Genomic DNA, 57,671 nt, shown 5'->3' on the forward strand with positions numbered 1-57,671 from the left:
TACGGTCCGGCGCAGAATGTGCCCAAGCCTAACGCTCCTGAAGATGGGTACCGCGAGAAGTCTATTGAGGGTATCCGTAAGACGATGGATGCATGGATCAAATGGGGTAATTATGGCGTGCAAACTGGTGACTATTCAATGGCTCGTCAGTTTATATCACCAACTTTTGAAATCGAACTCAAAGAATATGATGATATTGAAGAACTTTATCGACGTGGAGGTTGGGTAATTGATGGAGTAGAAAATATGGTTGCTAATGAACCGCCTTGGTCAGAAGATGGAGAGACATATTTCTGGAAAGCATACCGAGAATGGAATCGCGAGATATATGTTGAATATGATGGTAGCTGGCGTGGATGGAATAATGATGATAAAAGTGATGATACGTTTAAATATGAATTTAAACATAACGGAACAAAGTGGGAAATTATGGGCTACGAAGGCGTGGATAAGTAATTATGAAGAAATTTTTGAAGGATTCTGATGTGTTGAGTCGCCGCGCATTGTTGGCTGGCGCCGTGTCCCTTGGTGCATCCAGTCTGCTTGCGGCGTGTGGCCAGCAGGCTAACAATGAGGCGGCAGCCGCCTCGGCATCATCGACCGCCGCACCGAGCGAGACCGCTTCGGCATCTGCGGCAGCTTCTGAATCTCCCTCGGCGAGTGCCACTCCGTCTACTGTCTGCGGCTACTCCGGCGGCTCAAAGGCGCCTGACGGTGAGTACCGCCCTGCTGATTCGAAGGGACCCGCCCAGAATGTCCCCAAGCCCCCGGCACCGGAAGAGGGTTACCGCGAGAAGTCTATCTCTGGTTTGGAGAAGACGATTCGCGCTTGGATTTTGAATGAAAATTACTCAATTCAAACTGGAGACTATACGGAAACCCTTAAATTTGTGAGCCCTTCTTTCAAGGAAGAGATTGATTTCAGCAAGAAGATTTCATCTCTTTATCAGAAGGGTGGTTGGGTTATTGCTGGTACTCATAACTTTGTAGCGAATGGTGCGCCCTGGTCTGAGGACGGGGAGACCTATATTTGGCGTGCGTACCGGCAGTGGACTTACGCAATGTATGTTGAGCCTGACGGCAGCTGGGAGAGCTTCGAGAATGGGGATGATGTCAATAATATGTGGGACATCAAGTTGCGTTATACGGGTGATCGTTGGTTTGTTGAGTCGACAACTGCAGTCGAAAACTAACGTCTAATTTACAAATCCATCACCGATAAAAAAAGGATTACAGACTTATGACTTCCACTATTTTTACGCGCCGCGCAATATTGAGTGGTGTTACTTTCCTTGGCGTGTCCGCTCTGCTGGCGGCGTGTGGGCGGCAGGCTAGTAACGAGGCGAGTGCCTCTTCAACCGTAGCGCCGAGCGAGTCGGCTTCGGCATCTGAGTCGCCTTCGGCGAGCGCAACCCCGTCTACTGTCCGAGGCTATTCGGGTGGTTCGAAGGCGCCTGACGGGGAGTACCGCCCTGCTGATAAGTACGGCATTGCACAGAATGTACCCAAGCCTGCTAAGCCAGAAGATGGGTACCGTGAGAAGTCTGTTGAAGGAATGCGTAAGACCCTTAAAGCGTGGGTTGAATGGGCTAACTATGGCACTGAGACTGGTGATTATTCGATGGCTCGTCAGTTTGTGTCGTCGGAGTTTAAAGATGAGTTGCAGGCATATGCCGATGTTGAGGATCTTTATGCTAGTGGTGGTTGGATTATTGGTGGAGTTGACTATTTTGAGGCTGATGGTGCGCCGTGGTCTGAGGATGGGGAGACGTATTTTTGGAAGGCGTATCGTCACTGGGATCGTGAGATTTATGTTGAATCTGACGGTAGTTCGCGTAGCTGGGTGAATGAGGATAAGACCAATGACACGTTTAAGTTCGCACTCAAACATAATGGTGTTAAGTGGGAAATTATGGGCTACGAAGGTGTGGATAAGTAATTATGAAGAAATTTTTGAAGGATTCTGCTGTTGTGTTGCCGCGCATTCCGAAGCAACCACCAAAGTGAAACCCTCGTAATCTTTCCACAAGATAGACGGCCACACACCCAGAGGGCTGGAGCAATGACAGGTTCCACGTGCGCGCTCGCGCATAATGGAGATAAGCGGGAGACCATGCACTACAACGATGTGGAGGACCAACCATGAACCCCAACATGCTGAACCGCCGCTCAATACTGACCGGAGGCACCCTCATCAGCCTCAGCACCCTACTCGCCGCCTGCGTGCCGCACGACATCACAACTGCAGGAGACGGATCCACCGCCTCCGGCACACCTGCCACCAACAGCAGCCCAAGCAGCAGCGCCGGCAACAATGCCGGCAACGGCGAATACCGCAAAGCAGACGCCAAAGGCCCCGCCCAGAACGTCCCCAAACCCAACGCCCCCGAAAACGGATACCGCGCAAAGACCCCCGACGGCATCCTCAAAACCATGGACGCCTGGAACCAATGGATCAACTACGGCGTCCAAACCGGCGACTACAGCAAAGCCCGCGAATTCCTCTCCTCATCAAACGACGGAGAACTCAAAATCTACCGGGAAATAGAAGCGCTCTACCAGCGCGGCGGATGGGTCATCGACGGCATCGAACACTTCGAACCCGAAGGCATACCCCGGAGCGACGACCATCAAACCTACTACCTGAAAACCAACCACAAATGGGACAAACACACCGAGGTAGAACCCGACGGCCGCCAAGAAACCTGGAGCAGCGACAAGGAAGAAGAAATCTACACCTTCGCCCTTGAACACCGCGACGGCAAATGGCAGATCCTCTACTCCCGAATCGAAGCCTAACCGTACCGGCGTCTAGCCACGGTTATACGCCCAAAAGCCACATGTGTTTCGAAAAGCCACCAAAGAAGTAGCTTCTCGAAACACATGTGGCTTCTCGCGTAAGAGTGTAAAGACCAGCGGGCATAAAAATAGGGGAGAGGCCTGAACCTTCAGGACCTCTCCCCAAGCACCTATAAGGCACTAACGACTTAGTGCGGGTACTCGCCGTACTTCACCATCGGAACCGGGCGGCGCATACGACGAATCATCATCACACGGTTAAACGCATACATGCCAGAACCGCGCTGAACCTCGCCGAACTTCGCAATCAGCTTCTTCTTCAGGCTGCGCCACAAAATGAAGTAGTCAACAACCCACAGAATCATCAGCGCATACATTGCGTAGACGGAACCGTAATAAATCGGCGCCGCCGCAGAAGACGTACCAGACACACCCTGAGCAATCCAGCCACCAATGAGCAGAACCAGCAGCACAGCCAGCATAAAATCGCCAAGGTTACGGCGCGCATCCACATAATCACGGATATAACGACGCTGCGCACCACGGTCCACGGCGGGCAGGTAACGCTGATCGCCACCCATCAACGCATCATTCTGACGCTCACGAGCCTTCGCCATCGCCTCACGTTCACGAGCCTTCGCCTCCTTACGGTCATTAACAACCAGAGGCTGACGACGAGCCGCCTGCTGCTCCTTACGCGAAGGAGTAGGACGGCCCTTCTTCGGGGTGAACTTCGGATTAACCGGAGCCTGAGGCTCCTCTACAACCTGCGGCTGAACAGCTTCCGCTTCAGCCTTCTCTTTCTTACGACCAAACACCCTCCCATCATACCCGAACGGCACACACCAAACCCGCCCCCACAAGCCCACACCAGCAACTGAAACAACCCCAACCACCCGGCGGCGGCGGGTAAGGTGGGGGTAAGGTAGAAACATGACTACTGAATTCACCCACCACAGCGCCCTCAGCGACGCCGTCACCAAAAACTTCGAAGCAACCCTGCAGACCCTCACCGAGCTCGTCGCCATCCCCTCCATCGCCTGGGAATCGCACGACCTCACCCAGGTAGACCGCAGCGCCGAGGCAGTCGCCGCGCTCGCAACCAAGGCAGGCTTCAACAACGTACGCATCGAACGCGCCACCTACACCACCGCAGACGGCACCGAAAAGCAGGGCATGCCCGCCGTCATCGCCTCCCGCCCCGCCGCAGAAGGCTACCCGACCATCCTGCTCTACGCCCACCACGACGTGCAGCCCGCCGGCAACCTCGACCTGTGGGACACCGACCCCTTCGTCGCAACCCGCAAGGGCGACCGCCTCTACGGCCGCGGCGCAGCAGACGACAAGGCAGGCATCCTCGTGCACCTCGCCGCGCTCGCAGCCCTCAACGAAACTCTCGGCGAGGACTTCAAGCTCGGCGTGAAGCTCTTCATCGAAGGCGAAGAAGAAGCAGGCTCGCCCTCCTTCGTCTCCTTCCTCAACACCTACCGTGAGGAACTGTCCGCCGACTACATCGTGGTCGCAGACTCCGCCAACTGGCGCGCCGGCGTACCCGCACTGACCACCAGCCTGCGCGGCGTCGCATCCGGCGACATCGAGGTGCGCGTCGGCAGCCACGCCATCCACTCCGGCATGTTCGGCGGCCCCATGCTCGACGCACACACCCTCATGGCGCAGCTACTCGCCACCCTGCACGACGCCACCGGCGCCGTAGCCGTCGAAGGCCTGCACCGCGCCCCCGAACCCGAACTCGAATACGCCGAAGCAGACTTCCGCAACGACTCCGGCATCCTCGACACCGTACCCCTGGCAGGCACCGGATCCGTCGCCTCCCGCCTGTGGACCCAGCCGGCAATCTCCGTCATCGGCATGGACATCCCCTCCATCGCAACCTCCTCCAACACCCTCGCCGTCGTATCCCGCGCACGCATCAGCACCCGCCTAGCACCCGGCGACAACCCTGAAAACGCACACCGCGCCCTCGCCGAACACATCAAGGCACACGCACCCCACGGCGCCCAGGCGAACTACACCGCCGTCGACTCCGGCATGCCCTTCGCCACCGAAGTCGACGCAGACGGCGCACAGACCGCCCTCGACGCAATGCGCGCCGCCTGGGACGTAGAACCCGTACAGACCGGCATGGGCGGCTCCATCCCGTTCATCTCCGACCTGAAGGACCTCTTCCCGCAGGCACAGATCCTCGTCACCGGCGTAGAAGACCCCGACACCCGCGCACACAGCGCCAACGAGTCCCTCTACATCCCGGACTTCAAGAACGCAATCCTCGCGGAGGCGCTACTGCTCAGCGCACTCGGCGCCCGCTAAACGCGCTCGCTAGGAACATCCACAAAAAGTGGGGGAGAAGGGTCACAAACCCCAACCCCCACTTTTTCGGTATCCTAGAAGCAGAATTACATGTCAAGCCCCCACACCAAGACTCACGCCCCCGGCGAACTATGCACACCCTAGGTTGTACATCAAACACCCAGGCGCGTATCGTGAAGGCTAAAACGCCCACACGCACCCACACGCGGCGCACACGGGCAACCAACAAAACAAAAGGACAACACCAATGAGTGAAACCACCACCGAACTGCCGACCCACGGCGTCAACCTCACCGAAGTAGCACAGACCAAGGTCCGCACCCTCCTCGAACAGGAAGGCCGCACCGACCTGCGCCTGCGCATCGCCGTCCAGCCCGGCGGCTGCTCCGGCCTCATCTACCAGCTCTACTTCGATGAGCGCGTCCTCGACGGCGACGCAGTCCGCGACTTCGACGGCGTAGAAGTCATCGTCGACAAGATGAGCGCACCCTACCTCGACGGCTCCACCATCGACTTCGAAGACACCATCGAAAAGCAGGGCTTCTCCATCGACAACCCCAACGCAGCAGGCTCCTGCGCATGCGGTGACTCCTTCCACTAAACCGAAGACACCCCAGCGCTAAGCACCCCAAGGTGCAACACGCCTAAACAAACCCCCGTCTCGCATACTGCACCCAACCATGCAGATACGCGGCGGGGGTTTTACACTTAACACATGACTACGCACGAAATCACCTGGAAATACATCCTCAACCAGCTCGTCAAACACCAAAACCTCACCGACACCGAAGTCGCCTGGGCAATGGACCACATCATGACCGGCCAAACCGAACAGCCGATCCTCGCATCCTTCCTCACCGCGCTGCACTCCAAAGGCGAAACCCCCGAAGAACTCGGCGCCCTCGCAACTGGCATGATCGCCAAAGCCGAAACCGTCGACATCAACCCCCACGCCGTAGACATCGTCGGCACCGGCGGCGACCAACAAAACACCGTCAACATCTCCACCATGGCAGCCCTCGTCATCGCAGGCACCGGCGCCACCGTCGTCAAACACGGCAACCGCGCCTCCACCTCCAAATCCGGCTCCGCAGACGTCCTCGAAGCCCTCGGAATCCGCCTCGACATGCCCATTCCCGCAGTCGCCGAATGCGCTCGCGAGACCGGTATCACGTTCCTGTTTGCGATGACTTTCCACCCGGCAATGCGTCACGTGGGCCCGACCCGCCGCCTGCTGGGCATTCCGACCGCGTTCAACTACCTGGGTCCCATGACCAACCCGGCGCGCGTGAAGTCCTCGGCTATCGGTGTTGCTAACCCGGTCATGGCTGAGAAGATGGCTCACGTCTTCGCGGAGCGCGGCGACCACGCCCTGATTTTCCGCGGTGATGACGGCCTAGATGAGCTGACCATCGCGACCACGAGCCGCCTGTGGGAGGCTGTTGACGGCGAACTGACCGAGTACCGTTTTGACCCGACCGAGTACGGCCTGCAGAACGCGCCGCTGGAGCAGCTGCGTGGCGGCGACGCCGAGTACAACGCGGGCATTTTCCGTGCAATTTTGGCGGGGGAGGGCGAAGCCCCGAAGAGCCCGCTGCGCGCTATTCACGACGCCGTGGTGATGAACGCTGCAGCTGGCCTGGTGGCATACCGCCCGACCAACGGGGAGAGCTTTGAGACCCGCTTCACTCAGGCTTTGGCTGATGCGCGCGAATCTATTGCATCCGGCGCAGCGGAGCGTGTGCTCAACGCATGGGTAGAGTTCAGCGAAAAGCACGCAGAAGCGTAAAGCTCTAGAAATTGATGGCAGGCACCCGAGACGAACAGAGCGCACCGAAAGGTGTGGAGTCTCGGGTGTCTGTCATTTAACGGGAGGCGCTGAGGAGCCCGAAGATTCGGGGCATGTGAGCACGTGGCTGAGCACCGAGGAAGACGCAAGGCGCACGGAGCACTGAGAAAGAAAGGTGCGAGGCGCACGGAGCGCAGAATAGCGGAGTTCAGAACCGCGGATGGAACAGCGTAGTCGCACTGCGAGGAACGCAGGTTTGACCCGCGCCAGCCTGAGCGTAGAAAGCACCGGTGAGCAGCCGGTGGGGTAGTGAAAAATAGGTCTACTTTACATAATGTATATTATCGGCTTTTTAGGGAGGTTTAGAATGAACCAAAGATTCCCCGTATCTAAATAAAGTCTTAACAGTTCATGTATTAACCTCACTCGGTCACCAGAACTGTCGCCATCACTCAATCCACCTGAAATAATGGATATACCCCGCATCACGAAGGTGCTGTCGCCTCGTGTGCAGATCCAACGTCAACCACGCCGGTTGATGTACACCAAAGGAGAAAACTCGTGGATTGGCTCTTTGAGACACCCTGGACACTCTGGGTTGCACTCGCCCTCGTTTTCGCCGTCATAGAAATGCTCAGCCTCGACCTGTTCTTTCTCATGTTGGCGATTAGCGCAGGCATCACCGCAGCAATATCGCCCTTCGTGGATAACATGCTGATTCGAACCGTTATTTTCGTGGTGATTTGCCTGATTCTGGTGCTTGGTCTGCGCCCGCCGCTGCTGAAAAAGCTCAATAAATCAGCCACCGGAGCTGTCACTAATGCTGAAGCACTTGTTGGTGCTGAGGTGCGCGTCACTCAAGATGTGACTAGTGAAACCGGTTTGGTGGTACTAGCTGGCGATACCTGGACGGCGCGCACCGCCTCCGGAACGCTCGTAGCAGGATCACACGCGAGGGTACGAGCCATTGAGGGTGCTACCGCAATCGTAGAGCCTCTCCCCCATGACTAAGACCAACAAACTAAGACCCATCTGAATACCGGCTCCAAATGCCAATTCAGATGCCCTAGAACACACCATGTAACTCACCGATAAGGAGAAACAATGCCTATCAGCCTTATTCTGACGGTCCTACTCATCCTCTTCGTGCTGACGATGCTAGCCAAGACCGTGCGCGTCATCCCGCAGGGACGAGCCGGCATCGTCGAACGACTGGGCAAGTTCCACGCCGTTCTCAACCCCGGCCTGCACATCGTCATCCCCGTAGTTGACCGCGTGCTGCCCCTCATCGACCTGCGCGAACAGGTGGTTTCCTTCCCCTCGCAGTCCGTGATTACCGAAGACAACCTCGTGGTTGGTATCGACACCGTCGTGTACTTCCAGGTCACCGACCCCCGCTCGGCAACCTACGAAATCACCAACTACATTCGCGCCGTGGACGAGCTGACCAGCGCAACCCTGCGTAACGTCGTTGGTGGCCTGAACCTGGAGCAGACCCTCACCTCCCGCGACCAGATCAACGCGGAACTGCGAGGTGTACTCGACTCCACCACCGGCCGCTGGGGCCTGCGCGTCTCCCGCGTGGACATCAAGGAAATCCAGCCCCCGGTGTCCATCCAGGACTCCATGGAGAAGCAGATGCGTGCAGAGCGTGACCGCCGCGCCGCAATCCTCACCGCAGAAGGCCAGAAGCAGTCTGACATTCTGACCGCAGAAGGTGAATCCCGCGCCGCTATCCTGCGTGCAGAGGGTGAAAAGCAGGCACAGATCCTTCGCGCAGAAGGTGACGCACAGTCCGCAATCCTGCGCGCAAACGGTGAAGCCGAAGCCGTGCAGAAGGTCTTCGCCGCAATCCACGAATCCAACCCCAGCCAGCAGCTGCTCACCTACCAGTACCTGCAGACCCTGCCCAAGCTCGCCGAAGGCGACGCAAACAAGCTCTGGTTCATCCCGACCGAACTCGGCGATGCACTGCGCGGCCTGGGCAACGCATTCGGCACCCTGCCCGCATCCGACCTCGCGGACGCGCCCAAGAAGCCCGCAGCAGAGGCACCCAAGAGCGCCCCGCAGGCACCCGGAAGCTACGGCATCAACGGCTAAACGCGAAATCTAACGCATAAAAAAGCGTGAATCACCAAAAATCACGCCGAATAAACACCACCACGTTGGGCGGGTGGAGACTATTACCGATATAATGGATGTTTTGTAAACGTTCGAGGGAATAGCTCTCCCCCGCCCAACGTTATGCCTAAAGCGCCAAAGAGCGCACCCGACGACACTGGAGGAAAAATGAGCGATCGTAGCCTGCGCGGTATGCGCCTGGGTTCCCAGTCGATGGAAACCGAATCGAACGTACAGCCCGCGCCCCGCCAGCGCGTCGAATACCGTACCGCTGACGGTGACCGCGTTTTCGTGACCTTCGCGGCAGAAGCAGAAATCCCCTCGGTATGGACCGCAAAGTCCGGCAAGGAAGCATACCTCGTCAACGGCGACTCCACCGCAGAGGCCGAAGAAGAGAAGCCCGCACGTACCCACTGGGATATGCTCATGGAACGCCGCAGCATCGAAGAGCTGGAAAAGACCCTGGAAGACCGCTTGGAATACTACCGCAAGCACTACGCGCTCTAAAAGCACCGTAGACATGCCGTAGAAACGCTTCAGGAGCCCGCTAAGAGCCACTTGCGCTCTGAGCGGGCTTCTCCGCTTTTTCGGCACTGGCTTCCCGTTGGTACGTGAGCCAGGAAAGAGCGCCAGAGAAAACAGAAAAGGACCGGGGCAGATACTTTTATGTATCTGCCCCGGTCCTTCGTATAAGTCTCAGAGCGAGGGACGATTACTTGCCCAGAGCCTTCTTCAGCTTCTGAATGCGGTTAGTCATGCCCCATCGAGTCACCTTAGACATGGAGTCAAAGATAATGTTGCCGTCCATCTTCGAAGCACCAATCTCACGCTCAACGAAGGTAATCGGAACCTCAACAATATTCAGGCCAGCCTGCTCAGAACGCCACGCCAGATCAACCTGGAACACGTAGCCCTTAGAGTCAATACCGTCCAGGTTCAGACGCTGCAGGGCCTCACGACGGTACGCGCGGAAACCAGCGGTAATGTCCTTGATGGAGGTGCCCAGAATCAGGCGGGTGTACAGGTTAGCGCCGCGAGAGAGAACCTGGCGGTGAGCCGGCCAGTTCTTGGTCTTGCCGCCGGGAACGTAACGCGAGCCAATAGCCAGGTCAGCGCCCGCCTCCACAGCACGAACCAGAGAAGGAAGCTGCTCAGGCTGGTGCGAGCAGTCAGCGTCCATCTCAATCAGAACGTCGTAGCCTGCCTCAAGGCCCCAATCGAAGCCAGCGAGGTATGCGCCGCCCAGGCCGTCCTTAACGGTGCGGTGCAGAACGTGAATCTGGGAATCCTTAGCCGACAGCTCATCAGCAATCTGGCCGGTGCCGTCGGGGCTGTTATCATCCACCACGAGAATGTCCACCTCGGGAGCCGCCTTGCGAAGACGCTCCACCACGATGGGCAGGTTCTCCTTCTCGTTATACGTCGGGATGACAGTTAGAACGCGCATATTACTCCCTCACAGGTGCATATAAAACAGGCCGGTAGATGTCCAGTATACCGGGTAAACATTTAAATCAATGAATTATTGAGGGGTTGAAACCCCTTAAAAAGCCTCTGACAAGCTAAAAATTAGTTACTTTCAGTGTAAATAGATTCCAGGATGGGCAGAGGCGAATCTTCATCCAACACCGGAAGCAGCGGAATGCGAGCACGAGGGTCGGTACTCCACGATGCTACGCGGGAGTCGGGTGCCTGGACCATGAGGGCTTCTACGCGCCACTGTGCTACGAATGCGGGGGTGTCGGGTGCGAACTGGCCGGTGAAGGGGTTTTCTTCGTGGGCTAGGCGGTATACGCCGCGGGTGAGGGCGGCGAAAGCGCTGCGTGCGGAGATGCCGTGTTCGTTGTTGACGAGTTCGCGGATGAGGGACCAGGCGCCGGGTGCGTACAGCTGAGCATCAGAGCCCAGCGCGATGGAGGTGCCGGCTGCGTTTGCGCGGCGGGCTACGGATGCCACAGATTCGCGTGCTTCTCCCCCGGCGTGTGCGAGGAGTGCTTGGACGGTGTCGTTGGCGGTTTCGTCTTCTTCGGGTTCGCAAACGCTGAGGCCGAGGTTGATGCGTGCTTCTGCCAGCTGGGTGAGGTATTCGTCGGTGATGGGGTCCTGCGGGGTGCTGATTGCTGCGTCGAGGCGGATGGAGAGCCAGGGGCGGCTCTCGCGTACGGCGAGCGCGGCGTCGGCTGCGTCGGCAAAGCTGGTGGATGCGTCGATGGAGAGCAGGAGTGCGGCGTCTTCGGCGACCTGTGCTGCTGCGGGCGCTTCGGTGGGTGTGACAAAGATGCCGACTAGCTGCAGGCCTTTGATGGCGCGTTCGCCTTCGGTGAGGGGGCGTAGTGCCTTGATGGCGCTGATGAGTTCGTCGGTTTCTACGCCGGTGGCGTTGAGGATGAGGCGGATGTCGGGTACGCCGTGTTCGGCGCTGTAGTAGCTGAGTGCGGAGACGAGGTCGGGGACGTCTTCCATGCCGGCGAGTAGGGTGTGGGTGTGGTAGCCGGCTGCGCGGTATGCCTGCAGGTAGTCGAGGATTTCGGGTGCTTCTTTGCCTGCTACCGGTGCCAGTGCGCGTGCAAAGGCGGGGGTTAGTAGGGCGCCGTCGAGTTCGGTGATGGTGGCTGATTCGTCGGCAATTGAACGCGCCCCGGAGTCGGAACCAACCCAGCGGACGAAGCCGTCTTCGACGAGCATTGCGGTTGCGTACGGGTCGACAGGGCTGTACACGCTACCATCTACGAAAATACGGGTAGACATTAGATTCCTTTCACCTTTGAGGCGCGCCGAAAGCGCACACGGGGGCGGGCACTTCGCTTGTGCTCGCGTAGCTTAGCTGAGCGTCTCATTTGAGTATAGAAGCACCCCCGCTGCCTGTGGTAGTTCGTTCGTCCTTAGATGAGGCGGAACTTAGATGGTGTAGAACAATGCACAGTTGCGGGGGTGGTGGCCCGATCCGGTCGGGCGGAACCGGTCGGGCAGGGTGTAGCACTATGTACGGTGTAGCACTAAGGTGCGGTTAGACGTCGAGTGCGACTACGCCGCGGCGTACCGCCTCGATTGCTTCTTCACAGCGGGCGCGGATGACCGGGTCCAGTGAACGGATGTGCGCAATCTGGTCCAGGGCGTCCAGTACCTGCTTTGCCCAGCGTACGAAGTCGCCGGCGGCAAGGCCGGTGTCCTCGATTGCCTTTGCGAGGTGTGCGCCGTTCGCCCAGGCGTACATGGGTTCGACCAAGCCGAAGTCGCATGCCGGGGTCGGGTTGACCTTGAACTGTTCCTCGGCTGCGTTCAGGTCGGCGAGGCGCTGCGTAATCGTCGCAATGGGTGCGCGCAGGGACGGGTGCGGGTAGTGAGCCAGGTATTCCACGGCGTCGCGCTTACCCTGGTAGGTCAGTGCGGCGACGGTTGCCGCGATGGCGGCGGGCTCCAGTCCGTCGAGGAAGTGCGCGTCCAGGCACAGGGCGGTCAGTAGGTCGCGCTCGCCGTAGATGCGGCGCAGAGCCTGGCCGCCGGTGGTTAGCGACAGTTCGTTATCCTCGGTGCGTTCGACGTAGCCGTAGCTCTCCAGCAGACGCGCAATGCGGTTGAAGACCTGCGCAATCGTGTTGGTGCGGCGGGCAATCTGACGGCGCAACCCTTCCGTCTCAGAGTTGAGCTTCTGCCAGCGCTCAGCCCAACGCATGTGGTTTGCGCGGTCGGAGCAGCCGTGGCACGGGTGGTTACGCAGCTGAGCCTGCAGAGCCTCCAGCTGCGCGTCAATGCTGTTCTGACGAGCCGGGATGTTCTGCTGCGCGAGCGCACGCGGGGCGCGGCCGTCGTAGAGTGCCTGGCGCATGCGGCTTGCGGTGTCGCGGCGTTCCTTGGCGGTTTTGAGGCTTAGGCGCTTGGGGATTTTGATGCGTGAGACCGGTTCGACGGCGCCTTCGAAGTCGCGGGTTGAGGCGGTGCGCTGGTGCGCGTCCTCGGTGACGATGCCGATGCGCGGGTCGGCGTGCGAATCGGAGCGGGTGATGACGACTGCGTAGCCGCGGGAGCGGCCGTGCGGAATGTAGATGATGTCCCCGGGTAGCAGCTGCTGGATGCTGTGGTGTGCCTGGGCGCGGGCGTGACGCTCGTTGCTCTTGGACGCTTTCTTTTCCAGTTCGGCGATGTGGCGGCTGAGCTGGACGTATTCGGTGAAGTCGCCCAGGTGGCATGCCATTGCTTCGCGGTAGCCTTCTAGGGCGCTTTCGTTTTTGCGTACGCGGGAGGCGACGCCCACGACCGACTTGTCTGCCTGGAACTGTGCGAAGGAGGATTCCAGGATTTTGCGGGTGCGCTCAGCACCGTAGGAGGCGATGAGGTTCGCCGCCATGTTGTAGGTGGGGCGGAATGAGGAGTTCAGCGGGTAGGTGCGGGTGGAGGCGAGGGTCGCCACGTGCTCCGGGGATAGGCCGGGGCGCCACATGACGACGGCGTGGCCTTCGATGTCGATGCCGCGGCGGCCTGCGCGTCCGGTCAGCTGGGTGTACTCGCCGGGGGTGATGTCTACGTGGGATTCGCCGTTGTACTTGGTGAGCTTCTCCAGAACCACGGTACGTGCGGGCATGTTGATGCCCAGTGCGAGGGTTTCGGTGGCGAAGACCAGCTTGATCAGGCCCTGGGCGAAGAGGGTTTCGACGACCTCCTTGAACAGGGGCAGCAGACCAGCGTGGTGCGCGGCGATACCGCGAATCAGGCCGTCACGCCATTCGTAGTAGCCGAGGGTGTTCAGGTCGCGGGTATCCAGGTGAGCGGTCGCCTCCGCAATGTAGGCGCGGATGGTCTGCTGCTGTTCGGGGGTGGTCAGCGTAATATCGGCGGATACGCAGTGGCTGACCGCGCCGTCGCAACCGGCTCGGGAGAAGATAAAGCAGATTGCGGGCAGCAGGCCCTGCTTGTCGAGGGCGCGCACCATCTCCGGGCGGGTGATGCGCTGCGGACGCAGAGGCTTCTGCTCACCGCGCGCATCAAAGTCCCGGTCGTTGCTGAAACGATCACGACGGTCCGAGCGGCCGCGCTCGCCGCTGCTGAACGTCTCATTCAGCCAGCCTTCACGGCGGTGACGGAAACGTTCACGCTTGCCGCCGTAGCGTCCGCGGCCCGGTGCGGAACGGAAGCCGGGGCGTAGCGCCTTCAGCTGCGGGTTCAGGCGCAGACCGGCAAGCAGAGGGTTGGCGCCCGCCTCCACGGTTGCGCCGCGCTGCTTAGCTTTCTGTGCCTTCTTCGCCTGCTTGCGGGAGAGCTTCTCCTCCGGCTCCTGGTTCTTACCCTGCGCGGAGTTGTCTTCGGGTACGAACAGGTCCACCACGCGGTGACCGACCATCATGTGCTGCCACAGGGGTACCGGGCGGTGCTCGGAAACGATAATGTCCGTGCCGCCGCGCACCGTATCCAGCCACGCGCCGAACTCCTCAACGTTCGACACCGTAGCCGACAGAGAAATGACGTTCACATGCTCGGGAAGGTGAATAATCGCCTCCTCCCACACCGCGCCACGGAAACGGTCCGCCAGGTAGTGCACCTCATCCATCACCACATAGCCCAGGCCGGTCAGCGTGGTCGAGTTGGCGTAGAGCATGTTGCGCAGCACCTCGGTGGTCATCACGACCACGGGTGCTTCCGTGTTAATGCTCGTATCGCCGGTGAGCAGACCCACGTAATCCTCACCGTACGCGCGCACAAAGTCGTGGTACTTCTGGTTGCTCAGCGCCTTAATAGGGGTTGTGTAGAACGCCTTCATGCCGCGGCGCAACGCCAGGTAGATACCGAACTCACCCACAATGGTCTTACCGGCACCGGTAGGCGCGGCAACGAGGACGGAGCGGTCCGCCTCCACGGCGGCACACGCCTGACGCTGAAAATCATCCAGCGGAAAATCAAGGGACGCCTCAAAAGCCCCGAGGACGGTCTTCGCGTATGCGGCGCGTTCTCGGGATGCGGCGTAGGCGGCAGCGTAGTCGGTGCCGGTCTGCTCCGCCGGGGTCTGTGCGTTAGAAGCGTTAGAAGTGTGTGTGTCAGAAGTGTGCTGTGCGTGGTGCTTGCTCATAGTATGTCCAGTGTAACGGTTCGCCCGCCGCGAGCCTTCAGAAAGCATCCTGCACGGGCACTAATCCGGTATGGGCGAACAGCGAGCGCATCGGCTGCGCGGTTTCGGCGCAGTTTATGCTCAGTTTCTGCCGGGATGTACCGGCGGGCGTTGTAAAAATTCGTCTGTGCGCCTCGAGACGCTTTTGCGGAACATACGAAAGGGGCGGGGTACAGGTTCTCTGTACCCCGCCCCTTTCGGCTAGGTTGATCAAAGCGAGCTATTCAATTTAGGAAGTCTTCTCGTCCTCGAAGTAACCCATCTTCGCCAGGTCTTCACTGCTGGTTGCGGTGTTCAGGCTTGCTTCATCCGAACCCTCCGCCAGCTTGGCAAGCTTGCGGTCGCGGCGCTTGTCGTTGATCATGCAGATGCCGATTGCTGCGAAGAAGAAAATCAGCAGCGGCGCCATGAGCACGAACATCATCATGATGTCGCTACCGGGTGCAGTCAGCGCTGCGATAACCGCAACGAGCACAACAACCCAACGCCAAGACTTCAGGATGGTCTTACCGCGAATCAGGCCCAGCATGTTAATGCCGACCAGAATCACAGGGATGATGAACGCGCAGGAGAACGTCACAACGAACTTCAGGATGAAGGAGATGTACACGCCCGCGTCAATGTAGTTACTTTCGTTGACGGGGGTGAACTTCAGCAGTGCGTAGACCACGCCGGGGAGGGTGAAGTACGAAATGGCGACACCGCAGGCAAACGCGAAAATAGATGCGGTGAGGAAGCCGAAGAGATACCTCTTCTCCTTGGTGTGCAGTGCCGGAAGCAGGAATCGCAGCGCCTGGTAGAGCCAGACGGGAGAGGCGATCACCAGGCCGATGTACATACCGACCTTCAGCAGCTGGTCGAAAGGAGATGCGACGCTACCGTAGTTCAGGTTTGCGTTGCGGCCGGTTTCTGCGTTGATCTGCTGCAGGGGTGCAGAGATCATTTCGATGAAAGGCTGGTAGAGGAAGACCGTACCGATGATGGCTGCGATGATGGTTGCGATAGCCGCTTTGATGAGGCGGTCGCGGAATTCGCGCAGGTGTTCCTTGAGTTCCATGCGTGCTTCAGGATTGATTTTGCGGTTGCGCACGTCCTGGTCGGGTGTTGCCACGTGGTGTCCTCTGGGTGTCGGTGCCGTGTGTGATTCGGCTGAGGGGGTCTGGTGGGGTGTTTATGGGGTGGTGCCGCAAAACCCGTGCCGGCCGGTGGGCTGGCACGGGTTTGGTGCATCGGTGGCGGGACCGTTACTTGGTTTCGGTCTTGCCGTCCTTGCCGTTGTCTACGACCTCAGCGGTGACGACCTCTTCGCCGTCCTTCTCGCGGGGGTCCTTCTTGGAGTCGTTCTTCAGACCCTCAACTTCGGTCTTGAAGATGCGCATGGACTGGCCGAGGCTGCGTGCCATGCCGGGCAGCTTGGGTGCGCCGAAGAGCAGGACGATGAGGAGGATAACGACGATGATGGTCGCGGGGTGGCTGAAAATCTGGCCCATGGTGGTGTGCCTTTCTGTTAGAGCAGGTCTCCGATGTTTTGAGGTTGGCCGAGTCGATCTCGTCGGGAGACCCGTCGCTTGATCCGCTCAGACCTGCGTGTCTGCTTACCTTGTTCGTAGTTATTGTATGCCTCGGTGATGGGTGTGAATACCCCGAGGGTGGTGTCTCGTGGGAGTTTTCGGCTTGCGTTCGCTTGCGCTGCGTCGAATTGTCCCTCGATTGACTCGACCCAGGTTACGGTTTCGTCAAGGAGTGTGAAACCGCGAGTGAGTGCTTTGTAGGTGAACCATGCCAAATAGAGGAGCGAGCAGATGATGAGCGCGCCCCATAGCAAAATCCAGAACCACCAAGACATGAGCACCATTATACAAGTTTTAGGTTAATGTTTTGGCGCCTTAGATGGGTTTTTAGGGTGTTTTTGCTTGTGGGTGAAGTTCTATTTTTCTGCGGGCACACCCCTGCGGCTGCTCGCGTTGAGGGTTTGCAACTGGTCAAGCAACGCCGCGCGCAGGTGCGCAGGACCGACCAGTTCGAGGGCACCTCGGTGCGCGATGACGGTGTCGAGGATGTTCTTATCGCCAGCGCCGTGGGCGTTGTTGTAGTAGTGAATACGCACGTACTGGGTGCGTGAAGCCTTCTTCACGTGGTGGGTGCTTCGACGCATGTACGTTGCGGTGAGAGTATCGAGCGGCTCGCCGCTGGGAATATGCTCGGTCGGGTGAATACGCAACTCAGCAAAGGGGTTGGTCTGAGTACTGTGCTGCTGCGCGTGCCAATGCGGGACGGTGTCACCGGTGACCGGGTGGGCACGACCCGCACCCGCCTCGTGGATGTGGTTGATGCGGGTGAGGCGGAAGTTACGCCAGAAAGTGGGGGTCTTCTCCCCTGCCTCATAATCCGCCACCTCGCTGTTTCCCGCCTGGCTGTCGGCAGTCTCACTGTTTCCTGCCTCGCCGGTGGCTGCGTGAGCAAAAGCCTCGGGTACGTACTCGGGGACTTGCTCACCACGCGCGGCATAGTAGCGTTCCTCAGCGGTACGGCACCACGCATGCAGGTACATGTGGTCGCGGTGCAACACCAACGCATACGGGTCCACCAGGCGGTCCGCGGCACGCTCACCGTAACCAATGGTCACGGCGTTGCCGCTGCTCAGGGCGGCAGTCGCCTCTTGCAACAGAGGCTCCTCGGGGGCGAAGCACAGGTGCTGCGCATAGACGGGCGCGTTCGGGTACGCGGCGGCGAGCGCCGCACGGATACTGCCCAGGCGCGCATCCGCCGGGTGCAGAATATCTGCGGCAGAGAGGGTGAAGACGAGAATGGCGAGCTCAGTGTCGGTGAGGCGCGCGTAGTTCAGTAGCGTGTTCGGGGTGGCGCCGTCAAAGTCCGGCAGTAGGTTAATGTAGGTGGGCTTGAGGGCGTCCGGGTCCTTGGGATCAGACTCGAAGGGTACGGTGTCTGCCTGCGCGAAAATCTCGGCAATAGTTTTGCCGAGGGCACGGTTCTTCTCGGTGTCCACGCTGTAGAGGGCGTTGAGCTGATTCAACGGCATGGGCGCCTCATCGTGGGCGCTCGCCCAGCGGTCGGCACGGTGCAGACCCAGGAGCAGGTCAACAAGGTCGTCGAGGGAGTTGTTGCGGTTGCGCTGGTTGATATCCGCCCAGGTGCCGGGGTCTTCAACTGCGCCGCTGTGCAGGTCGGTGAGGGTGCGCAATAGCTGCTGCTGGGCGGCGTAGCTGTCACGCTGGCGGGTAGAGGCAGCCTCCGATTCCTCGGGCGGCTCGATCACACAGCTGTAGCTGGTCGCCGCCACAGCGCTATCAATCGTGCCGTACGAGGGCACGGTGAAGGGCTCCGACAGCGTAGAATCGGCGCTGACCTCGGCAACAATCAGGCTCTCTTCGTAGCCCTTAATGTCTTCAAGCCAGTTCTTGGCTTTAAACGTCGCATTGATGGGGGTCGAATCGATACGTGAAAGCATCGTGAGCTTCTGAATACGGCTGGCACGGAACGTGTACTCCTTACGCTCCGCGCTCTCGGTGTAGTAGCCGACAAAATACCAGGTGCCGTAACGGTAACCGATACCGGCAACACTGACCTTCTCCTGCGTGCGGGTCGCACCGGCAGCCGTCTGATAGGTGAACGTGACCGTCTTACGCTCCGCATAGGCGGTAAACAGCTCATTCAGGTGCGGGTTATCGCTAAAGTAAATGCGCTGAAGGGGCTCGCGGTAGGTGTACAGGTTCTTCGCGCGCTGACGCTTGCCGGTCTTCGGCTCCAGGATCTTCGCGGCGGCGAGCGCCTCATCGGTGAGGTTCTCGCTGGTCAGCGCAATCTTACGCAGGATGCGGTAGGCGTCATCCTGCAGTTCGGTGCCTTCCCAGCCGCGCAGGATGGTGTTGATGAGGCGGAACTCCTCGGCGGTGGGGTTCCAGGCGGGCAGCTTTGCGGCGTCGCTGGGTTCGAGGCGGTAGCGCTCCCCCAGATCCGTGGTCACGTGGGTGATGCGCGCGCCGGCGTCCCGCAGGGTCTGCTTGGCTCGTTCAAAGGCGCGTTCCTGGGACTCGCTGAGGGAGCCGTTAGCGCGCGTGCTAATGCCGAGCAGGGTCAGTAGCTCGTTGCGGCTGATGCCCTGGGTTCGGGTTGCGGTGTCGCGTGCCTCGGCGGCGGTGGCGAGGCGGTGAAGAGTCATGTAAAGCTGAGCTGCGGTGGACATGATTCCATCATACCGTGTGTGTTCCGCGGCACTTACTTAGCGTATGGGGCGGATCAGTGCAGGGGGTGGCTGCGGGAGGAATACGCGGGTACGCAAAAGCCCGGTGCCCCTCCCACCAGCGGGAGAAAGCACCGGGCTGCGCGTCTCTGCGCGTCTTACGTGAGAAGCGCGAAAAACGCGAGAACCTTGCTAATCCTTAGCGGACGTCCAGCAGGTCCACCACGAAAATCAGGGACTCGCCGGGCTTAATGACCGAACCAGCGCCGCGGTCACCGTACGCCATGTCGGCGGGAATCTCCAGGCGACGACGGCCGCCGACCTTCATGCCGAGCAGACCCTCATCCCAACCGCGGATAACCTGGCCAACGCCCACCTGGAACGGCAGCGGCTCGCCACGGTTCCAGGACGCGTCAAACTCTTCACCGGTGGAGAATGCCACACCAACGTAGTGGGTGAGCACGCGGGAGCCGGGAACAACCTCAGCGCCTGCACCCTCGATCAGGTCGGTGATGACCAGCTCGGTGGGGGCGTCGCCCTCGGGGAAATCGATTTCGGGCTTTTCGCGGTCGAGGTTACGCTGACCGAAAGACATGGGTGTCTCCTTTGATTGGTTCGAAATGAATCGAAATAGTGGGTGCGCTCGCCGCCCATACAGGATAAGCGGCGAGCGCTGTATAAAACACTATATAAAAATGTGGTTGCCGGGCTACTGTGCGGTAGCCGAAGCGGTAGCCGCCGGGGTCGCAGTCGCAGAAGCCTCAGCGGTTGCCGAAGCGGACGCCTCCGCAGCAGCTGCGCTAGAAGCCGCCTGAGCACGCTGCAGGGTCTGCGGGTTCTCCTCCGCGCCCAGAATATCAACAACGAACACCAGAGTGCCCGAAGGCTTGGAACCGCCGGTGTCGTTACCGTACGCCAAATCCGCCGGGATGACTAGCTCAACGCGGGAGCCGACCTTCTTGCCCTTCAGACCCTGAGTCCAGCCCTTGATAACGCCCTGCAGGGAGAGGCCCATCGGGGTGGAAGCGTCATAGTTGCCGTCGAAGACCTTACCGTCGGAGTACTGCACGCCAATGTAACGCACGTACACGGTATCGGTTTCCTTGACCTCGGCGCCCTCGCCCTCAATGAGGTTCTTCGAGACGAGCTCAGTGTATTCCTGCTTGGTGTCGGGCAGCTTAATATCAGCCTTGCCGGTGGACTCATCCAGAGTGAAGGACGGCAGCGACGGGTCAGCCTCAACAGCCTTACCGGTTGCGTACTTGGGCAGCTTCGTCTTCACGGTGTACACCTCAACGTTAGTTGCGGCACCCGGAGATGCGGTCGTAGTGGTCACGCCCGCGGTGCTACGCTGCTGCAGAACGTTGGTGGTGTACGAGAAAGAACCGCCAACCTTAATCTTCTTCAGGGTTTCGTACACCTGCGGTGCAGCCTGCTTCAGCTGATCGTTAATCGGCAGCAGAATCGGCTCGCTGGAGTAAGTGGAACCGTTAAGCTTGCCGTCGGTGCCGTTGAACACGGCAGCCTCAACGAGCACGTAGTCACCATCGTTGATGGAGTCGCCGTTGCCTTCCTCAATCACGTACGCGGAGGGGCTAGAAGCGGCGAAGGGAGTCGCGAAGGACGCCTCAGGCTCAGCGGTCGCGTTCTTCAGGGTGTACTGCACCTTAGACAGGTCGCCGCCGCTGGACTGCGCGCCACATGCGGACAGGGCGAGCGCGAGAGCAGCCGCGCTGGCACCGAAAATAGTGAGCTTAGAGCGTTTGGTCATAGTGTTATCCTCTGGGGTTTTCTGTGAGAGTGGGGCGTGTGAGTGCCCGTGTGCCACAGAACAGTTTACAGGTATAGGTTTAGCTGTTTTATGCTACGGCACGTAGCTGTGTTCAGGCTGTGTCGCGGCCGAGGTGTTCCCGAAGGTTGACAACCCCGACCGCCGGCGGGTTTCCCCTCATCAGAGAGTTTCTAGCAGTGTTGTTTAGCGGGGTGCTATTTAGCAGGGCGGCGGGAATGCCGCCTCCTGATGCTGACGCGCCTTAGACGCCAACAGGCTCAGCACCTCCTCAAGCTCCTCGCTACCGGTAGCAAACGGGTCCTTACACACCAGCGTGTGCTGCGGGTAGGCGTTGAGCTTCAAGTGCACCCAATCCACGGTGAACTGCTCCCCTGCCGCAACCGCCGCATTAATGAAACGCGAACGCTGCAGAGCGCGAGTGTTCGGCGGCTGAGCCTTCGCCGCCTCCGCAGCACCCTCAGGCAGGATGCGCTTGACCGCACCGCGACGAACCAGCGCGTGGAAGACACTACGCTCCGGGTCGATATCGTGGTACGCCAAATCCAGCTGACGGATGCGGGCGCTCGCATAATCGGCAGGCTGACCAGCCGCGCGGGCGCGGGCAATATACGCATCCAGAAGCTTCTTCTTAATCGCCCAGTCAATCTCCGTGTCAATGCTGCTGTAGTCGCCGGACTCGATAGCGTCCAGGGTGCGATGCCACAGGTCCAGGGCGTATTCCACGTGGTGGTGGTGCGCGCCGTACTGCTGCACGTACTGGCGTGCCGCATCCAGGTAGTGACGCTGAACGCTCAACGCCGTGTAGTGCTTACCATCGGTGGTTTCGAAGGTCGCGGTGCCGGTCAGGTCGTGGCTGATAGCGCGCAGAGCCGCCGGAACAGACACAATATCCAGGCTCGTGACCGGGAAGCGGTCCTCCAGCATGCGCAGCACCAGGTCGGTGCTGGCAATCTTCAGCAGGGTCGTCGGCTCCGCCATGTTCGAGTCACCATTAATGACGTGCATGCGGCGGAACTTCGACGCGTCCGCGTGCGGCTCATCGCGGGTGTTAATGAGCGGGCGAGCGCGCGAGGTTGAGGTGGATGCCGCCTCCCAAATATGGTCGGCACGCTGCGAGAACGAATACGAGGGCACACCCGTGCTGGACGCCGGGTCGGTCGAACCGGGCACCGGGCCGCCGTTCGGGTGGGTCTTACCGGCACCGACCAGAATCTGGCGGGTCACCAGGAACGGCACGAGCTGGGCAATCAGGTCGTTGAACTGCAGTTTGCGGCTAATCAGGTAGTTCTCGTGGCTGCCGTAGGAGTTGCCCGCCGAATCCACGTTGTTCTTGAACAGGTACAGTTCACCGTCGAGGGGGCGGCCCTCCGAACCTGCGAGCAGGCGCTTGCGGGCGGTACGCGCCAGATCAGCGAACAGCAGCTCACCGGCGCGTTCCTGCGCGAGTAGTTCGTCAATGCTGCCGCATTCGGCGGAGGCGTACTCGGGGTGCGAACCCACATCAAGGTAGAGCCTACCGCCGTTAGGCAGGAAGACGTTCGTTGAACGCCACTGATCCAGGACGGGCTTGAAAAGGGCGGCGGCGGACTCTTCGATGCTCAGCCGACCGAGCCCGTGCGGGACGTAGCTGAGCCCGAATTCGCTTTCAATGCCGAAAATACGGTGTTCCATGATGTTGACCCGGCGCGGGTGTGCCGGTTACTCGCCGCCCTTCTGGACGAAGCCGGTGACGAAGTCTTCAGCGTTCTCAGCGAGCAGGCCGTCAATTTCGTCGAGCAGGTCGTCGACCTCGCTCACGTCAGAGACAACGTGGGAGGCGGCGAGGGTCAGTTCCTGCTCCTGCTCGGCTGCGGTGGTTTCGGTCTGCTGTGCGCTGATGCGTTCGCGGCTCATGGTTCTCTCCTCAAGGGGTTTTCGGTTGTGGACAAATAAGTTTTTAGTGGGGTCGGGTGCGGGGTGTAAGGGTTTTGGTACCCGGACCTTACTGCACCCTACCTGTGGGTTATGTGGTTTTTACTCTTCCGAATGGGGGTATCCGCCCCGGGGAAGAATATGAGTTTATGTGGGTTTGCGGCTGTGAGGCGCTACTAGCGCAGGCGGTTCAGCAGCTCATCCGAATGGTTCACCTCATCCAGTAGCGGCTCCACCTGGGCGGCACCGTACCGGGTCGGCTCCATCATCGTAAAACGAGTCAGATCCTTCGAATACCTGCCACGGCAGGACACCGTATCCCAGTTAATACCCAGAATCTCCTCCGGCCAACGCGCCATCAACGTGCCACGCAAAAACGCGCGCGTCTCACGCGGCGGCTCGGTCGTCGCACGCTCAATCTGCTCCGCAGAGAACAGCGTGCGCATGCGGCCACGCGACACCAGACGGTGATACAGGCTCTTCGACGGGTCAATATCAGCGTACTGCAAATCCAACGCCTTCAACTTCGGATTCGCATAATCTACGCCCTGAGCGACATAACCGCGCACCAGCGCATACTTCGCCACCCAGTCCAGACGATCCGCCAGCGAGAGCGGGTTGGTTTCCAGGGCGTCCAGAACCTCACCCCACAGATCAAGAATCTGCGCGGTCGCAGCATCCACACCCGCCGGGTTCGACTCCTCGTGCGCACGGGAGGCCTCATAGTAGGCGCGCTGAATCTGCAGGGCACTCGCCGAACCACTCGTGGACACCGGGTTCGGCAGGGTCGCCGAAGACGGCGCCAACGGCAACTGAACTGACAGCGACAAATCGTGGCTGACCGCGTGCATCGCCGCCACCGGATCAGACAGGCGCACACCCGGCAGCACGGGGTGCTGCTCGCTATGCGACTCAATCAGGTTCATCACCAGCGCCGCCGTACCAAACTTCAACAGGTTCGAATAGTGCGACATGTTCGCATCCGCCGGAATCACGTGCAGGCGGCGGTACTTCGACTCATCCGCATGCGGCTCATCGCGCGTATTCACAATCGGGCGGCGAATCGTGGTCTCCAAACCAATCGTGCGCTCAAAGAAATCAGCGCGCGAACTAATCTGAAAACCCGGAACCTCACCGTGCGTACCAATACCCACACGGCCCGCACCCGTAAAAATAGCGCGGGTCGCAAAGAACGGCAGGAGCGCATCCGCAACCTGCTCAAACGGAACATCACGGCTAATCAGGTAGTTTTCGTGGGCGCCGTACGACTGGCCCTTCGAATCGGTGTTGTTCTTGTACAGCTTCACCTGCGGCAAATCCTGCGCGTGATTGCCCAGCTCCACCAGCGACTCATACGCCAGCGCGTCACCGGCAGCGTCATAGAGCACCGCGTCGGCGGGGGTCAGAACCTCCGGCGAGGAATACTCCGGATGCGCATGATCCACATACAGGCGCGCACCATTGGGCAGAATCGCGTTCATGGTCACGCGGTCCCAATCCAGACGCTCCGGGAAACCACCGCGGCCGTGCACACCGGCGAGCGCATCCAGGGCGCTACGCGGCTCGGCGGGCTCGCCCGGTGCCTGAACGCCCGCCTCACGCATAATCTCCAGGGCGATATCTTCGCTGGTCAGCTCGGTGCGGGTGTGCGTCATTTGGCTCGAATGGGCGGTGGAGGCGTCCTGAACCTGACCGAACGCATCACGCAGCGGCGACTCGGACTCACCCAGCCACTGACCCTCGGGGGTTGCGGTCGAGTAGTTCTCTGCCTGGCGTACTTCCTCAGCAGCTAGCTCATCCGCCAGGGCGCGGCGCTGCAACTCCTCACGGAAGGCGGCGCCGCGGCGGAAGGCGAGCTTGGCGTAGGTGTTGACCACCAGTGCGGACAGCACGGTCGGGTTGGTGCCCGGCGCGGAGGGGGCGATGACGCCGTACTCGGTTTCTGCACCCATAATGCGGTGCACGCCGTAGCTGGGTGTGGAGTTCATGGGGTTCTCCTGAAAAAATCTATACCATCTAAAGGCTTTGGACCTGCGGTAATGCTGGGGTTGATGCGGGATAAGCGCGGGGTGTGGGCTGAGCGCACAGCTGAGTGGGCGCGCGGTTTAGCGCGGCGGCTCCACCGACACCAGACGGCCACGCACACCGGCAACGGTGAGCGCATCCTCAATATCGGGCAGCGGCGGCAAGTCCACCTGATCCTCAAACTCGGCGCGCACCGCCTCCAGCAGGTGGCGGGTACCAATACCAACGCTCGAAGCGTCCGCACCGGCGGTCAGCGCCTGCAGCTGCTCCTTAATCGCGGCCTTCTTCGCGCGGTCCACAATATTGCGAATCACCGCACCCGAAGCGAAATCGCCACGATACAGCGTGTGCGTGGACAGATTCGCGCTCGCACCAGAACCAACAACCATGGAAGAATCCACGGTCGCCACAGCGTACGCCGTGGAGGGGGTGCGCGCGTACAGCTGACCTGCCGCCGCCGCAATCATCGCGGTCAGGGCGGCGCGGGTCGAACCGGCGGCTGCCACCTCCGCCGCGTCCAGGGGCAGGTCCTCGGTCAGGTACAGACCGAAAATCTCTGCCGCACCGGGGGCGTCCGGGCGGTTAATGCGAATCTTCAGGTCGAGTCGGCCCGGGCGCATCACCGCGGCATCAATGAGGTCTTCACGGTTGGTCGCGCCAATAACGATGACGTTCTGCAGCGACTCCACACCGTCAATTTCGGCAAGCAGCTGCGGCACGATGGTCGTCTCAATATCGGAGGAACGACCCGAACCGCGCATACGGAACAGCGACTCCATCTCGTCAAAGAACACGACGACCGGGTGTCCCGCCTCCGCCTTCTCACGGGCGGCAACGAAAATATCGCGAATCTGACGCTCCGTCTCACCAACGAACTTATCGAGCAGCTCGGGGCCCTTAATGTTCAAAAAGTAGCCGCGAGTAGCCGAACCCGGGTTCAGCGCAGCCGCACGAGCCGCCAGGGAGTTCGCCACAGCCTTAGCGATCATGGTCTTACCGTTACCGGGAGGACCGTACAGCAGAATGCCCTTGGGCGGTGCCAGGTGGTAGCGCTCAAAAATCTCGGGGTGCAGGTACGGCAGCTCCACCGCGTCGCGGATCTGCTCAATCTGCGCGCCCAGGCCACCAATCTGCTCGTAGGTGACGTCCGGAATCTCTTCCAGAACCAGCTCCTGCGAACGAGAAGCGGGAACCTGCGAGGTCAGCATACGGGTGCGCGTGTCAAGGGTGACCGCATCCCCTGTGCGCAGCTGCTCAATGTCGAGGGAACCCGCCACACGCGCCACCTGCTGAGCACCCGAGGACGTATCAACCAGCACGCGCTGCTCATCCAGCACCTCACGCACGGTCACCACGTCACCGAAGGGCTCGGTGTCCAGGGCGAGCACCGCCTCGGTCTTGTCGTTGAGCAGCACGGTCATGCCGGGGGTCAGCGTGGACAGGTCAATGAGCGGGGACACGGGAATACGCATCATGCGGCCGCTCACCTGAACATCCAGGTAGGTGTCAATCTCGGCGGGAGTCTTATCGTCCGCAACCTGCTCGTAGGTCATGGTTTGACCCTCATGCACCGCCAGCACAATCGCCGAATTCAGCGGCGGCATAACGTTCTGCGACAGGGACGCGCGCAGACGCTCCACCTGGTAGCGCATGCTGGTGATTGCCTCAACGAGCTTGCGGTTCTTCTCCCCCGCACCACGAATCTGTCGGCTCATATTGTCGCGGGTTGCCTCCGCCGCGGAGAGTCGACGCAGCACGGCGTCATACTCCTGCGCGCTGACGGGCTGACTGCCGGGCAGGGAGGTCGACCCGAAAGCAGCCGAGTAGTGCGGTGCCGCGCTGGCTGCACTGTGGGCGGTGCCGTACTGGGGGGTTCCTGCCTGATCTGCAGATTCGTGGGTGGACACGGTAGCTCCTTTAGCTGTTCGTCCTAATCGACGGCTACTCGGTGCGGGTACTGGGTGGGTATCGGGCAAGGCGAGTAGCCTGGTGGGTGCACTGCGGGGGCTCCAGGCAACGCCCGTGCCCCCGCAGGTCAAAGGTGGTTCAAATTATTCGGCGGATTCAGTCGCCTCAGCCGCTGCGCTGTCGTTCTGCACGGTACCGTTTTGTTCCAACGCAATCTCGTTCGCACGTGCGGCGTGAGCGGCAAGGTTCTTCGCATCGCGGGCTGCGCGGCGAATCTTCTTATCGGTCACCTCACGCTCACCCACGTTCATGGGAATCCACGCGTTCATATCCTCTTCAGAGAAGTCAGTCTTGGACGCGCGACGCTTCGGCGCCAGGCGCACCGCACCGTCAGCCAGGCGACGAGCCACGACCAGGAACGCGGTGTGCGCAACCATGCGGTGGTCGGGGCGGACCGCCAGGCCCTCCACGTGCCAGCCACGCACAATGGTTTCGTCACATTCGGGTTCGGTGAAGCGGCCGTCCAGGCGCATGCCCTCAACCAGGCGGGACATCTGGGTCACGGTCGCAACGTAGCAGATGAGCACGCCGCCGGGTGCGAGCGCCTCCGCCACGGCGTCCAGGCACTCCCAGGGCGCGAGCATGTCGAGTACGACGCGGTCGACGCTGCCGGGCTCTTCAACCTGCGGAAGGGTGTCCTGCAGGTCGCCGATGCTCAGCTTCCACGCCGGGTGGGGGCCACCGAACATGGTTTCAATGTTGCCGCGGGCGACGTCTGCGAACTCTTCACGACGTTCGAAGGAGTGCACGCAACCGTAGTCGCCGACTGCACGCAGCAGGGCGATGGACAGTGCACCGGAGCCGACGCCGGCCTCGACGACGCGTGCGCCGGGGAAGATGTCTGCCTTGACGATGATCTGGGCGGCGTCCTTGGGGTAGACGACGGCTGCACCGCGCGGCATGGAGAGCACGAAGTCCTTGTAGAGGGGGCGCAGCGCCTGGTAGAGGATGCCGTGAGTGTTGGGGATGACGGTGCCTTCGGGTGCGCCGATGAGGTCGTCATGCTTGAGGAAGCCCTTGTGGGAGTGGTATTCGCCGCCTTCGGCGAGGGTGATGGTGGTGATGCGGCCGCGTTCGTCAGTGATTTGGACGCGCTCGCCGGGGCGGAAGGGGCCGCGGCGGTTGATTGCGCCGGTGGGGGTGGGGGTGCCGCTGCTCACGGGGTGATTCTCCTCGGGTTTGGGTCAGTCTGTGCTGTTCGCGCTTTGCGGCGAACTGCGGACGGAAAAAGTCCTTTTCTATTTTAGCGGAGTCTGCAAATCGGCTGTGGCGCATTACCCCGCGGGCGTGATAATGCGGGGCACCGATGGAGCGATGACCGTTGAGCAATGAGGGCTACTTATTTTTGGTTAGACTTGAGGGGAGCTCGCAGAAATCCTCTGCGGGCAGAAACACCTTAGTGCCCACGAATTATGGGCAAAGGAAAGAGTATTGTGACTGATTTCAACTCACTGATTGCCGAGTTCGGCAGGCAGGTGCGGGAGAATCTGCGCGTTGGGGAAGGCGAACCGGAGGCTCAGCTGACGAACCCGGTTGCTACCCTTTTGCAGGACTTTGGCGCTTTGCATTCGATGAAGGTTGTGACCGTCCGTGAAACCTCGCTGAAAACAGGGGGGGGGGGGCTAATTTCTGAGGGCCTGGTGCGCCCTGATTACGCCATCACGGTCGATGGTGTTTTAACCGGTTACGTGGAGCTGAAGGCTCCGGGTAAGAACATTGACCCCGCTTCTTTTAGTAAGAAGAGCCACGAGTATAGGCAGTGGCAGCGTCTGCGGAACCTTCCAAACCTTTTGTACACCAATGGCACCGAGTGGCGTCTATACCGTTATGGCGAACCGGTGCTGACGAGCACCGGGTACGACGCAGTGCATATGCATGGTTCTTTCAGCGGCCATGGCACGCTGAGCGCACCGGATGCTCTCGCGACGTTTTTCCTGAACTTTTTGCGTTGGGTTCCCGCTCCGATTAAGAGTGCTGGACAGTTGGTGGAAACTCTCGCTCCCCTTGCTGCTTTGCTACGTGAAGAGATGCTTTTGGGCCTTGCTGCGCAGGAAAAGACCTATAAAGCGGATCAAGCGAAAGCTAAGAAGAAGGGTGAAGAGGATTTTGTGATTCCTCCCCCGCTGGTGGGTCTGCGTAAGGATTGGCGCGATACTCTCGCCCCGAGTACCAGTAATGAAGAGTTTGCCGATAGCTTTGCACAGACGGTTGTGTTTTCGCTGGTGGTTGCCCTCTCAGAGGGTCACGACCTAAGTCTTGAGACATTCTCGACCATGGCGAGTCGTTTGCGTTCCCAACACGGTCTGCTGGGTAATGCGCTGGGTCTGCTGACCGAGCACCTGGATGAGAAGAGCTCCCTGTATAACGCTCTCGCCGTGATTGTGCGTGTCATGGGTGCCGCTTCCTGGGCTGATATTTCTGGCGGCAAGTCGGATGTGTATCTGCACCTCTACGAGCACTTCCTGAAGGTCTATAACCCGGCGCAGCGTAAGAAGACTGGTAGTTACTACACCCCGGTTGAAGTGGTGAATCAGATGGTGCGCCTGGTGGATGACGCTCTGCGCACCTACCTGGGCAAGGAGCACGGTCTGGCGAGTGAGGGTGTGTCCGTGATTGACCCGGCGATGGGTACCGGCACCTATCCGCTGTCGGTTATGCATAAAGTGGCAAGTGCGGAAAGCCTCTCTCCTGCTGCGCGCACTCGTGCTCTGAATCGTCTGGCGAAGAACCTGTACGGCTTTGAGCTGCAGTCGGGTCCTTTCTCCGTGGCTGAGCTTCGCCTGAACCAGACCCTTAAGGAGCTGGGTGCTGACGTTCCGGAGGACGGTCTGAATCTCTATGTGGCGGATACTCTGAGCGACCCCTACGCTAAGCAGAAGCCGGTGAACGGTAATACTCTGCGTCTGCTTTCTCAGTTGTCGAATAAGGCAACTAGGGTAAAGCGTGAGGTGCCTATTCAGGTATGCATTGGTAATCCGCCGTATAAAGTTAAAGCGGAGAAAATGGGCGGTTGGGTCAATTCAGGACCTCGTTCCAAAGACGACTCCTCCTCCATTATGGAAGACTTCCATGCTCCTGGTATGGGTGGATATGAGTATGTGCTGAAGAACCTGTACGTCTACTTTTGGCGTTGGGCTTTCTGGAAGGTCTTCGAAGATTCTTTCCGTGCTTTTGAGAGCCAGTCAGATAGCTCCAAACGTGCAGGTGTTGTCTGTTTTATTACCGCATCTGGATATCTGAAGGGTCCGGGATTCGCGGGGATGCGTGAGTATATTCGTCGTTCGTCCAGCCGTGGATGGATTATTAATGTGACCCCTGAAGGTATGCAACCTCCAGCGAAGAATGCTATTTTCGCTATCGAGACCCCTGTATCTATCGCGATGTTCCTGCGTGAAGAAGATACCGATGAGGAAACCCCCGCGGATATTCGCTACGTTGCCCTGCACGGTACCTTTGCGGAGAAAATGCAGGCTCTTGCCACTCTCGATTTGGGGAGCTCAGAGTTTGAACCGGTACGCTCCGGCTGGGGCGATAAGTTCGCTCCTGAGGCGGATGATGATTGGGATAGTTACCCTGAGCTACCGGATTTCTACGCTAGTTGTTCTCCTGGTGTAAAGCCCAATAGAACTTGGGTTTACGCACCCTCTGAAAGTGTGCTACAGGAACGTTGGGCGGAACTCATCGAAGGTAACGATTTGGAAGTACGTGCTGAGCGGTTCAAAGAAACACGTGATGCAAAGACTACAAAGGCTAAGAAGCCACTTCCGGGTACCGATACGTTCCAGGGGAGCCGTGAAAGCCTGAACGATCAGATTGCTCGCGAAGTCATTCCGGACGCACCGAATATTGTACCGGTGGGATACCGAGCTTTTGACCGGCAGTATGTCTTTGCTGATTCTCGGCTTGCTGATACTCCTAGACCAGCGTTGTGGGGTTATCGTACTGCTAAGCAGATATTTATCGCTGAGCTTCACAATGAATACGTGGGTATGGGGCCGGGACTGTACTTTCACTACTTAATCCCAGATATGCATGGGTTCAAGGGCAGCCAAGGAGGCCGTGTCCACCCCACGTTGACCGAGGCTGGCGCGCCAAACCTTACTGAAGCTGCTGCTCAGATTCTGAGCGAACGCTTCGGAGCTAATGCCCCCGGCGACCTCGTCTACTACCTAGCGGCACTCACCGGACACCCCGGCTACGTGCGCACCTTTGACAAGCCGCTCCAGCATGCGGGTATTCGCGTGCCCCTCACTGCGGACCCGGAGCTCTGGGAACGTGCCGTTCAGCTCGGTAAGCAGGTTGTGTGGCTACACACCTACGGTGAGCGCGGTGAGCCGCTACCGGGTATGAAATACCTGCACCAGCTTCCCGAAGGTGCAGACTACACCCTGCCTACCCCGACGGTAGACATGGGTAGGACGATGCCGGAGAAGAAGCCCAGCTTCTCCCCCGACCCGGTCAATAGCCTCTCTGAGGAAGAGAACAACCCCGTAATGGGCACCGTCTCCTTCGGTGAGGCTCGCTGCGAGAACGTGGAAAAGCGCGTCTTTGATTACACCGTCGGTGGTAATCGGGTACTAGGTATGTGGGCTAAGTACCGCCTCAAGGATCCGGAAACAAAGTGGAGTTCCTCGCTCAACGACATTGTTCAGCGAGAATGGCCGCTTGCCTGGAGCGAAGAGTATGAGCGTCTGCTCTACACTCTTACGCACCTGGTGCATCTGGAACCTGCTCAGGAGAAGCTCCTTGATGAGGTTCTTGCCGGTGAACAGATTTTCCGTGAGGAATTTGTAGACACCGAAGACTAGCCGCTCAGGACTAGTTGCTGAAGAGTAACACCAGTTATTGGGTTCTACAACCGGTTAAACGCAAGGGGGTGGGTGACCCTGGAGTATTCCAGGATCACCCACCCCCTTGTTGGGCTTATATTGCTCTCAGAAGCCCTACGCTTCCTTCTGCGCCTCGTACGTGCGAACCTCAGCTAACATCTCTGCGGCGAGCGCATCAACCGCCTCACGGTCGTACGGGCGAAGAGCATACAGCTCCTCAATGACAGACGCAGCCATCTTAGAGGACCACGCCCAGGCGTGCCGCCAGGATGTCACGCACCAGCGCGCCACCGCCGACGGTAGTGTCCGCCAGAGCCTTCACAGCCCACGCATCCACAGCCGCCAACGCCGCCGGAGCGTTCAGGTCCTCACCGAGCGCCTCACGCACAGCGGCCAGCAGCTCAACAGCCGCCTCATCGGTGACACCTTCGGAACCCTCACGGCCCTCAGCCACCGACACCGCATGACGGTACGTATCCAGGCGAGCCTTCGCGTGCTCCAGGAGCTCATCAGTCCAGAACCAATCCGAACGGTAATGCTGACCCATAATCGCCAGACGCACCGCGTTCGCATCCTCACCGGCCGCACGCAGACGCGAAACCAGCACCAGGTTACCGCGGGACTTGCTCATCTTGTGGCCATCCAAACCGACCATGCCGGTGTGCGCGTAATGCTTAGCGTGCGGGCGTGCAGACACAGCCCACGAATGGCCCGCGCCCAAATCATGGTGCGGGAACGTCAAGTCGTTACCGCCAGCCTGAACGGTCAGCGAACCATCCACAAAACGGCGGGCAATCATCGTGCACTCGATGTGCCAGCCCGGGCGGCCCGCGCCCAGCTCGCCGGCATCCCAGCTCGGCTCGCCCTCACGCTCAACACGCCACAGCAGCGGATCCAGTGCGTCACGCTTACCGGCACGGTTCGGGTCGCCGCCGCGCTCAGCGAAAATCTCCAGCATCTCATCACGGCTCAAGTGGCAGACCTCGCCCGGCGCCCACGAGTAGCCCTCAGCGTTCGCGGGCAGCTCACGCACAGCCTTCAGATCCAGGTACACGTCACCGTCAGGATGCACCACACCCTGCTCGTCGGTGTAGCCGGGCACGCGGTACGCCAGGCCGCGGCGCAGCAAATCCTCAATCAGCGGGAACAGCCACTCAATGGACTCCACCACACCCACATAGTGCGCCGGCGGAATCACGTTCAGCGCCTTCATATCGGTGCGGAACAGCTCCGTCTGATCCTCAGCCAGCTCACGCCAATCAACGTTCGTCGCGGTCGCACGCTCCAGTAGCGGGTCGTCCACATCGGTCACGTTCTGCACGTACGTCACCGGCACGCCCGCATCCAGCCAGGCGCGGTGCAGCAAGTCAAAAGCAACATAGGTGGAGGCGTGACCCATATGCGTCGCGTCGTACGGGGTGATACCGCAAACGTACAGGCTCGCCGCCTTATCCTCCTGAACCTGAACAATCTCACCAGCCGCAGTATCAAAAATACGCGGCAGCGCAGCCTGACCGGGCAGAGTCACAGAGGCCGGGGCATCCCAAGCTCGCATGGGTTTCCTTTCCGTAAAAACGCCCACAACCGGTGGACGCGCCACACCCGCCGCCCAACCTCAAGGCATGCGGGTGCCAAAAAATCTACTCCAATAAGAATACCCGCCCGTGAGAAACTCACGGACGGGTATGTCATATCACGCTGAGGGCTAAAGCCTTAGAACGCCGAAGAAGTAGCGTTCAGAACGCCAGTGCCCAGACCAACGAAAATCAGGATACCGAGCGCAATGCGGTACCAGATGAAAATGCCGTAGGACTTCGAAGACACGTACTTCAAGAACCAGCCAATCATCAGGTAACCCACCACAAACGCAACCAGAGTAGCCACGATAGTCGAGGGAATACCGTAGTAGCCGGTCGCCTCCTCGCCGGTGACCACCTTGAAGGTCTTGTACAGGCCAGACATGAACACGGCAGGCATGGCCAGCAGGAACGAGTAACGTGCCGCAGCCTCACGGGTGTACCCCATGAACAGACCCGCAGTAATCGTACCGCCCGAACGGGAAACACCCGGGATCAGTGCCAGCGCCTGTGCGCAACCGTACAGCAGGCCGTGACGGAAAGTCAGGTCCTTCAGCTCACGCTGCTCACGACCAAAACGGTCCGCAAGGCCCAGGAACACAGCAAACACAATCAGCATGGTCGCCACAATCCACAGGCTACGGAACTGCGTGTCAATGTAGTCTTCCAGCAGCAGGCCCAGAACGCCGATGGGCAGGGAGCCAATAATAATCAGCCAACCCATGCGGGCATCCGGGTCATTGCGCGGTACACGACCGGTAAGAGCGCCAAACCACGCCTTCACAATGCGCACAATATCGCGCCAGAAAAAAATCAAGACCGCGGTCTCAGTACCCAGCTGGGTGATTGCGGTAAACGCGGCGCCCGGGTCAGCCTTCTCCGGCAGAATCTGGCCAACAATGTTCAGATGCGCCGATGACGAAATCGGCAGAAATTCGGTCAGGCCCTGAACAAAGCCCAAAATAATTGCTTGAATCCATTCCACGCATTCAAGGATACAGGAGGCGCACCCGCCCGGGGCGGTTCGCCGAAGGTGATGTGGAACTTCCGCAAACCACCCCGTCCACACTGTGAAACGCTCAGGGTGCCGTTTCAGGAGGTACACCACGGTGCATCCGGGGCTTATCCACGGCTCATCAACGGCTCCTCCACGGTTCAAGGAGGCCGCGCAAACACCTCAAATGCGCGCTCTCCGGCGCAAGCGTACTAGCCGCACGACCAGTCAAAAACACCGGTCTCAAAATCAAAAACAGCGCTACCGCACCCAAAATTCAGCACATCAAACTCATCGAACTCAATATAACGAGCCGTCAGATCATCCGGCAGAGCCTGCGCATAAAAATGAGTGCCACCCAGGTGAGTACCCACCGCAATTAGCGGCTTCGCCCACTCAAACCACGCAGAATCCTCAGCATCCCAATCGAAAGGACTCAGATAACCAGTCTGCGGGTCAACATTCTCAAACACATCACTGGGGACCTTACCGGCATTCGGGTCATCCGTCGGAACCCACCCCACAAGAGCAGGCTTACGAGCCAGCGGCTGCTGACGATCCGCCAAAGCCCAGGCGCTGAAGCTCTCCTCCTCACCGCGATGCTCACCGGGCCGGCGCACATCCTGCGGCGGCTCCGTACGGGACGAGAACTCCTCCTCACTCAGGTACAGCACCGCAAACTCGGCATCCAAAATATCGCGCAACAACAACTGATACGGATGCGCCCGCGCCTGCGCATACTGCACCTCAAACGGGTCATCACTAGCAGCATTAGCAACACCCTCAGTCGCCTCATCCTCAGCGAACTGGCCATCACCAGCGAAGAAAGAGAACGCCACAACGCCCGGATACTTCTGCGTATCCGGCAGGTACTCCCCCGGCAACCTCACCGTAAAAATATGCTGCATCGGCAAACCAGTAAACGTACTGCGCGGCCACTGATCCTGCTCAATACCGGGACCGGTCGAACCCACCCAGCCAGCCTCCCACGCCTCGGTGGAACCTGCAGGCAGAGCAGTATCATCACCACCGCGCAGCTCATAATTCCAGGCACGGACAGAAGAATCGGTGCCCGCCGCATCAACGGGGCTAAACACCATCGCGTAGCTTTTCATGAGAGTTCCTCCCTGCAGACTATTCGCCCCACAGCACGCCGATGCACACAACACCTGCGCACATTAAACGAGTAAGGGCGGGATACATACTCCCAGTATGCATCCCGCCCCCACATCATGCACGGCTAACGGTCACCCACCAGCGGTCACCCGAAAACCTTGCACAAAGCATGTACGGCTATCGCCTACGCCTGACGCTCATCACGCAGCGCACGGTTCACAGCTGAAATCATCGCCTTCAAAGCCGCACGAGTCGTCGAGTTATCCACACCGATACCCCACAGCACGCGAGAACCAACAGCAGCCTCAACATAGCAAGCCGCGTTAGCAGTCGACGAAGACGACATGGTGTGCTCCGAATAATCCATCACGCGAATATCCACGCCCTCGCCCGACAGGATGTTCTGCAGAGCATCCACCGGACCGGTACCCGAAGCAGAACGGGTGTACGTGTGACCATCAATGTTCAGACCAACACGCAGAGTGGTCGCACCGGTATCAGCCGAATCAATGTTAATCGACTCAATACGGTACTTACCCCAACGCTTCTCCGTGTCGGTTGCGGGCAGGTACTCATCCGCGAAGATGTTCCACAGCTTCTCACTGGTCATCTCGCCGCCCTCAGCGTCTGTACGAGCCTGAACAATCTTCGAGAACTCAACCTGAGCACGACGCGGCAGATCCAGGCCGTGATCCTGCTTCAGCAGGTACGCCATGCCGCCCTTACCGGACTGCGAGTTCACACGAATAATCGCCTCATAGGTACGACCCAGATCGCGAGGATCAATCGGCAGGTACGGAACCTCCCAGTACACCTCATCCACGGTCTTACCCGCCTCAGCAGCGGTACGCTCCAGAGCCTCAAAGCCCTTCTTAATAGCGTCCTGGTGAGAACCAGAGAACGCAGTGAACACCAGGTCGCCACCGTACGGCGAACGCTCGTGCACCTTCAACTGGTTGCAGTACTCAACAGTCTTACGGATACCGTCAATATCAGAGAAATCAATCTGCGGATCAATACCCTGGGTGTACATGTTCAGACCCAAAGTGACCAGGTCAACGTTACCGGTGCGCTCGCCATTACCGAAGAGGCAACCCTCAATACGGTCCGCGCCCGCCAGGTAACCCAGCTCAGCAGCAGCCACGCCGGTACCGCGGTCATTGTGCGGGTGCAGCGACAGCACAATGTGGTCGCGGTGGTTCAGGTGGCGGTCCATCCACTCGACCGAGTCGGCGTACACGTTCGGGGTAGCCATCTCAACGGTAGCGGGCAGGTTCACAATCAGCTCGCGGCCGTTCTGGCCAATCTCCAGCTCCTCAGCCACAGCGTTCACCACGCGAGCCGCATACTCCAGCTCAGTGCCGGTGAAGGACTCGGGCGAGTACTCATAGATGACCTTAGTATCAGAAATCATCTGCTCTTCGTACTTGCGGCACAGACGCGCACCCTGCAGGGCGATGTCCAGCACGCCCTCCTGGTCCTGCTGGAACACCACACGGCGCTGCAGCACGGAGGTCGAGTTGTAGAAGTGCACAATCGCCTGCGGTGCGCCCTCAATCGCCTCAAAAGTACGGGCAATCAGGTGCTCACGCGCCTGCACCAGAACCTGAATGGTCACATCCGAAGGAATGTGGCCGTCCTCAATCAGGGTGCGCACAAAATCAAAGTCAGTCTGCGACGCCGAGGGGAAACCAACCTCAATTTCCTTGTAACCCATCTTCACCAGCAGCTTGAACATCGCAAGCTTACGGTCGGTGTCCATGGGGTCAATCAGCGCCTGGTTGCCGTCACGCAGATCCACTGCGCACCAGCGCGGAGCCTTCTCAATGACCTTATCCGGCCAGGTGCGGTCCGGCAGGTCAACAACAATCTGCTCGTGGAAAGGGCGGTACTTGTGTACCGGCATGGGGCTGGGCTTCTGGTGGTTTTTCATGATGAATTTCCTGTTGGTTGGTCCGTCTCGCTCTACCCCAAATGTGGGGCTCGTACCGTGCCGGGTATCGGTCCCCGGCAGCCGTGGTCAAGGCGGTGCATCAGAAAGGATGCGAAGGTGAGATGCCGCGTCAAAAAGCCGGAACGGTCGCGGCAGATTCTAGTGTGCCCCGTTCCGGCGAATAAGCAGCAGGTTCACTGCCTGGCGAGTAACCCCGCGCATGCTCTCACCGTCAATAGTCATGCCTCCACGCTATCACAGGGGTCGGAGGCGGCGGCAGGGCACCCGGGAAGCCGTCCATCATCTGGAAAGAATCAACGACAAAGGGGCGCAGCCACCATTTCTGGCGCTACGCCCCTTCACTCAATATTCACGTATCTGCGCTATGTTCTACTAGCTACAACCTAGTAGGCGAAAGCAGTCTGGCACTTGTGCTGATCAGCAGTCTGACCGGTCGCGTTACCCGCAATCGCAGCCTCCTGCTTCTCCATCGCCTCACCGGACGGGAAGTCAGTACCAATCGTCACCGACACGCCCAGAACCTCTTCAGTAGCCACCACGCGGGTCACGTTCAGCTTCGCGGCGATTTCCTTCGCCTCCGCCTCGTAACCGGTCGAGTAGAACACCGTGGTGAAGTTCGTCGGGTTAGCCGAAGTACCGGGAGTAACATTCGTGTAGCCTAGGCCCTCAATCACCGAAGCGATCGTAGCCGAGCGACCATCCAGACCGGTCGCGTTGTACACGTTCACCGGAACCGTACGATCCAGCTGAACCGGAGCGGCAGAAGTAGCCGGCGCCTCCGGAGCCTTCTCCTCCTTCAGCGACTTATCGTCACGCAGACGCTGGAACACGTTCGCAGCATCCGCAGAAACCTGCAGGCGGTTCTCATCCTGGCTCCACGGCTCAGTCGGCACCGTCGCAAACACAACATTCGACAGGTCCACGCCACCAAGAGCCGCACCAACACCCACCAGAGTGCTGATATTACCCAGGTTCTTATCCACCGTCACGTTCTGAGTAATCGCCTCAGCAATATTAATCAGACGGCCCGGATTCGACAGAGTACCCTCGCTCTTCACCTTACGCAGCAGCGAAGACAAGAAGCCCTGCTGAGCCTGAATACGACCAATATCGGAACCATCCGAGAAGCCGTGGCGGCTACGCAAGAACGCAAGAGCCTGCTCACCCTCAACAGTAGAAGTACCCGCAGGAAGCTTCAGGCCACTGTACTCGTCATCAATCGGAGCGTCCACACACACCTGAACGCCGCCAACAACCTTCGACAGCTCCTTCACAGCGTTAAAGTCCACCAACATGAAGTGGTCAATATTCACACCGGTCAGCTTGCTAATGGTTGCCACAGTACAACCGGGGCCACCGCGAGACAGAGACTCGTTAATCTGAACGTTCTCCTCAGCCGGGTACACGGTGCCGCTCTCAGGATCAGTACACTGCGGCACATCAACCATCAGGTCACGCGGGAACGACAGCACGCTCACGTTCTTACGGTCCTTGCTGATCTGCAGCAGCATCATCACGTCCGCGCGAGCCTCAGAATTGCGGTCATCCTCATCGCCGTACGCGCCGTTATTGCCCTTACGGGTGTCGGAGCCAATCACGAGAATGTCCAAGGCGCCGTTCTCCAGGCCGTTCTTGTAATTGCTGATGTTCAGCTCCTGAGTATGCAGATTATTGCGCATACGCAGAGCCAACACGCCACCAAAGCCAACAACAATGACGAGCATGCAAGCAGTAAGCAGAGCAATCCACTTATTGCGGTTTGAAGTCATCACCGTCGTGCGCATATGACGACCGGTGCTTCGTAAACGAGGTGCCTGGGGCATACCTTTTCTCTTTCTGCCGGTGAGCAAGTGCTTTCTCAGAGTAACACTCTTCCCTATGAGCGCCGAATGAGAGTGAAAAGTTTCACCCGGAGGCATGCACATATTTCTGCAAGCCACCGGGTGAAAACTATGGATGCGCGACCGCCCCCAAGGACAAACCCCTCAGGGCGATGCGCTCAGGAAAGCTACTAGAATCCCAGACGGTTCAACGCACGCGCGTCAGACTGCCACTCCTTCGCAACCTTCACATGAATATTCAGGTAAATGCGGGTACCGAGCATCGCCTCAATCTGCTCACGAGCCTTCGTACCAATCTTGCGCAGATTCGAGCCGCCCTTACCGATAATGATGTACTTCTGCGACTCACGCTCCACAAACAGGTTCACGTGCACATCCAGCAGCGGGTTATCCTCCGGGCGGCCCTCACGGAACTCCATCTCCTCAACCGTCACAGCAATCGAGTGGGGCAGCTCCTCACGCGCACCCTCCAGAGCTGCCTCACGCACCAGCTCCGCAATGAGGGTTGCCTCCGGCTCATCGGTCAGCTCACCCTCGGGGTACAGCGGCGGCGACAGCGGAGTGTACTGCGCCAGCAGGTCAGCGACCGCATCCACCTGGAAATGCTTCACAGCAGACACCGGGATAATCGCAGCCCAGCCGCCCTTACCGTCAACCGGCATCGGCTCAGACACCTCACCCGCACGGCGCTTAGCCGCAGGACCCGAACCCTTCGCGAAAGGCACAGCATCATTCTTGCCGCCCTTACCCTTGGGGCCCTTACCCTTCTGCTTCGCACGATGCGCGGCACGCTTAGCACGGGCCGCACGCTCAGCGCTCATGACCTCCTCGCCGAGTGCCTCAACAGCCAGCAGCTGCTCACGCAACTCCTCAGAGCTCACAGTGTCAGCCTTCGTCACAATCGCGACGACCGGCTTATTGCTCGACGCCACCAGCTGCGACGCAATGTAACGGTCACCCGGACCGATCTTCTCATTCGCCGGAATGCAGAAGCCCAGCACATCCACCTGCGAAAGGGTGCTCGCCACCAGGTCGTTCAGACGCTCACCCAGCAGAGTGCGGGGGCGGTGAATACCCGGGGTGTCCACCAGAATCAGCTGGTACTCGTCCTTGTGCACAATACCGCGAATCGTGTGGCGGGTCGTCTGCGGACGGTTCGAGGTGATAGCCACCTTCTGGCCAACCATAGCGTTCGTCAGAGTGGACTTACCGGCGTTGGGGCGGCCCACCAGCGACGCGAAGCCCGAACGGAAATTCTCCGGGTAGGTCGGTAGCGGGGTGCTCAAGTCCAGCGTGCTCAAATCGAGCGGGGTGTACTCCTGGTCCATTGTGTTTCTCCTTATCAACCCCGTGCGGGGCGTATGGGATGCCAGCCTCATCTGCCTGCGCCTTCCGGGGGCGGGGCGGCCGGCTCAAAGTGTGTATGGGATGATGCGGCGTCTATATTCGATGTCTAGCGGTTGCCGTGCTGATCGGTTGCCGGTTCAGCCTCTGCAATGTCTCCCGGAAGATCCGGATGCGCGTGCGGCTCAGCCACAGCGGGAGGCTCGGTATCCACGGTGAGGATGTCAGCAACCTCCGCGGAATGAGGCTCCGAGGAAGACGTAGCGGAACCTTCAGCGTTCTGCTGCTCATCACGAGGCGGCTCATACCACGCCTGCAACATATCCACCTGGTGGCGGCGGCCCGACGAACCAATCGCACGAATATGAATACCGTCAATCTCAATCTCAGAACCGACAATCGGCACCATGCCCAGATGCTTAGCGAGCAGACCGCCCACCGTATCAACATCTTCATCGTCGAGTTCACGGCCGAAAATCTCGCCCAGCTCATCAATACCCAGGCGGGCAGAGAGACGGAACGTGCCGTCATCGTTCAGCGTGTACTCGGGGCGCTCGTGATCGTACTCGTCAGAGATGTCGCCGACCAGCTCCTCGATCAGGTCCTCAAGCGTGATCAGACCGGCGGTGCCGCCGTACTCATCAACAATGATCGCCACGTGCGTGGACTCGCGCTGCATCTCACGCAGCAGATCCATGGCGCGCTTCGACTCGGGCTCAAAACGAGCCGGGCGCATCAGCTCAACCACGGTCGGCAGGGCGGTACCCTCGGGAGCCTCGCCGTGCAGGATGAAGGCGCGCATCGCGTCCTTCAGGTAGAGCACGCCCAGAATCTCATCGCTCGAATCACCAATCACCGGCATACGCGAATAACCCGAACGCAGGAACAGGCTCAACGCCTCACGCAGAGGGGTGTCACGGCTGGCGGTGAGCATGTCGGTACGCGGAACCATAAGCGAACGGATGCGGGTATCGTCCATCTCAAAGACGGACTGCACCATCTGCGCCTCGTCATCTTCAATGGTTTCAGCGTCGGAGGCGCGGTCCAGGAACTCGCGCAGCTCCTCTTCATCGAACACACCCACCGGGGCCTCAGCCGAACGTTCCGGCGCCAGGCGCACGCTGAGCTTATCGAGCAGACCAGTCGCCGGGCTCAGCAGAACCGACAGGTAGTGCACCGGGCGAGCCAGCACACGAATCGACGCGACCGGGCGGTTACGTCCCAGAGCACGCGCTAGCACATGCAGAATCGGGTAGCCCACCAGCGCAACGATCACGAGGGTCAACACGACGGCGAGCGCGTGCACCTCAACCAGGTTCAGCAGGCAGGTCATGGTGGCGAGCACCGCGGCGGCGGCGGCAATGAGGCGGGTCAGGCGCAGCGGGTGCGTGTACGCCTCGGAGTCACCGTCGAGGGTGCGCTGCAGGACGCGCGCACCGAGGGTGTCCGGGTGTGCCTCCACGGCTTCTTCCGCCTCGTTGTGCGGCAAGTAGGTGAACGCGGTTTCGGCGATTGCCGCGACCACGGTCAGGCAGAGCGCGAGAACGGCGAGGAGGGCTGTGAGTAGAATATCCACGCCGCTCCCCTAGTGTCGGGTTTCGACCGGTGCCGGGCGGCCCAGGAACTCTTCGAGGATGGAACGCTGAATGCCGAACATTTCAGCTTCCTCTTCGGCGGTGCCGTGGTCGTAGCCGAGGCAGTGCAGAATGCCGTGGGTGGTGAGCAGGCACAGCTCATCGAGGGTGCTGTGACCTGCATCTGCGCCCTGACGTGCGGCGACGGGCGGGCAGAGGATGATGTCGCCGAGCATGCCGCTGGAGGGGTTTTCAGGGGTTCCCGGTTCCAGCTCGTCCATGGGGAAGCTCATCACGTCGGTTGCGCCGGGCAGGTCCATCCATTCGATGTGCACGCGTTCCATTTCGTCTTCGTTCACGATGGCGATGGACAGGTAGGTGTCATCGGCAAGGTGCATGCGCTTGAAGGCGTGCTCGACGAGGCGGGTGAGCACCTCGGTGTCTACCGCTTCGAAAGATTCGCGGATGAAGGCGTCGGTTGCCGGGTCGGCACCGGTTGCGGGTTCTTCACAGTCGAATTCGATCTCTGCCACCGTTTAGCGTCCTTCCGGGGTGGTCTGTGCATTGTCGGGGTTCTGCGCGGGGTTCTGCTCGGCGTTCTTTTCGGAGCCGCCGTTGATGCCGGCGCGGTCCAGCAGCTTCTCGGCTGCGGCCTCGATGGTGGCGCGCTTGACCTTGCGGTTGCGCTTGCGTTCCATTGCCTTCTGGTCTTCGCCCCACTGATCGTAGGCGGACACAATATTCGAGACCAGGGTGTGGCGCACCACGTCGGAGGATTCCAGGATGCTGAAGTGAATGTCCTCCACGCCCTGCAGAATGTTGCGCACCTGCTTCAGGCCGGATGCGGCGCCACCGGGCAGGTCAACCTGGGTGATATCGCCGGTGATGACCATCTTCGAACCGAAGCCTAGGCGGGTCAGGAACATCTTCATCTGCTCGGCGGTGGTGTTCTGCGCCTCGTCGAGGATGATGAACGCGTCGTTGAGGGTGCGGCCGCGCATGTACGCCAGCGGTGCGACCTCAATGGTGCCCGCCTCCATGAGCTTGGGGATGGTTTCGGGCTCGAGCATGTCGTGCAGCGCGTCGTAGAGCGGGCGCAGGTACGGGTCAATCTTCTCGTTGAGGGTGCCGGGCAGGAAGCCCAGACGCTCGCCAGCCTCCACGGCGGGGCGGGTGAGGATAATGCGGTTCACTTCGTGGCTCTGCAGCGCCTGCACAGCCTTCGCCATGGCGAGGTAGGTCTTACCGGTACCCGCCGGGCCGATGCCGAAGATGACGGTGTTCGCGTCGATAGCGTCCACGTACTTCTTCTGGTTAATGGTCTTGGGGCGAATCGTGGTGCCGCGGGTGGAGAGGATGCTGGTGGACAGCGAGTGCGCCGGGTTGCTCAGTTCGTCGCCGAGCATGCCCATGAGGCGGTGAATGACCTGCACGGTAATCTGCGTGTCGTGGCTGGAGAGTACGCGCAGCTCGTTCAGCAGCTTTGCGGCGGTGTTGACGGCCTCGGAGGGGCCGGTGATGAGCACGTCCAGGTCCTTGGGACGCAGGCTAATCTGCTCGAAGTAGTCCTCGATAATCGCCAGGTGCGCGTCCTGCGGGCCGAGCACGGCGATCATTTCTGCGGCGCTCTTGAAGGATACGGTGCGTGCGGTCGATAGAGGTCGGGAGGTAGTCATATGGGCTCCTTGGCTAGTGATGTATTTACAAGTATAGATGCGCGTGATGCACCACGCCCTGATGGATGCCTGTCAGCTGGGTTCTAGCAGATGGGTGCTACCGGAGGGAATCCAGTAGCGGGCGCTCTACCAGCGGCCCAGCACCACGTTCAGGGTGCACATGGCGGCAGAACCGGCGGTGGAGGAACGCAGCACCTCATCACCGAGCAGTGCCAGCTGCGCGCCGGCGTCGGTGAAAAGCTGCACTTCGCGGTCGCTGATGCCGCCTTCGGGGCCAACGAGCAGGTAGATTTCGTCGGGCAGGTTCTCCGCCTCTACAAGCTTGCGTGCCAGGGCACTGAGGCGTTCGGTCGCCTGCTCATGCAGGATGAACACGGCGGCGGACTGCTCAGAGCCGGCTACTTCTTCAATGAGCTCCACCAGGTCGGCGGTGTTGTACAGGTCGTACACCTCGGGAATGAGTGCGCGGCGCGACTGCTTCGCGGCGGCGGTGACGGTGTTCTGCCACTTGGTGTGTGCCTTGGAGGCGCGCTCCCCCTTCCAGCGCACGATGGAGCGGTCCGCACTCCACGGAAGCACACCGTACACGCCCAGCTCGGTCGCAGTTTCGATGGCGAGCAGGTCGCGGCCGTCCTTCGCGAGCGCCTGCACCAGGTAGATGGAGGGCACGCTGCGTTCCTCGCACAGCTCCTGCACCTGCACGCTCACGCCGTCCGCGTTGATGGAGGCGACCGTACCGAGTGCGCGGCGGCCGGTGCCGTCACCCAGGTCGATGCGTTCGCCGAGCTCAAGGCGCTTGACGAGGGCGTGCTTGCCTTCGGAGCCGCCGAGCGCGCAGGTGGCGCCGGGGGTGAGTGCGTCGTATTCTTCCGTGCTGATGTAGAAGATGGGGGCGCTCATGGTTCTCCTTGAGGGTGCGGTTTGAAAGCGTGGGTAGTGTGCGGGTGGCGTGTGAAATAGGTGCGCAGCTTAGCGCGGGCGCGTACAGCGCAGTGCTGACAGGAATGCGGCGGGTGCGGGACTCAACCCGCACCCGCCGCATCCTCAGCTTGGTGTAGGGATCCTACTTGAACTGGTCCTTCAAGCGGGAGAAGAGACCACCGCGGTGCTTGACCTGCGAACCTTCGGTGAGGGACTCACCGCGCAGGGCTGCGAACTGGCGCAGCAGTTCACGCTGCTCTTCGGTCATGTCGGTGGGGGTGACCACCTGAATACGCACCAGCAGGTCGCCACGACGCTCGGTGCCGAGCACGGTTGCGCCCAGGCCGTTGAGGGTGATCACGTCACCGCTCTGAGTGCCTGCGGGGATAGCAACTTCTTGGTCGCCGTCGAAGGTCTTCAGCGGGATGGTGGTGCCCAGCGCCGCCGCGACCATGGGGATGTTCACGGTGGTGACCAGGTTGTCACCCTCGCGGCTAAAGTACTTGTCACGCTTAACGTTCAGGTCAACGTACAGGTCGCCGTTGGGGCCACCGTACAGGCCTGCCTCGCCCTTGCCGCGCAGGCGGATACGCGCCTGGTCGTGCACGCCGGCGGGAACATTGAAGGTCAGCGGCACGTCTTCACGTACGCGGCCCTGACCGTGACATTCAGGGCAGGGGGTCTTGATGACGGTGCCGTAGCCGTGGCAGTCGGGGCATTCAACCTGCTGCATGACGGTACCGAGGATGGACTGCACGCGGCGCTGCATGAAACCGTGACCAGAGCAGGTGGTGCAGGTTTCGGGCTGGGTACCCTCTGCGGTGCCTTCACCGTTACAGGATTTACAGGTCACAGCGGAGCGACGCTCAATGGTCTTCTCAACACCGAACACGGCATCCTGCAGGCTGATGGAGACGGTAATCAGGTCGTCCTGGCCCTGACGCATACGGGATGCGGGGCCGCGGGCACCTGCCGCGCCGCCGGTGAACATGTTCAGCAGATCCTCGAAACCGCCGAAGCCGCTGAATCCGCCACCCGGGTAGCCGCCTCCGGGGTAGCCTGCGCGGCCCTGTTCGTCGCCGGTGGTGTCGTAGTTGCGGCGCTTTTCAGGGTCGGAGAGCACCTCGTAGGCGAGGGTGACGCGCTTGAATTCTTCGGCTGCGTCCTCGGAGGGGTTCACGTCGGGGTGCAGCTGGCGTGCCTTCTTTCGGTACGCCTTCTTGATCTCTTCAGCGTTGGCGTCGTTCGATACGCCGAGAGTATCGTAGTGGCTCATGCGTTTCCTTCCTCTCGAGACGATGGCGGTGCTCGATGAGTGCACCGCCAACAATGGTCGTATCAATTCTAGGGGATACTACCCCCGACCCGATACAATGGCTAGGCTGAAAGGGGGTCGCTCCCGCTATCCGCTTAATCTGCGGTGCGCCCCGAACCCCGTTTTAGTTCCCCGCCGGTTCTGTCTCACGGTTCCGTCTGATTGTTCTGTCTTATAGTTCCGGCGCTGTCACCGCCCCTACTGGCTCTGCTGCCCCTACCGCCCCAAAGGAGAATACGTTGAGTACCCACCACTCCCCCTACGGTTGGGGTGCCCAGGACCTAAACGCCGCCCGCATGAGCCGCCAGGCGCCGCCCCCGCGTAAGGTGCCGCTGCGCCGCGGCCTGCTGATTGAGGATATTAACGGCTGGGTGGGTGAGGTCGTGAAGGCTGAACGCATCGGCGGTGCTCTCTTCTTCGGACTCGAGGACGCGAAGGGCCGCGTGAAGAATTTCCCGTTGGGTCCGGGCTACCTGATTGAGGGTGAGCCCGTTGAGATTGTCGCCCCGGTGGCGGCGAAGGAGCCGAAGCGCACGATTTCTCGTTCCGGTTCTATTGCGGTGAAGAACGCCCCGGCTCGGGTGGCGCGCGCCTCCCGCATCTGGGTTGAGGGTCTGCACGACGCCGAGCTCGTGGAGAAGGTCTGGGGCCACGATCTGCGCGTTGAGGGCATTGTTGTGGAGCCGCTGCACGGCGTGGATGATCTCGCCGGTGCTATTCGTGAGTTCGCGCCGGGCACGGGCCGCCGCCTGGGTATTCTGGTCGACCACCTGATTGAGGGCACGAAGGAGCAGCGCATTGTTGCCGAGGCGATGGCTGTTCCGGGTGCCGCCGGGCATGTGAAGATCGTGGGCCACCCGTTCATCGATATTTGGCAGGCGGTCAAGCCGTCGGTGCTGGGTTTGAAGGTGTGGCCGCAGGTGCCGCGCGGTGAGGATTTCAAGAAGGGCACACTGCGTCGTCTGGGTCAGCCGCACGAAACGCAGGCGGATGTGGCGCAGGCATGGAAGCACATTCTCTCCCGCGTTGACTCATACGCTGACCTGGATCCGACGCTGCTCGGTCCGGTTGAATCGCTCATCGATTTTCTCACCGAACCGGGTGCCTAACCACACGGAAACCCGCTATTGCGCCCCCGTCTGCGGGCGCAGGTGTGAATTTGCTCAGAACCTTTCCCTCGAGGGCATTATCCTGTGGGTTTTGTTCCCTAAAGCGGTACAATAGTTGAGCGTGTGGCATTGCCCCTGTGGGTTTATGTTGCACCCTCACTACACTCTGGGTCACCACCGCTCAAACAATTTGCCTCTTCGGAGGGTATTTCCACCGGCTTAGGTGATCACCACAAGAAACTTCTATCGAACCAGGATTTTCGTGACTAACGATGTTCGCCCGGCAACCGGGCCTCAGAAAACCCGTAAGATTAGCGTGATTCAGGACCGCAACCGTGCGACTTTCGCGCATTTCGGCGGCATTCTCGGCATCATCCCTTCCGCTGCGGTTTTCTACGTCAGCCGCAATAACGCGCCCTTCGCTGAGCAGGAGGCTCGCGAGGCAATGAACTTCACCCTCCTGCCCTCCATTGCTCTGGTGGCGCTGTGGGTCGTGTCGTTCCTGCCCGGCATGGGCAACATTGCCATGGTTCTAGGTGCGCTCGTGTGGCTGTTCATGGCTATTGCGTCGCTGCGTGCCGGTATTGAGGTGAATCGCGGTGAGCCGTACAGCTACCGTATGAACCCGCGCCTGCTGGACCGCTTCTACTCCACCGAGAACGCAGAATCCGCAGAGTCCTAAGAACTGCCGGTCCTAAACCGCGCTGATAGCTTTTACATTTGAACGCCCCGCACGTTGTGTGTGGGGCGTTCTACGTTTAAGTACTGCTGTTCTAAAGCCTACTGGCGGAGGCGCTGGCACGTTGGGTTGTGCCTGCTGCTGTATTCGTAGGTTTATGTTGCCGGTTGGGGCTGCAGCTGCCCTGCTGGGGATTTTCTTCCGGGGCTTCTTTGCCTAGTGCGCGTGAATTACTGCAAACTCTACCGAATGGTGCTATAGATAATCATTGTTAAACGATCGTGGGCCCCTGTTACCAGGAGCCCACAACCGTATTCACTCAACTTCAGCAAAGACGAGAACACGCTGTTAGACATATACCGTCCTGCCATGACCTATTATGGCACAGCGTAACCTTCAACCACAACTTGAAATTGGGTGTTTTGGAAAATTTTTTCTCGGGAAAGTAATCGAAAAATACGCACCCTAAAAGCGGCATGAAGGAGTGGAAAATTCTTTCGGCTAGTCCAGCACAAATGCAAACAATTAGCACGCCAATGTAAGGTTTGGCGCTCCCCTAAAGTACCCCCAAACAGCCCCGAAAAATTTTTTAAAAGTTTTTTAAGACCCGCAAAAACACCCCGAAATCACCGAAATATTACGGCAATACCGGGGTGCACGCCATTCGCAGGCAGCGTCAGAGAAAAGCATCAAGTGGAGCTGCGACAGACCAGAACCGGAACGCCGCCCCGATTGAAAAGCCCCTTGTCAGACCAATGCTTCTTAGTGTTCCTCGTGCTCGTCAGAGACCTCCGGGAGCAGCTCACGGGTCACAGCGTCGCCCAGAAGTCGCCCCTTGAGGGTCAGTCGCACGTGAGCTTTAGGGTCAGGTTCAGCTTGAGAATTCAAAGCATCAGGCTCAATCAGAGCTTGAGAAACTAGCCAGCGCAACGAGGCGCCCAGCTGCGCCTCATCGTGCACCGCGAGCAGCTCGCGCATCGCCAAGCCCTCACGCACACGGATCATGAGCATAACCGTCTCAAAAGCACGAGTGGCGGTGTCCAGCACCTCACGTGCCGCCGCCGGGGACTCCCCCGCACGCACCTTCTGCGCATACGGCACCGGGTGCTTCACGTTCCACCAGCGGGTACCGTTCACGTGCGAGTGCGCGCCGGGGCCGATGCCCCACCAGTCCTGGTTGCGCCAGTAGGCGAGGTTGTGGTCGCTGCGGGTGTCCTCGCTGCGCGAGTAGTTGGAGACCTCGTACCAGTTGTAGCCGGCTTCGGTGAGTAGCTCCTCGGCGAGCAGGTACATGTCCGCCATGAGGTCCTCATCGGGTATGGTGTATTCGCCGCGGCGGATCTGCGCGGCAAGCTTGGTGCCGTCCTCCACGATGAGCGAGTACGCCGAAATGTGGTCCGGCTCGTAGGAGATTGCGGCGCGAACGCTGCGCTCCCACTGGTGCAGGCTCTCCCCCGGCGAACCGTAAATCAGGTCCACGGACACCTGCAGGCCGACCTCCTTAGCCCAGGCGACGACCTTCGGCACGTTCGACGGCGTGTGGGTGCGGTCGAGTACCTGTAGCACCTCGGGGACGACGGACTGCATGCCGAAGGAGACGCGGGTGAAACCGCCGTCCTTGAGGGTCTGCAGGTCTTCGCGGGTTACGGAGTCGGGGTTCGCTTCGGTGGTGACTTCTGCGCCTTCGACGAGGCCGAATACGTCGATGGCTGCCTGCAGGATGCGCACGAGGTCGCGGGCGGGCAGTTTGGTGGGGGTGCCGCCTCCGAAGAAGACGGTGTGCATGGGGCGTTTTGCGACGCCGGATGCCTCGAGGGTGCGGGCGGCGAAGAGGATTTCTGCGATGGCGTCGTCGGCGTAGGTGCCGAGGCCGATGCCGTCGCCGAAGTCTTCGGTGGCGTAGGTGTTGAAGTCGCAGTAGCCGCAGCGCACGGAGCAGAAGGGGATGTGTACGTAGAGGCTGAAGTCGCGGGTTTCGCATCCTGCCGCGCTGATGGCGGGGATGCGCCCGTCGCGGGGTGCGGGGGCGCCGGTGGGCTGGGCGGGCATTCTGCCTCCTGGAACTAGGTGTGGCGGTTGGGGGAATCAAATATGGGCACCGCGCATGCGGCTACGCGGTTAGCATCAACGGGCGGTATATCAACAGACAGCGTGCAGAGAACCCGGCGGTACACGAGGCACCAGCCGGGTTCTCCACAATCAACAGGTCAGCACACAGCCGGAAAAGCTACAAAGCAGCGAAAGGCTACTTCTTCTTTTCCTTCTCCTCGCTCGAAGACAGTGCCGCAATGAAGGCTTCCTGAGGAACCTCCACACGACCGACCATCTTCATGCGCTTCTTGCCTTCCTTCTGCTTCTCCAGCAGCTTACGCTTACGCGAAATATCGCCACCGTAACACTTCGAAAGAACGTCCTTACGCATCGCACGAATATTCTCGCGGGCAATAATACGCGAACCGATAGCCGCCTGAATCGGCACCTCAAACTGCTGACGAGGAATCAGCTCACGCAGCTTAGAAGTCATCATCAGGCCGTACGAGTACGCCTTATCGCGGTGCGTAATGGCGCTGAACGCATCCACCTTCTCACCCTGCAGCAGGATGTCGACCTTCACCAGGTCGGCCTCTTCCTCACCGTCGAACTTCCAGTCCAGCGACGCATAACCGCGGGTACGGGACTTCAACTGATCGAAGAAGTCGAACACAATCTCTGCCAGGGGCAGGCGGTAACGCATCTCCACACGATCCTCGGACAGGTAATCCATGCCGCCAATCTGGCCGCGGCGAGCCTGGCACAGCTCCATAATCGCGCCAATGTACTCGCTCGGGGCAATAATCGTACACGCCACCATGGGCTCGCGAATCGTCGCAACCTTACCCTCGGGGAATTCGCTCGGGTTGGTCACGCGCTTAGCGTTGCCGGCCTCATCCACCACGTCGTAAATAACGTTCGGCGCGGTCGAAATCAGGTCCAGGTTGAACTCGCGTTCCAGGCGCTCACGCACAATCTCCAGGTGCAGCAGACCCAGGAAGCCACAGCGGAAACCGAAGCCCAGAGCGGCAGAAGTTTCCGGCTCGTAAATCAGCGCGGCGTCGTTAAGCTTCAGCTTATCCAGCGCGTCACGCAGCGCCGGGTAGTCCGAACCATCAATCGGGAACAGGCCAGAGAACACCATCGGCTTGGGGTCCTCGTAACCGCCCAGGGACTCCTGCGCAGGCTTCGCGGCGGAAGTGACAGTATCACCCACACGGGACTGACGGACGTCCTTCACACCGGTAATGAGGTAACCTACCTCGCCCACGCCCAGGCCCTTCGACGGGACAGGCTCAGGGGAAATCACGCCGATTTCAAGCAGGTCATGCTCAGCGCCGGTGGACATCATCTTAATCTTCTGACGCGGCTGCAGGCTACCGTCCACAACACGCACATAGGTGACCACGCCGCGGTACGAGTCGTACACAGAGTCAAAAATCATGGCACGCGCCGGGGCGGATGCGTCACCCTGCGGGGCGGGAATCGCCTCCACAATACGGTCCAGCAGAGCCTCAACACCCTCACCGGTCTTACCCGATACGCGCAGAACCTCGTCCGGCTCGCAACCAATCAGGTTCGCCAGCTCCTCAGCGTACTTGTCGGGCTGAGCCGCGGGAAGGTCAATCTTGTTCAGCACCGGGATGATGGTTAGGTCGTTCTCCATTGCCAGGTACAGGTTTGCCAGGGTCTGAGCCTCAATACCCTGGGCGGCGTCCACGAGCAGAAGCGCACCCTCACACGCAGCCAGGGAGCGGGACACCTCATAGGTGAAGTCCACGTGGCCGGGGGTGTCAATCATGTTCAGCGCGTAGGAGGTACCGTCAACGTCCCAGGGCATGCGCACAGCCTGAGACTTAATGGTGATGCCGCGTTCACGCTCAATGTCCATGCGGTCCAGGTACTGCGCCTTCATATCGCGCGGGGCAACCACGCCGGTGGCCTGCAGCATACGGTCTGCGAGGGTGGACTTACCGTGGTCAATGTGGGCGATAATGCAGAAGTTGCGAATAATCGCGGGGTCGGTCGCCGCCGGAACGGGAGGGTTCTTCGACATGGGTGCCAATCACATCATCCTTTCGAGATGCTGGCTGCGGGTATGGGCATAGTTACCTATCATTTTCCCATACCCGCGCCATATGTGCGAACGGACCTAGCGTTCCGAAGAATCCTCCGCGGAATCCGCACCATCATCGCCAGGATTTACACCCTCGGAGGCGCCGCTGAGGGAATCCAGGTAGCCCTCAATATCCTCGGCAATCACCTCGCCGGAGACAGTGCGCAGAGTCGAATCCATCTTCTGCTCAATCTCACGCACCAGCTCAACCTTCTCGTAGTCCTTCGCCATTTCTTCGGCGAGCTCCGCCTCCCACTCATCAGCGTGGGCACGCAGGCGGTCGTACTCCTCAGACTCAACCTTAATGCCGAGGATGACTTCCAGCGCCTCAATCAGGCTCACGACCGCACGCGGGTTCTGCTGGTCAAAGCTCAGGTACCCCGGGATGCTCATACGCAGCATGACCGAGGAACGCAGGCCGTGCTCGGCGGCGAGCGCAGACATTGCCATCGTCACCGAGGTAGAACCGGTGAAATACTCGTGCAGAATACCGGGAATAGCCGCCAGCTTCTCGTCGTGAGTGGTCAGCGTGTACGGGTACGGGCGGGTGTGCGCCACCTGATCCTCAAAGGTCTCAACGAAGATCGCGTGGTCCACGTGGAGCTTCTTCACGTACTTGAAGAAGCGGGTCATGAACCGCTGCATGCACAGGCTCGGGGCGGGGCCGGTCACCACGAGCAGGCGCAGGCGGCGCTCCGGGATGGTGACCATGTTGTAGAAAATTTTGGGCCACACCAGAACCGTGGATTCGGAGTCGTCATTGTTCAGCAGCTGCGGGGCGACGGAAGCATAGTCGTAGAAGTCGTCCATGTCGAAGCCGGGGCTCTCATCGCAGGGGTCGAACGCGCGGTGAATCACGTCGAGGGCGTCTTCACCGTTGCCCGGGGGTTCCTTCGCGGAGTTGAAACCGACCAGCATGACGGTGGTGTAGTTGTCCTCCTCGGAGGATTCGCCCAGGCCCAGCTTGCCAAGCAGGCCCTTCTTCGCGGGCTGTTCTGTGGAGGCGGGCTTGGCGAAAGCGTCAAAGAGTCGGGCGGGCGGGAAGTTCGGCTGGCTCATCGTTGTCCTTAGCTCGTGGTCGGTTCACCGGGTACATGGGGGTGTATGGAAAGTTGCCGGTGAACCATCGGTGGTTGTGTGGTGTGTATCGGCGATGCTCACTCCCCCGGTACCGTCTATACGGCACTATTGCTAGGGCGCGGGCGGTGTGCGGTACCGCCGATAGTTCCCACTATACGGGCTCTTCCGCAACCCGCAAGCGGTTTCGTCACCGGGCGGGCACCTCCCCGAAATCTGTGCCATAAAACCACAGCGTGCGGGTATAGCAAAAGGCATCCCGCCACTTAGCAGGATGCCTTTCACACAAGTTATGAGGAGTTAGCCGGTGACGCCCCCGACGGTCTTCTAGACCGAAGCATAAAGCCGCGGCCGCCCAAGCATTATTGCCACACCAATAGGCGAGGCTCAGGGTTACAGAGGAATCGTCTAACTCCTTGAGCCCAAGTATACACGAAAATCTATCTTCCTATTTCGTCATTTGTCTTTGTATTACTGGCTTGCTACTACTCAATTGGGTCGCAGGCTGCGGGCTCCACTTCCCAGTCATCAGCATGAGCAGCAAATAGTCACAATTTACCCACTATTTTGAAAAAGGTTTTGCTAGATGCCACCTTTTCTCTTTACGACAGGAACGGCGTTTCACTTAGTTTTAGGTTCCTTACGGGCATAGCAAAAGGCATCCCGCCACTTAGCAGGATGCCCTTCACACAAGTTATAAGGAGTTAACCGGTGGTGCCCCCGATGTCTTCTAGACCGAAGCATAAAGCCGCGGCCGCCCGAGCGTTATTGCCACACCGATAGGTGAGGCTCAGGGTTTCAGAGGGGTCGTTTAACTCCTTAACCCCAACTATACACGAAAAAGAAACCCCCTGCGTTCCCCTTAGAGGAGGGGGAACACAGGGGGTCTCTGCCCTTAAACCAGAGAAGTACTTAGGTACCCCGCAAGTTTTAGAAAGCCTTGTTTACCAGCGCAGCAAGACCGGACTTCTTGTTTGCAGCGGTCTTCTTGTGCAGAACACCCTTGGAAACAGCCTTGTCCAGCTTACGGTTCACAAAACGCAGAGCCTCAACAGCAGCTTCCTGGTTCTGTGCCTCAACAGCAGCCTTGACCTTGCGGGTCGCGGTCTTCAGCTCGGACTTTACAATGTTGTTGCGCAGGCGAGCCTTCTCGTTGGTGAGGATACGCTTCTTCTGAGACTTAATGTTAGCCACAATTAAACTTTCTGTTTTGTCTTATTGGTCGGTGAGGGCGACGCTGGCCGATCATCGACTGAGCGGCGTGGGGATGCCTATGGCAACCGGCCAGCAGTGCCCGATGACCATCGGACACTCAACCACACATAATACCAGATGAACAGCCTCCACGACAGACCCCCGCGGAGAGAAAAATACTGTGAAAACCACTACACGCAGCCTCCACATCCGGCGCAGATAATCGGCACCAGTCGCCGGTGAAACTACCGGCACAGGGTGTTAGCCGTTATGGCGAGTCCACGCACGCTCAATCAGGCGGAACGTATCCTCCGGCATAATCGCACCCTCACGGCGCATCGCATCCGGGCGAACACGAATCACACGGTTCAGCTTCACCTCAGAAGCGCGGCCCTGCGGATCCCACGGACCCGAACCAATATCGAGGTAGTTCGAATCAGCGTGCTCACGGTTATTGTGGTCCTTGCTGGTCATCATCAGCGCCAGCAGGTACTCACCGTCACGACCCACCAGAAGCACCGGGCGGTCCTTACCCTGCGAGTGGTCCTCCTCAAAGGGAACCCACGTCCACACGATTTCACCCGGGTCAGCGTCGCCGTCCAGGGAGGGCGAGTACTCAAAGTTGATCATGTCGCGGTAATCGCCGGGGTAATCCGAACCGTCGGATGCGACGGTCGAAGCCGGTGCGGAAGGCTTAGGTGCCGAGGAAGACTTCGGGGCGCTCGGCTTAGGTGCCGAAGAGCCGGAGGTACGAGCCTCACCCTGACGAGATTCATCCTTGCGGGATTCACTCTTCTGGGAGGACTCGGAGCCGCCCTTAGACGCAGTAGCGTCGTTGAGGGCATCCTCTGCCGCCTTCTGCAGGAAGGGTAGCAGGGCAAAGAAAATTTTCTTCAGAATTTCGAGCATGGGCTCTATTATGCACTACAGTCGCGGAGGTAGAGCAATCGCCAAAACAGCCTGCTCCACCGCATACACCGCGTCCTGCGACTCGCCCTTCAGCTGCGCGTCCGCATCAGCCAGAAGCTGCACAATATGCGCCAACTGGGCGCCGGTAAAACGGCGGCCGTCACGCTGAGCCTGCTCAACCTGCCACGGTGACATACCCACCTCACGCGCCAGCTCGTTAGCGCTCATACGCACGTGGTGCACGCGCGCAATATTGCGGATGCGCATGGCGAGCGCACCCAGCATCGGAATCGGCTCCGTACCGGTGGCAAGGGAGTGGCGGAGCAGACGCAGAGCCTCCGGGGCGTTACCGGAAATCGCGGCGTCACTCACGCGGAACGCGGTGACTTCGGTGCGGCCGCCGTAGTAGCGGTTCACCGCCTCCTCGGTGATTTCGCCGGGTACGTCTGAGAGCAGCTGCTGGCATGCGGCGGCAAGCTCCGCAGTGTCGGAGGCGGAGGCAGTCAGCAACGCCAGAGCGCCACCGGTAATGGGGCGCTGAGCGGCGGCAAATTCTCCCGCCAAGAACTCGCTCTTCTCACGGTCGGTCTTGAGCGCCTTGCAGTTAATGAGCACGAACTGGGAGCGCACCAGGTCGATGAGCTTCTTGCCGCGGTTACCGCCCGAGTGGTTCAGAATGAGCATGATGTCCGGCTCGGGGGCGTTCAGGTAGGCGAGCGTATCGGTCAAAAACTCGTCGCTCATGGAGGCTACGTTCTCAACCTCAATGATCTTCGCCGAACCGAACAGGGAGGGCGAAGCGTGCAGGATCAGCTCCCCCGCCGTGTAGGTGGCGGCGTTAATCTGCACGCGGTCCGCCTCCGGGTGGATGTTGCGGAACAGCTCACGCAGGCGTGCCGCAGCGCGGGAGGCGAAGTACTCCTCCGGGCCGTAGAGCATGACGGCGGGTGCCGGGGTGACGGTACGCCACGCGGTGTCGAGGGCGGGGCCGCCTCGGCGGGCGGAGCCTCGGGAACCACCACGCTGGGTTGAACGCTTACGCTCGGACACGCTTATCACTCGCCTTTATCTGCAGGGTACGGGCTGAACTCGAACCCGCTGCGTGCGGGGGTGCCGCGCGGGTAGAGTCTCGAGTATCCATCATAGCGTTTTCTTCTCAGATGCCTCCTAGCGGTGGTTAGGGGTAGTCGGTCAGGGTTAGATGCCCGCAGTGAGTCGGTTAGGAACGGGCGGGCTGATCGGGGCGCTGATAGGAGGGCGCGGTGCGCGGTACCACCCGCAAATACTGCCGGTGCGTGACCGCGCGGTAGCGGCGCGCATCCACCCACCACAGGGCTATGCTCAACGCCAGCACGCAGAGGGCGCTCCACACCACCGCCGGGACGCTCGAACCGGGCTCCCACGGGTTACCCGGCGCATGCGCGGCAGTGTGTGCCGCCCACTCGATGCCCTGCGCGGCAAGACCACCGGCGCGAAGACACAGATCCGCCGCAGTGGGCAAACCCAGGAGCATGAATCCGAGCGCAACCAGCCCGGCGAGCATACTCAGCGGCGCCAAAGGAGCGGCAACCAGATTCGCCGGAACCGAGTAGAGCGGCACTTTACCGCTCATCGCCAAAATCAGCGGGGTGCACCACAGGGATGCCACGATGGGCGCGGCGAGCATTTCCGCGCAGAACACCGGCATGATGCGCATGAGCAGGCGAATCAGCGGCGGGCCCAGCAGGATCAGCGCGGAGGTTGCCGTCACCGACAGGGCGAACCCCATATCCACGGCGAGGTGCGGGGCGGCAAGCAGACACATCAGCACCGTTGTTTGCAGCGCCGCCAAAGACTGGCGACCCGAACCGCGCAGCATCGCGTAAGCACCGAGCAGGCCCATGGCGAGGGAACGAATCACGGAACCCTCAGAGTCCAGCAGCATGGCGTAGGCGAGCACCGCCGCAACCCCGCACAGCACCATGACGCGGTGCGGAATGGCGAAGGTGCTCAGCCGGTACACGAGCGGCGGCAGGGCGTGGGCATTTGGCGGGGTAGGTTGTTGGGGCTGGGCGGGATTCCGGGGGTACGCGGGGCGGCGAGAACGAGCCGCGCCTCTCCCCCGCAACCGTGCCTTCCAGGACCGAAGCAACAGGTATGCGCTGGCGAAACGGTACGGACGAATCACCAGCACCAGCCGGTACGCACCCAAAAACACAATGGCAATATTCGCCCCGGACACCGCCGTAATATGGCTGAGCCCGCTGAGCTTATACTCCTCCCGCGCGGTGGAACTCATCAGCGAATCATCCCCGTAGGCGGTGCCCAAAACCAGCGCCGCCGACTCCGTGCCGAGGGTGTCCAGGGCGCGGGTACGCAACTGCTCCTTGAGCGTGGACAGGTAC

The 57,671-nt window shown here is 60.0% G+C and carries 46 protein-coding genes (1 of these 46 running past the window's edge); 13 read left to right on the forward strand and 33 right to left on the reverse strand.

Annotation, left to right across the window (positions count from 1 at the left end; genetic code table 11):
* From HMPREF2842_RS05890 to HMPREF2842_RS05905, 4 genes are all read left to right on the forward strand, one after another.
* A partial coding sequence (locus tag HMPREF2842_RS05890) for a DUF6318 family protein (protein ID WP_070643293.1) occupies positions 1-456 on the forward strand: 456 nt, incomplete at its 5' end.
* A gap of 2 nt (positions 457-458) precedes the next feature.
* Positions 459-1,193 carry a DUF6318 family protein gene (locus HMPREF2842_RS05895; RefSeq protein WP_070643296.1) on the forward strand — a complete coding sequence of 245 codons (735 nt, stop codon included), beginning with the start codon at positions 459-461 and terminating at the stop codon, positions 1,191-1,193.
* A gap of 47 nt (positions 1,194-1,240) precedes the next feature.
* The gene (locus HMPREF2842_RS05900; RefSeq protein WP_070643300.1) at positions 1,241-1,939 is read left to right on the forward strand and encodes a DUF6318 family protein; all 699 of its coding nucleotides are present in this window, start codon (positions 1,241-1,243) and stop codon (positions 1,937-1,939) included.
* Between the two features lie 203 nt (positions 1,940-2,142).
* Positions 2,143-2,799: a DUF6318 family protein gene (locus tag HMPREF2842_RS05905; RefSeq protein ID WP_070643302.1), complete on the forward strand. Its 657-nt coding sequence runs from the start codon at positions 2,143-2,145 to the stop codon at positions 2,797-2,799.
* Between the two features lie 188 nt (positions 2,800-2,987).
* Here the strand turns inward: HMPREF2842_RS05905 and HMPREF2842_RS05910 are convergent, their stop codons facing one another.
* Positions 2,988-3,617, reverse strand: coding sequence for a DUF3043 domain-containing protein (locus HMPREF2842_RS05910; RefSeq protein ID WP_049353087.1), 630 nt, complete (start codon positions 3,615-3,617; stop codon positions 2,988-2,990).
* A 115-nt stretch (positions 3,618-3,732) separates the two neighbouring features.
* Here HMPREF2842_RS05910 and HMPREF2842_RS05915 point away from each other — a divergent pair, with 115 nt between their 5' ends.
* From HMPREF2842_RS05915 to HMPREF2842_RS05940, 6 genes are all read left to right on the forward strand, one after another.
* Positions 3,733-5,127, forward strand: a complete 1,395-nt coding sequence (locus HMPREF2842_RS05915; protein ID WP_049353086.1) for a M20/M25/M40 family metallo-hydrolase — start codon at positions 3,733-3,735, stop codon at positions 5,125-5,127.
* A 247-nt stretch (positions 5,128-5,374) separates the two neighbouring features.
* Positions 5,375-5,728, forward strand: a complete 354-nt coding sequence (locus tag HMPREF2842_RS05920; protein ID WP_049347628.1) for a HesB/IscA family protein — start codon at positions 5,375-5,377, stop codon at positions 5,726-5,728.
* Positions 5,729-5,842: 114 nt separating this feature from the next.
* A complete protein-coding gene (gene trpD, locus HMPREF2842_RS05925; protein WP_070643304.1) occupies positions 5,843-6,916 on the forward strand; it encodes an anthranilate phosphoribosyltransferase in 1,074 nt (357 codons plus the stop codon).
* Between the two features lie 561 nt (positions 6,917-7,477).
* The gene (locus HMPREF2842_RS05930; RefSeq protein ID WP_070616350.1) at positions 7,478-7,927 is read left to right on the forward strand and encodes an NfeD family protein; all 450 of its coding nucleotides are present in this window, start codon (positions 7,478-7,480) and stop codon (positions 7,925-7,927) included.
* A 93-nt stretch (positions 7,928-8,020) separates the two neighbouring features.
* Positions 8,021-9,016 carry an SPFH domain-containing protein gene (locus tag HMPREF2842_RS05935; RefSeq protein ID WP_005506035.1) on the forward strand — a complete coding sequence of 332 codons (996 nt, stop codon included), beginning with the start codon at positions 8,021-8,023 and terminating at the stop codon, positions 9,014-9,016.
* A gap of 189 nt (positions 9,017-9,205) precedes the next feature.
* A complete protein-coding gene (locus HMPREF2842_RS05940; RefSeq protein ID WP_070616351.1) occupies positions 9,206-9,544 on the forward strand; it encodes an RNA polymerase-binding protein RbpA in 339 nt (112 codons plus the stop codon).
* Between the two features lie 205 nt (positions 9,545-9,749).
* On the opposite strand, the gene HMPREF2842_RS05945 is transcribed toward HMPREF2842_RS05940, so the two are convergent.
* The 13 genes from HMPREF2842_RS05945 to HMPREF2842_RS06010 all read right to left on the reverse strand — a co-directional run bounded on the left by HMPREF2842_RS05945 (position 9,750) and on the right by HMPREF2842_RS06010 (position 28,191).
* Positions 9,750-10,484: a polyprenol monophosphomannose synthase gene (locus HMPREF2842_RS05945; RefSeq protein WP_070629701.1), complete on the reverse strand. Its 735-nt coding sequence runs from the start codon at positions 10,482-10,484 to the stop codon at positions 9,750-9,752.
* 122 nt (positions 10,485-10,606) lie between these two features.
* A complete protein-coding gene (locus HMPREF2842_RS05950) occupies positions 10,607-11,785 on the reverse strand; it encodes an amidohydrolase (RefSeq protein ID WP_070643307.1) in 1,179 nt (392 codons plus the stop codon).
* Positions 11,786-12,044: 259 nt separating this feature from the next.
* Positions 12,045-15,095 carry a DEAD/DEAH box helicase gene (locus HMPREF2842_RS05955; protein ID WP_070643311.1) on the reverse strand — a complete coding sequence of 1,017 codons (3,051 nt, stop codon included), beginning with the start codon at positions 15,093-15,095 and terminating at the stop codon, positions 12,045-12,047.
* A gap of 268 nt (positions 15,096-15,363) precedes the next feature.
* Positions 15,364-16,245 carry a twin-arginine translocase subunit TatC gene (gene tatC / locus HMPREF2842_RS05960; RefSeq protein WP_070643319.1) on the reverse strand — a complete coding sequence of 294 codons (882 nt, stop codon included), beginning with the start codon at positions 16,243-16,245 and terminating at the stop codon, positions 15,364-15,366.
* Positions 16,246-16,378: 133 nt separating this feature from the next.
* Positions 16,379-16,624, reverse strand: coding sequence for a Sec-independent protein translocase subunit TatA (gene tatA, locus HMPREF2842_RS05965; protein WP_005506024.1), 246 nt, complete (start codon positions 16,622-16,624; stop codon positions 16,379-16,381).
* A gap of 437 nt (positions 16,625-17,061) precedes the next feature.
* Positions 17,062-19,338 carry a WYL domain-containing transcriptional regulator gene (locus HMPREF2842_RS05975; RefSeq protein ID WP_070643324.1) on the reverse strand — a complete coding sequence of 759 codons (2,277 nt, stop codon included), beginning with the start codon at positions 19,336-19,338 and terminating at the stop codon, positions 17,062-17,064.
* A 196-nt stretch (positions 19,339-19,534) separates the two neighbouring features.
* Positions 19,535-19,930: an FKBP-type peptidyl-prolyl cis-trans isomerase gene (locus HMPREF2842_RS05980; protein WP_005508667.1), complete on the reverse strand. Its 396-nt coding sequence runs from the start codon at positions 19,928-19,930 to the stop codon at positions 19,535-19,537.
* 114 nt (positions 19,931-20,044) lie between these two features.
* Positions 20,045-21,106 carry an FKBP-type peptidyl-prolyl cis-trans isomerase gene (locus HMPREF2842_RS05985; protein ID WP_070643327.1) on the reverse strand — a complete coding sequence of 354 codons (1,062 nt, stop codon included), beginning with the start codon at positions 21,104-21,106 and terminating at the stop codon, positions 20,045-20,047.
* Between the two features lie 219 nt (positions 21,107-21,325).
* Entirely contained in the window at positions 21,326-22,798 is a 1,473-nt protein-coding gene (gene pafA, locus HMPREF2842_RS05990) for a Pup--protein ligase (protein ID WP_070643332.1), read from the reverse strand.
* Positions 22,799-22,825: 27 nt separating this feature from the next.
* Positions 22,826-23,020, reverse strand: a complete 195-nt coding sequence (locus HMPREF2842_RS05995) for a ubiquitin-like protein Pup (protein ID WP_005506016.1) — start codon at positions 23,018-23,020, stop codon at positions 22,826-22,828.
* A gap of 194 nt (positions 23,021-23,214) precedes the next feature.
* Positions 23,215-25,026 carry a depupylase/deamidase Dop gene (gene dop / locus HMPREF2842_RS06000; protein ID WP_070643335.1) on the reverse strand — a complete coding sequence of 604 codons (1,812 nt, stop codon included), beginning with the start codon at positions 25,024-25,026 and terminating at the stop codon, positions 23,215-23,217.
* Between the two features lie 117 nt (positions 25,027-25,143).
* Positions 25,144-26,970, reverse strand: coding sequence for a proteasome ATPase (arc, locus tag HMPREF2842_RS06005; protein WP_070643338.1), 1,827 nt, complete (start codon positions 26,968-26,970; stop codon positions 25,144-25,146).
* A 144-nt stretch (positions 26,971-27,114) separates the two neighbouring features.
* Positions 27,115-28,191 carry a tRNA (adenine-N1)-methyltransferase gene (locus tag HMPREF2842_RS06010; RefSeq protein ID WP_070643342.1) on the reverse strand — a complete coding sequence of 359 codons (1,077 nt, stop codon included), beginning with the start codon at positions 28,189-28,191 and terminating at the stop codon, positions 27,115-27,117.
* A 273-nt stretch (positions 28,192-28,464) separates the two neighbouring features.
* On the opposite strand from HMPREF2842_RS06010, the gene HMPREF2842_RS06015 reads away from it, so the two are divergent.
* Positions 28,465-31,839, forward strand: a complete 3,375-nt coding sequence (locus tag HMPREF2842_RS06015; protein ID WP_070643346.1) for a type ISP restriction/modification enzyme — start codon at positions 28,465-28,467, stop codon at positions 31,837-31,839.
* Between the two features lie 135 nt (positions 31,840-31,974).
* Here the strand turns inward: HMPREF2842_RS06015 and HMPREF2842_RS09380 are convergent, their stop codons facing one another.
* The 12 genes from HMPREF2842_RS09380 to dnaJ form a co-directional block, all read right to left on the reverse strand.
* A complete protein-coding gene (locus tag HMPREF2842_RS09380; protein WP_012903526.1) occupies positions 31,975-32,097 on the reverse strand; it encodes a hypothetical protein in 123 nt (40 codons plus the stop codon).
* 1 nt (position 32,098) lies between these two features.
* Entirely contained in the window at positions 32,099-33,415 is a 1,317-nt protein-coding gene (mshC, locus tag HMPREF2842_RS06020) for a cysteine--1-D-myo-inosityl 2-amino-2-deoxy-alpha-D-glucopyranoside ligase (protein ID WP_070643349.1), read from the reverse strand.
* Positions 33,416-33,573: 158 nt separating this feature from the next.
* The gene (locus HMPREF2842_RS06025; protein ID WP_044145830.1) at positions 33,574-34,422 is read right to left on the reverse strand and encodes an undecaprenyl-diphosphate phosphatase; all 849 of its coding nucleotides are present in this window, start codon (positions 34,420-34,422) and stop codon (positions 33,574-33,576) included.
* Positions 34,423-34,643: 221 nt separating this feature from the next.
* A complete protein-coding gene (locus HMPREF2842_RS06030) occupies positions 34,644-35,546 on the reverse strand; it encodes a hypothetical protein (RefSeq protein ID WP_070643353.1) in 903 nt (300 codons plus the stop codon).
* Positions 35,547-35,731: 185 nt separating this feature from the next.
* Entirely contained in the window at positions 35,732-37,480 is a 1,749-nt protein-coding gene (leuA, locus tag HMPREF2842_RS06035; protein ID WP_070643359.1) for a 2-isopropylmalate synthase, read from the reverse strand.
* 404 nt (positions 37,481-37,884) lie between these two features.
* Complete coding sequence (locus HMPREF2842_RS06040; RefSeq protein ID WP_049356922.1) at positions 37,885-39,324, reverse strand: LCP family protein; 1,440 nt, start codon at positions 39,322-39,324, stop codon at positions 37,885-37,887.
* Positions 39,325-39,512: 188 nt separating this feature from the next.
* Positions 39,513-40,670, reverse strand: coding sequence for a GTPase Era (locus HMPREF2842_RS06045; RefSeq protein ID WP_210398793.1), 1,158 nt, complete (start codon positions 40,668-40,670; stop codon positions 39,513-39,515).
* A 125-nt stretch (positions 40,671-40,795) separates the two neighbouring features.
* On the reverse strand, positions 40,796-42,262 hold the full coding sequence (locus HMPREF2842_RS06050) for a hemolysin family protein (protein WP_070643363.1): 1,467 nt from the start codon (positions 42,260-42,262) through the stop codon (positions 40,796-40,798).
* A 9-nt stretch (positions 42,263-42,271) separates the two neighbouring features.
* Entirely contained in the window at positions 42,272-42,793 is a 522-nt protein-coding gene (gene ybeY, locus HMPREF2842_RS06055) for an rRNA maturation RNase YbeY (protein ID WP_005505992.1), read from the reverse strand.
* Between the two features lie 3 nt (positions 42,794-42,796).
* Positions 42,797-43,936, reverse strand: a complete 1,140-nt coding sequence (locus HMPREF2842_RS06060; protein ID WP_070643366.1) for a PhoH family protein — start codon at positions 43,934-43,936, stop codon at positions 42,797-42,799.
* 126 nt (positions 43,937-44,062) lie between these two features.
* Complete coding sequence (locus HMPREF2842_RS06065; RefSeq protein WP_049341191.1) at positions 44,063-44,836, reverse strand: 16S rRNA (uracil(1498)-N(3))-methyltransferase; 774 nt, start codon at positions 44,834-44,836, stop codon at positions 44,063-44,065.
* A 163-nt stretch (positions 44,837-44,999) separates the two neighbouring features.
* Entirely contained in the window at positions 45,000-46,133 is a 1,134-nt protein-coding gene (dnaJ, locus tag HMPREF2842_RS06070; protein ID WP_070643369.1) for a molecular chaperone DnaJ, read from the reverse strand.
* A gap of 278 nt (positions 46,134-46,411) precedes the next feature.
* Here dnaJ and HMPREF2842_RS06075 point away from each other — a divergent pair, with 278 nt between their 5' ends.
* The gene (locus HMPREF2842_RS06075; RefSeq protein ID WP_070643373.1) at positions 46,412-47,281 is read left to right on the forward strand and encodes a DUF3097 domain-containing protein; all 870 of its coding nucleotides are present in this window, start codon (positions 46,412-46,414) and stop codon (positions 47,279-47,281) included.
* A gap of 262 nt (positions 47,282-47,543) precedes the next feature.
* Entirely contained in the window at positions 47,544-47,963 is a 420-nt protein-coding gene (locus HMPREF2842_RS06080; protein WP_005508694.1) for a DUF4870 domain-containing protein, read from the forward strand.
* Between the two features lie 759 nt (positions 47,964-48,722).
* Here the strand turns inward: HMPREF2842_RS06080 and hemW are convergent.
* From hemW to HMPREF2842_RS06115, 7 genes are all read right to left on the reverse strand, one after another.
* Complete coding sequence (gene hemW / locus HMPREF2842_RS06085; RefSeq protein ID WP_070643378.1) at positions 48,723-50,009, reverse strand: radical SAM family heme chaperone HemW; 1,287 nt, start codon at positions 50,007-50,009, stop codon at positions 48,723-48,725.
* 196 nt (positions 50,010-50,205) lie between these two features.
* Positions 50,206-52,047, reverse strand: coding sequence for a translation elongation factor 4 (gene lepA / locus HMPREF2842_RS06090; protein ID WP_371260001.1), 1,842 nt, complete (start codon positions 52,045-52,047; stop codon positions 50,206-50,208).
* Positions 52,048-52,143: 96 nt separating this feature from the next.
* Positions 52,144-53,166 carry a PAC2 family protein gene (locus tag HMPREF2842_RS06095; RefSeq protein ID WP_070643381.1) on the reverse strand — a complete coding sequence of 341 codons (1,023 nt, stop codon included), beginning with the start codon at positions 53,164-53,166 and terminating at the stop codon, positions 52,144-52,146.
* 948 nt (positions 53,167-54,114) lie between these two features.
* Positions 54,115-54,378: a 30S ribosomal protein S20 gene (gene rpsT, locus HMPREF2842_RS06100; RefSeq protein WP_005505969.1), complete on the reverse strand. Its 264-nt coding sequence runs from the start codon at positions 54,376-54,378 to the stop codon at positions 54,115-54,117.
* A gap of 261 nt (positions 54,379-54,639) precedes the next feature.
* Positions 54,640-55,287: a type II toxin-antitoxin system PemK/MazF family toxin gene (locus tag HMPREF2842_RS06105; RefSeq protein ID WP_070643385.1), complete on the reverse strand. Its 648-nt coding sequence runs from the start codon at positions 55,285-55,287 to the stop codon at positions 54,640-54,642.
* A 15-nt stretch (positions 55,288-55,302) separates the two neighbouring features.
* Entirely contained in the window at positions 55,303-56,337 is a 1,035-nt protein-coding gene (gene holA / locus HMPREF2842_RS06110; protein WP_070643388.1) for a DNA polymerase III subunit delta, read from the reverse strand.
* 169 nt (positions 56,338-56,506) lie between these two features.
* Positions 56,507-57,671, reverse strand: the 3' portion of a protein-coding gene (locus tag HMPREF2842_RS06115; RefSeq protein WP_246823211.1) for a ComEC/Rec2 family competence protein. 797 nt of this gene lie beyond the right edge of the window; only the last 1,165 of its 1,962 coding nucleotides appear in the window; its start codon lies beyond the right edge, outside the window — the gene reads right to left on this strand; the stop codon is at positions 56,507-56,509.

Origin of the sequence: Rothia sp. HMSC069C10 (assembly GCF_001812205.1) — a bacterium.
GTDB classification, from domain to species: domain Bacteria; phylum Actinomycetota; class Actinomycetes; order Actinomycetales; family Micrococcaceae; genus Rothia; species Rothia mucilaginosa.

Excerpts from the sequence above, each read along its gene's own strand:
- HMPREF2842_RS06105 (WP_070643385.1), bottom strand. The coding sequence starts at position 55,287 with ATGCTCGAAATTCTGAAGAAAATTTTCTTTGCCCTGCTACCCTTCCTG.
- HMPREF2842_RS06065 (WP_049341191.1), bottom strand. The coding sequence starts at position 44,836 with ATGAGCGCCCCCATCTTCTACATCAGCACGGAAGAATACGACGCACTC.
- HMPREF2842_RS05900 (WP_070643300.1), top strand. The coding sequence starts at position 1,241 with ATGACTTCCACTATTTTTACGCGCCGCGCAATATTGAGTGGTGTTACT.
- pafA (WP_070643332.1), bottom strand. The coding sequence starts at position 22,798 with ATGGAACACCGTATTTTCGGCATTGAAAGCGAATTCGGGCTCAGCTAC.
- HMPREF2842_RS06060 (WP_070643366.1), bottom strand. The coding sequence starts at position 43,936 with ATGACTACCTCCCGACCTCTATCGACCGCACGCACCGTATCCTTCAAG.
- leuA (WP_070643359.1), bottom strand. The coding sequence starts at position 37,480 with ATGAAAAACCACCAGAAGCCCAGCCCCATGCCGGTACACAAGTACCGC.
- HMPREF2842_RS05955 (WP_070643311.1), bottom strand. The coding sequence starts at position 15,095 with ATGAGCAAGCACCACGCACAGCACACTTCTGACACACACACTTCTAAC.
- hemW (WP_070643378.1), bottom strand. The coding sequence starts at position 50,009 with ATGCCCGCCCAGCCCACCGGCGCCCCCGCACCCCGCGACGGGCGCATC.
- dnaJ (WP_070643369.1), bottom strand. The coding sequence starts at position 46,133 with ATGAGCCACTACGATACTCTCGGCGTATCGAACGACGCCAACGCTGAA.
- HMPREF2842_RS06095 (WP_070643381.1), bottom strand. The coding sequence starts at position 53,166 with ATGAGCCAGCCGAACTTCCCGCCCGCCCGACTCTTTGACGCTTTCGCC.
- HMPREF2842_RS06030 (WP_070643353.1), bottom strand. The coding sequence starts at position 35,546 with ATGAAAAGCTACGCGATGGTGTTTAGCCCCGTTGATGCGGCGGGCACC.
- HMPREF2842_RS05940 (WP_070616351.1), top strand. The coding sequence starts at position 9,206 with ATGAGCGATCGTAGCCTGCGCGGTATGCGCCTGGGTTCCCAGTCGATG.
- HMPREF2842_RS05920 (WP_049347628.1), top strand. The coding sequence starts at position 5,375 with ATGAGTGAAACCACCACCGAACTGCCGACCCACGGCGTCAACCTCACC.
- HMPREF2842_RS05950 (WP_070643307.1), bottom strand. The coding sequence starts at position 11,785 with ATGTCTACCCGTATTTTCGTAGATGGTAGCGTGTACAGCCCTGTCGAC.
- HMPREF2842_RS06040 (WP_049356922.1), bottom strand. The coding sequence starts at position 39,324 with ATGCCCCAGGCACCTCGTTTACGAAGCACCGGTCGTCATATGCGCACG.
- HMPREF2842_RS06045 (WP_210398793.1), bottom strand. The coding sequence starts at position 40,670 with ATGGACCAGGAGTACACCCCGCTCGATTTGAGCACGCTGGACTTGAGC.
- HMPREF2842_RS05935 (WP_005506035.1), top strand. The coding sequence starts at position 8,021 with ATGCCTATCAGCCTTATTCTGACGGTCCTACTCATCCTCTTCGTGCTG.
- HMPREF2842_RS05945 (WP_070629701.1), bottom strand. The coding sequence starts at position 10,484 with ATGCGCGTTCTAACTGTCATCCCGACGTATAACGAGAAGGAGAACCTG.
- HMPREF2842_RS05980 (WP_005508667.1), bottom strand. The coding sequence starts at position 19,930 with ATGTCTTTCGGTCAGCGTAACCTCGACCGCGAAAAGCCCGAAATCGAT.
- HMPREF2842_RS05975 (WP_070643324.1), bottom strand. The coding sequence starts at position 19,338 with ATGTCCACCGCAGCTCAGCTTTACATGACTCTTCACCGCCTCGCCACC.
- lepA (WP_371260001.1), bottom strand. The coding sequence starts at position 52,047 with ATGTCGAAGAACCCTCCCGTTCCGGCGGCGACCGACCCCGCGATTATT.
- mshC (WP_070643349.1), bottom strand. The coding sequence starts at position 33,415 with ATGCGAGCTTGGGATGCCCCGGCCTCTGTGACTCTGCCCGGTCAGGCT.
- HMPREF2842_RS05895 (WP_070643296.1), top strand. The coding sequence starts at position 459 with ATGAAGAAATTTTTGAAGGATTCTGATGTGTTGAGTCGCCGCGCATTG.
- HMPREF2842_RS09380 (WP_012903526.1), bottom strand. The coding sequence starts at position 32,097 with ATGGCTGCGTCTGTCATTGAGGAGCTGTATGCTCTTCGCCCGTACGAC.
- HMPREF2842_RS05905 (WP_070643302.1), top strand. The coding sequence starts at position 2,143 with ATGAACCCCAACATGCTGAACCGCCGCTCAATACTGACCGGAGGCACC.
- tatA (WP_005506024.1), bottom strand. The coding sequence starts at position 16,624 with ATGGGCCAGATTTTCAGCCACCCCGCGACCATCATCGTCGTTATCCTC.
- trpD (WP_070643304.1), top strand. The coding sequence starts at position 5,843 with ATGACTACGCACGAAATCACCTGGAAATACATCCTCAACCAGCTCGTC.
- HMPREF2842_RS05985 (WP_070643327.1), bottom strand. The coding sequence starts at position 21,106 with ATGACCAAACGCTCTAAGCTCACTATTTTCGGTGCCAGCGCGGCTGCT.
- HMPREF2842_RS05915 (WP_049353086.1), top strand. The coding sequence starts at position 3,733 with ATGACTACTGAATTCACCCACCACAGCGCCCTCAGCGACGCCGTCACC.
- HMPREF2842_RS05995 (WP_005506016.1), bottom strand. The coding sequence starts at position 23,020 with ATGAGCCGCGAACGCATCAGCGCACAGCAGACCGAAACCACCGCAGCC.
- dop (WP_070643335.1), bottom strand. The coding sequence starts at position 25,026 with ATGAACTCCACACCCAGCTACGGCGTGCACCGCATTATGGGTGCAGAA.